Origin of the sequence: Flagellimonas sediminis (genome assembly GCF_010500845.1) — a bacterium.
In the GTDB taxonomy this organism is placed as follows: Bacteria; Bacteroidota; Bacteroidia; order Flavobacteriales; family Flavobacteriaceae; genus Flagellimonas; species Flagellimonas sediminis.
Window position 1 is genome coordinate 173015 of sequence record NZ_JAAAMI010000006.1, and the last position, 53721, is coordinate 226735.

The 53721-nt window shown below is 42.0% G+C and carries 49 protein-coding genes, 1 tRNA gene and 1 pseudogene (1 of these 51 running past the window's edge); 35 read left to right on the top strand and 16 right to left on the bottom strand.

Translation table 11 applies throughout. The features are described 5' to 3' along the window. The 4 genes from GTK07_RS13105 to GTK07_RS13120 all read left to right on the top strand — a co-directional run. Positions 1-1499: the 3' end of a SusC/RagA family TonB-linked outer membrane protein gene (locus GTK07_RS13105; protein WP_163635699.1), read on the top strand. It extends 1600 nt beyond the left edge of the window; the window shows 1499 of its 3099 coding nt (coding positions 1601-3099); the start codon falls outside the window, past its left edge; the stop codon is at positions 1497-1499. Between the two features lie 10 nt (positions 1500-1509). Continuing rightward, positions 1510-3009: a SusD/RagB family nutrient-binding outer membrane lipoprotein gene (locus GTK07_RS13110; protein ID WP_163635700.1), complete on the top strand. Its 1500-nt coding sequence runs from the start codon at positions 1510-1512 to the stop codon at positions 3007-3009. A gap of 9 nt (positions 3010-3018) precedes the next feature. After that, positions 3019-3795 (top strand): hypothetical protein, encoded by a 777-nt coding sequence (locus GTK07_RS13115; protein WP_163635701.1) that lies wholly within the window; start codon positions 3019-3021, stop codon positions 3793-3795. Between the two features lie 169 nt (positions 3796-3964). Beyond that, the gene (locus GTK07_RS13120; protein ID WP_163635702.1) at positions 3965-4546 is read left to right on the top strand and encodes a hypothetical protein; all 582 of its coding nucleotides are present in this window, start codon (positions 3965-3967) and stop codon (positions 4544-4546) included. An 80-nt stretch (positions 4547-4626) separates the two neighbouring features. On the opposite strand, the gene GTK07_RS13125 is transcribed toward GTK07_RS13120, so the two are convergent. The 7 genes from GTK07_RS13125 to GTK07_RS13155 form a co-directional block, all read right to left on the bottom strand. Then, the gene (locus tag GTK07_RS13125) at positions 4627-6747 is read right to left on the bottom strand and encodes a peptidylprolyl isomerase (RefSeq protein ID WP_163635703.1); all 2121 of its coding nucleotides are present in this window, start codon (positions 6745-6747) and stop codon (positions 4627-4629) included. Between the two features lie 83 nt (positions 6748-6830). Next, positions 6831-8120: a hemolysin family protein gene (locus GTK07_RS13130; protein ID WP_163635704.1), complete on the bottom strand. Its 1290-nt coding sequence runs from the start codon at positions 8118-8120 to the stop codon at positions 6831-6833. 5 nt (positions 8121-8125) lie between these two features. Continuing rightward, on the bottom strand, positions 8126-8326 hold the full coding sequence (locus GTK07_RS13135; RefSeq protein ID WP_163635705.1) for an NfeD family protein: 201 nt from the start codon (positions 8324-8326) through the stop codon (positions 8126-8128). Further along, positions 8323-8934, bottom strand: a complete 612-nt coding sequence (gene lptC / locus GTK07_RS13140; RefSeq protein WP_163635706.1) for an LPS export ABC transporter periplasmic protein LptC — start codon at positions 8932-8934, stop codon at positions 8323-8325. Before lptC ends, GTK07_RS13135 begins: the two co-directional genes overlap by 4 nt. 2 nt (positions 8935-8936) lie before the next feature. After that, positions 8937-10307, bottom strand: coding sequence for a tetratricopeptide repeat protein (locus GTK07_RS13145; RefSeq protein ID WP_163635707.1), 1371 nt, complete (start codon positions 10305-10307; stop codon positions 8937-8939). A gap of 103 nt (positions 10308-10410) precedes the next feature. Continuing rightward, complete coding sequence (locus GTK07_RS13150; RefSeq protein WP_163635708.1) at positions 10411-11676, bottom strand: BamG family beta-barrel-assembly machinery protein; 1266 nt, start codon at positions 11674-11676, stop codon at positions 10411-10413. Next, on the bottom strand, positions 11677-12405 hold the full coding sequence (locus GTK07_RS13155) for a type III pantothenate kinase (protein ID WP_163635709.1): 729 nt from the start codon (positions 12403-12405) through the stop codon (positions 11677-11679). It abuts the gene before it with no gap. A gap of 100 nt (positions 12406-12505) precedes the next feature. Here GTK07_RS13155 and GTK07_RS13160 point away from each other — a divergent pair. Continuing rightward, positions 12506-12581, top strand: a tRNA-Phe gene (locus tag GTK07_RS13160). Positions 12582-12700: 119 nt separating this feature from the next. On the opposite strand, the gene GTK07_RS13165 is transcribed toward GTK07_RS13160, so the two are convergent. Continuing rightward, positions 12701-13012, bottom strand: coding sequence for a hypothetical protein (locus GTK07_RS13165; RefSeq protein ID WP_163635710.1), 312 nt, complete (start codon positions 13010-13012; stop codon positions 12701-12703). Positions 13013-13107: 95 nt separating this feature from the next. Next, complete coding sequence (locus GTK07_RS13170; RefSeq protein ID WP_163635711.1) at positions 13108-14130, bottom strand: helix-turn-helix domain-containing protein; 1023 nt, start codon at positions 14128-14130, stop codon at positions 13108-13110. A gap of 193 nt (positions 14131-14323) precedes the next feature. Between GTK07_RS13170 and GTK07_RS13175 the strand changes: the two genes are divergently transcribed. The 6 genes from GTK07_RS13175 to GTK07_RS13200 all read left to right on the top strand — a co-directional run bounded on the left by GTK07_RS13175 (position 14324) and on the right by GTK07_RS13200 (position 18342). Continuing rightward, positions 14324-14986: an SOS response-associated peptidase family protein gene (locus GTK07_RS13175; RefSeq protein ID WP_163635712.1), complete on the top strand. Its 663-nt coding sequence runs from the start codon at positions 14324-14326 to the stop codon at positions 14984-14986. Positions 14987-15122: 136 nt separating this feature from the next. After that, positions 15123-15284 carry a DUF1328 domain-containing protein gene (locus GTK07_RS13180; RefSeq protein WP_163635713.1) on the top strand — a complete coding sequence of 54 codons (162 nt, stop codon included), beginning with the start codon at positions 15123-15125 and terminating at the stop codon, positions 15282-15284. A gap of 47 nt (positions 15285-15331) precedes the next feature. Continuing rightward, entirely contained in the window at positions 15332-15541 is a 210-nt protein-coding gene (locus tag GTK07_RS13185; protein ID WP_163635714.1) for a hypothetical protein, read from the top strand. A 132-nt stretch (positions 15542-15673) separates the two neighbouring features. Beyond that, positions 15674-17095 (top strand): cardiolipin synthase, encoded by a 1422-nt coding sequence (gene cls, locus GTK07_RS13190; protein ID WP_163635715.1) that lies wholly within the window; start codon positions 15674-15676, stop codon positions 17093-17095. Between the two features lie 93 nt (positions 17096-17188). Continuing rightward, positions 17189-17653, top strand: coding sequence for a hypothetical protein (locus GTK07_RS13195; protein WP_163635716.1), 465 nt, complete (start codon positions 17189-17191; stop codon positions 17651-17653). A 125-nt stretch (positions 17654-17778) separates the two neighbouring features. After that, on the top strand, positions 17779-18342 hold the full coding sequence (locus GTK07_RS13200) for a hypothetical protein (RefSeq protein ID WP_313790813.1): 564 nt from the start codon (positions 17779-17781) through the stop codon (positions 18340-18342). Here the strand turns inward: GTK07_RS13200 and GTK07_RS13205 are convergent. Beyond that, complete coding sequence (locus GTK07_RS13205; protein WP_163635718.1) at positions 18339-19868, bottom strand: GH3 family acyl-acid amido synthetase; 1530 nt, start codon at positions 19866-19868, stop codon at positions 18339-18341. The two genes, GTK07_RS13200 and GTK07_RS13205, sit on opposite strands and share 4 nt — an antisense overlap. 278 nt (positions 19869-20146) lie before the next feature. Between GTK07_RS13205 and GTK07_RS13210 the strand changes: the two genes are divergently transcribed. Next, positions 20147-20374 carry a hypothetical protein gene (locus GTK07_RS13210; RefSeq protein WP_163635719.1) on the top strand — a complete coding sequence of 76 codons (228 nt, stop codon included), beginning with the start codon at positions 20147-20149 and terminating at the stop codon, positions 20372-20374. Between the two features lie 461 nt (positions 20375-20835). On the opposite strand, the gene GTK07_RS13215 is transcribed toward GTK07_RS13210, so the two are convergent. Together GTK07_RS13215 and GTK07_RS13220 are read right to left on the bottom strand one after the other, a co-directional pair. Further along, positions 20836-22653: a pyruvate kinase gene (locus tag GTK07_RS13215; protein ID WP_163635720.1), complete on the bottom strand. Its 1818-nt coding sequence runs from the start codon at positions 22651-22653 to the stop codon at positions 20836-20838. 71 nt (positions 22654-22724) lie between these two features. Continuing rightward, positions 22725-24269: a glycoside hydrolase family 32 protein gene (locus tag GTK07_RS13220; RefSeq protein WP_163635721.1), complete on the bottom strand. Its 1545-nt coding sequence runs from the start codon at positions 24267-24269 to the stop codon at positions 22725-22727. 168 nt (positions 24270-24437) lie between these two features. Between GTK07_RS13220 and GTK07_RS13225 the strand changes: the two genes are divergently transcribed. Genes GTK07_RS13225 through arsM form a run of 3 tightly spaced genes read left to right on the top strand, consistent with a single transcriptional unit; the run spans position 24438 to position 26826 of the window. Then, on the top strand, positions 24438-25052 hold the full coding sequence (locus GTK07_RS13225) for a TIGR04282 family arsenosugar biosynthesis glycosyltransferase (RefSeq protein WP_163635722.1): 615 nt from the start codon (positions 24438-24440) through the stop codon (positions 25050-25052). After that, complete coding sequence (locus GTK07_RS13230; protein WP_163635723.1) at positions 25049-25864, top strand: purine-nucleoside phosphorylase; 816 nt, start codon at positions 25049-25051, stop codon at positions 25862-25864. Before GTK07_RS13225 ends, GTK07_RS13230 begins: the two co-directional genes overlap by 4 nt. Further along, a complete protein-coding gene (gene arsM, locus GTK07_RS13235; RefSeq protein ID WP_163635724.1) occupies positions 25861-26826 on the top strand; it encodes an arsenosugar biosynthesis arsenite methyltransferase ArsM in 966 nt (321 codons plus the stop codon). Before GTK07_RS13230 ends, arsM begins: the two co-directional genes overlap by 4 nt. On the opposite strand, the gene GTK07_RS13240 is transcribed toward arsM, so the two are convergent. From GTK07_RS13240 to GTK07_RS13250, 3 genes are all read right to left on the bottom strand, one after another. Then, the gene (locus GTK07_RS13240; protein ID WP_163635725.1) at positions 26827-27855 is read right to left on the bottom strand and encodes an N-acetylmuramoyl-L-alanine amidase family protein; all 1029 of its coding nucleotides are present in this window, start codon (positions 27853-27855) and stop codon (positions 26827-26829) included. Continuing rightward, positions 27856-28794, bottom strand: coding sequence for an N-acetylmuramoyl-L-alanine amidase (locus GTK07_RS13245; protein WP_163635726.1), 939 nt, complete (start codon positions 28792-28794; stop codon positions 27856-27858). Between the two features lie 99 nt (positions 28795-28893). Then, positions 28894-29907 carry a glycoside hydrolase family 113 gene (locus GTK07_RS13250; RefSeq protein WP_163635727.1) on the bottom strand — a complete coding sequence of 338 codons (1014 nt, stop codon included), beginning with the start codon at positions 29905-29907 and terminating at the stop codon, positions 28894-28896. Between the two features lie 130 nt (positions 29908-30037). Here GTK07_RS13250 and GTK07_RS13255 point away from each other — a divergent pair, with 130 nt between their 5' ends. The 15 genes from GTK07_RS13255 (at position 30038) to argH (ending at position 46711) form a co-directional block, all read left to right on the top strand. Next, positions 30038-31387: an NAD(P)/FAD-dependent oxidoreductase gene (locus GTK07_RS13255; RefSeq protein WP_163635728.1), complete on the top strand. Its 1350-nt coding sequence runs from the start codon at positions 30038-30040 to the stop codon at positions 31385-31387. A 12-nt stretch (positions 31388-31399) separates the two neighbouring features. Continuing rightward, on the top strand, positions 31400-33004 hold the full coding sequence (locus GTK07_RS13260) for a 4Fe-4S binding protein (protein WP_163635729.1): 1605 nt from the start codon (positions 31400-31402) through the stop codon (positions 33002-33004). Positions 33005-33117: 113 nt separating this feature from the next. Then, a complete protein-coding gene (locus GTK07_RS13265) occupies positions 33118-33807 on the top strand; it encodes a glycosyltransferase family 2 protein (protein WP_163635730.1) in 690 nt (229 codons plus the stop codon). Then, the gene (locus GTK07_RS13270) at positions 33807-35291 is read left to right on the top strand and encodes a cellulose synthase family protein (RefSeq protein ID WP_163635731.1); all 1485 of its coding nucleotides are present in this window, start codon (positions 33807-33809) and stop codon (positions 35289-35291) included. Before GTK07_RS13265 ends, GTK07_RS13270 begins: the two co-directional genes overlap by 1 nt. Positions 35292-35294: 3 nt before the next feature. After that, positions 35295-36647: an MptA/MptB family glycosyltransferase gene (locus GTK07_RS13275; RefSeq protein WP_163635732.1), complete on the top strand. Its 1353-nt coding sequence runs from the start codon at positions 35295-35297 to the stop codon at positions 36645-36647. A gap of 216 nt (positions 36648-36863) precedes the next feature. Further along, positions 36864-37475, top strand: a complete 612-nt coding sequence (locus tag GTK07_RS13280) for a GNAT family N-acetyltransferase (protein ID WP_163635733.1) — start codon at positions 36864-36866, stop codon at positions 37473-37475. Between the two features lie 56 nt (positions 37476-37531). Then, positions 37532-38722, top strand: a complete 1191-nt coding sequence (locus GTK07_RS13285; RefSeq protein WP_163635734.1) for an argininosuccinate synthase — start codon at positions 37532-37534, stop codon at positions 38720-38722. Then, entirely contained in the window at positions 38715-39689 is a 975-nt protein-coding gene (gene argC / locus GTK07_RS13290; RefSeq protein ID WP_163635735.1) for an N-acetyl-gamma-glutamyl-phosphate reductase, read from the top strand. Before GTK07_RS13285 ends, argC begins: the two co-directional genes overlap by 8 nt. A 106-nt stretch (positions 39690-39795) precedes the next feature. Further along, a complete protein-coding gene (gene proC / locus GTK07_RS13295) occupies positions 39796-40590 on the top strand; it encodes a pyrroline-5-carboxylate reductase (RefSeq protein WP_163635736.1) in 795 nt (264 codons plus the stop codon). Between the two features lie 103 nt (positions 40591-40693). Then, complete coding sequence (locus GTK07_RS13300) at positions 40694-41821, top strand: aspartate aminotransferase family protein (RefSeq protein WP_163635737.1); 1128 nt, start codon at positions 40694-40696, stop codon at positions 41819-41821. Continuing rightward, the gene (locus tag GTK07_RS13305; RefSeq protein ID WP_163635738.1) at positions 41818-42759 is read left to right on the top strand and encodes a Rossmann-fold NAD(P)-binding domain-containing protein; all 942 of its coding nucleotides are present in this window, start codon (positions 41818-41820) and stop codon (positions 42757-42759) included. The genes GTK07_RS13300 and GTK07_RS13305 overlap by 4 nt, the downstream gene beginning before the upstream one ends. Further along, a complete protein-coding gene (locus tag GTK07_RS13310) occupies positions 42756-43502 on the top strand; it encodes an SDR family NAD(P)-dependent oxidoreductase (protein WP_163635739.1) in 747 nt (248 codons plus the stop codon). Before GTK07_RS13305 ends, GTK07_RS13310 begins: the two co-directional genes overlap by 4 nt. Position 43503: 1 nt before the next feature. Continuing rightward, positions 43504-44283 (top strand): acetylglutamate kinase, encoded by a 780-nt coding sequence (gene argB / locus GTK07_RS13315; RefSeq protein WP_163635740.1) that lies wholly within the window; start codon positions 43504-43506, stop codon positions 44281-44283. Next, complete coding sequence (locus tag GTK07_RS13320) at positions 44280-45350, top strand: M20 family metallo-hydrolase (RefSeq protein ID WP_163635741.1); 1071 nt, start codon at positions 44280-44282, stop codon at positions 45348-45350. Before argB ends, GTK07_RS13320 begins: the two co-directional genes overlap by 4 nt. Before the next feature lie 74 nt (positions 45351-45424). After that, a complete protein-coding gene (gene argH, locus GTK07_RS13325) occupies positions 45425-46711 on the top strand; it encodes an argininosuccinate lyase (protein ID WP_163635742.1) in 1287 nt (428 codons plus the stop codon). A gap of 126 nt (positions 46712-46837) precedes the next feature. On the opposite strand, the gene GTK07_RS13330 is transcribed toward argH, so the two are convergent. Continuing rightward, complete coding sequence (locus GTK07_RS13330; RefSeq protein WP_203583794.1) at positions 46838-47161, bottom strand: winged helix-turn-helix transcriptional regulator; 324 nt, start codon at positions 47159-47161, stop codon at positions 46838-46840. Positions 47162-47288: 127 nt separating this feature from the next. On the opposite strand from GTK07_RS13330, the gene GTK07_RS13335 reads away from it, so the two are divergent. The 5 genes and pseudogenes from GTK07_RS13335 to GTK07_RS13355 form a co-directional block, all read left to right on the top strand. Further along, complete coding sequence (locus GTK07_RS13335) at positions 47289-48143, top strand: CPBP family intramembrane glutamic endopeptidase (protein ID WP_163635743.1); 855 nt, start codon at positions 47289-47291, stop codon at positions 48141-48143. Next, a complete protein-coding gene (locus tag GTK07_RS13340) occupies positions 48140-48499 on the top strand; it encodes a cupin domain-containing protein (RefSeq protein ID WP_163635744.1) in 360 nt (119 codons plus the stop codon). The genes GTK07_RS13335 and GTK07_RS13340 overlap by 4 nt, the downstream gene beginning before the upstream one ends. A 30-nt stretch (positions 48500-48529) precedes the next feature. Further along, entirely contained in the window at positions 48530-49417 is an 888-nt protein-coding gene (locus GTK07_RS13345; protein WP_163635745.1) for an ABC transporter ATP-binding protein, read from the top strand. Between the two features lie 33 nt (positions 49418-49450). Continuing rightward, positions 49451-53092 carry an ABC transporter permease/M1 family aminopeptidase gene (locus GTK07_RS13350; RefSeq protein WP_163635746.1) on the top strand — a complete coding sequence of 1214 codons (3642 nt, stop codon included), beginning with the start codon at positions 49451-49453 and terminating at the stop codon, positions 53090-53092. 24 nt (positions 53093-53116) lie between these two features. Further along, positions 53117-53461, top strand: a pseudogene (locus tag GTK07_RS13355) (argininosuccinate lyase); the annotation flags it as partial. Positions 53462-53721 lie beyond the last annotated feature (260 nt).

Genomic DNA, 53721 nt, shown 5'->3' on the forward strand with positions numbered 1-53721 from the left:
CAAACCTTGGCCATAATATCAGAATGACAGACTACAAAGTCATTGATATAACGGGAAATAACCTGATTATCCCCGGTTTTTACAATGTTTCCACACGTACAGGTGAGCTACAAGGAAGTGAAACATCCCAAAACTATAGAAAAGTTGGTGTTTATGGGGACATAACGTTAAGTATTGGTGATTTTCTATTCCTGAACGGCCAGGGAAGAAATGACTGGTCTTCATCACTTTCCAAAGAGAATAGATCTTTTTTCTACCCAGGAGGTGGTATCTCCTTCGTACCTACAGATGCCTTTAAAGGATTAAAAGGCACCCTTCAATACTTAAAAGCAAGCTTCAGTATTTCGAAGACTGGAAATGACCCTGGGCCATATTCCAATAGCACCACATTTAGCGCCCCTGCAGGGTTTCCATTTGGATCCACAGCTGGCCTTACGCTTTCTGGCACCGACAGAGATCCGAATTTAAAACCTGAGTTTACAAAATCTATGGAAGCCGGTATTGAATTTGGCATTTTTAAAGATGATAGGCTATCAGGTAGTTTTTCCGTCTATCAGACCAATACTACCGATCAAATTGTCCCTATTGACATTTCAACAACTTCTGGGGCTTCCAGATTGTACACCAACTTGGGAGAATTACAAAACCAAGGTATTGAGGTTGATTTAAAGGGTACTATCCTAAAAAGCGAAGATTTCAGTTGGAATTTAGGCATAAACTATTCATTGATCAAATCGGAAGTAGTTTCACTTACAGAAGGTGTGGACGAGGTGGTCGTTGGTGGCCCCTATTCGGACAATATTGCCTATGGTGCCGTGGTTGTAGCGCAAAAGGGACAACCATATCCTTTAATCAAAACTACAGATTACGAAAGGGATGACCTTGGAAGAGTAATTGTAGGTGAGGATGGAGACCCCATCCCAAGCAGCGACTTGATTGTTCAAGGCAAAACCACTCCAGATTATATCGTTGGCCTTAATAGCACAATCAATTTTAAAGGGTTCTCGCTATATGCAGTTGCTGATTACCGAACTGGACATGTGTTTTACAACAACTTGGTAGATGCATTGGAGTTCACCGGACTAACAAAGCACAGTGCAACCTCTGGCAGACAACCATTTGTTTTTCCCAATTCAGTTTATTCCGATGGAAATGATGGTTACATAGAAAACACAAATCGGTTGACATCAGGAGGAGGAAATGCCTTCTGGAGCACCTATAACGATACTAAATCCAACTATGTGACCGATGCAACTGTGTTAAAACTCCGGGAAGTATCCCTTTCCTATGCTTTTGAAAACAAATTGGCCAACAAGTTGGGCTTTCAGGATCTGAATTTTGGCATATATGGAAGAAACCTTTATATGTGGAGACCTGCGGACAATGTATACACGGATCCAGAATTCAACTACAACAGCGGCAATGCCGTGGGTTTTGGAACACAGAATCAAACTGCTCCCGTTAGACAATTTGGTATGACCCTTACCGCTAAATTTTAAAAAATTCACCATGAAAAATTCATATAAATCAATAAAAAGTAGCTTCATCCTAGTGGCATTGATGCTATCTGCAAGTTGCAGTGATAATTTTTTTGATGTAAACGAAAATCCAAACAACCCCCCTGTATCAACACCTGGCCTTACACTACCCGTCGCACAGAATACATTTGCATCCCTGAATGGCACAACCATGACCTATTTAGGGAACATGGTCATGTATAACTGGGCAACACCTTCCAATTGGTCTGCCAACGGTCAGTTGTTTAGATATGAGTTCACAAACTCCTTTAACAATTCTGTATTTACCACACCTTATGGTTCAATTTTTAAAGATCTTACCTATATCCAAGGTTATGAAGACCCCACTGGTGCGGTTGATTATACCGCTTATAAGGTAATCGCACAGGTCATCAAAGGATTTCAATACCAATATTTGGTTGATCTTTATGGTGATGTCCCCTATACCGAGGCCAACAAACGAGCCGAGAATACAACACCGAAATATGATGATTCCGAAACCATCTATAAAAGTGTCATCGACTCATTGACCATTTATTCGGAAAAGGCTTTGAACTTGCCAGAAATTGCAGAAAATCCTGAAAGCAGTGATATTATTTTTGGCGGTAATATGGAGCAATGGGTACAATTTGCCAATACCATAAAACTCCGAATGTTAATCCGATTGAGCAACACAGGACAAGATAATTACATTAAGCAACAAATCGATCTAATCAACAATAACGGTGCAGGCTTCATAACAGAGGACGTGGTTGCCAATCCCGGTTATTCCAAAGACACCAACAAGCAAAGTCCATTTTGGAACTATGCAGGTTACAACACTTCGGACTCCGAGCAGGACAGGCATGACTATACAGTTGCATCAGATTACACTATTGACTATTTGACCACTACCAACGATCCAAGAATTGGATATCTATATTCAGCATCTGAGAATGGAGGAGAATTTAAAGGTGTATGGCAATCTACTGCATTGCCTGGAGAAGGATTTACTTCAGGAGACCTTTCCAAGATCGGTGTAGGTCTATTGAAAAGTTTTGATCAGGACCAACCCATCATGCTATTGAGCGAAGCTCTATTCTTGCAGGCCGAAGCCGTTGTTCGAGGTTACCTCCCTGGTGGATCAGGTGAAGCACAAGACCTTTACGAAAAAGCAATTACGGCTTCATTTGATTATTTAGGCGTAGTCGAAAACCCTAGTGATTACTATAACCAAGATATACCTAATGTAAGCTGGAATGCATCCACCGATAAAATACAAGCAATAATTGTTCAAAAATGGATTGCTTTAAATGGAACATCCTCTATTGAATCATGGATGGAATGGGTTCGTACCGGGTTTCCCAATAATCTTCCAACACCTGATGATTCCGACGGGGTTCGCCCAGTAAGGTTGCTTTATCCCACATCAGAGTATTCTACCAACGGAGATAATGTTCCTCCAAGTTCAATTAATGATGCTTTTACTAAATATCCTTTTTGGAAACAATAAAACTGAGCCATGAAAAAAAGTATTAATACCTTAGTTTATACTGCTACATCTCTGTTGATGTTAAGCTTAGTTGCGTGTGACGCACTATTAGATCAGGAAGAAACCGATTTTGGAAAAGGTCCAATTGTTGTTCAATTTCAACAAAAATCAATAACAAATAACTTTTTACAAGACGGTAGTGGAACAGTTTATGATTTTGAAATTCCTATTGAATATCAAGGCGCAGATGGTAATCCCTTAGGAGAAGATGTTACGGTAACCATTGGCATAAACAGTGAGTCCACGGCAAATGAGGATGTTGAATTTAGTTTGAGCCAAACTGAGTTTGTAATTCCTGCAGGCCAAAAATCTGCCAATGTGGTAATCCAAGTGAATTCTGAAAGCTTGGACGCATTAAATCCAAAAACCGTTATTCTGGAGATTTTAAACTCATCACAAACAGTATCCGACAAAAATACAACTGCTATCACCTTACAGGCCATTTGCCCATCCAATTTGGAAGGTAATTATATGTATATAAATGGGAATGAAAGTGCAGTGACAATCACAAGTACTGGCACGGGAACTTATGAAGTTAGCAGGGACAATGCTTTTACAAATCCATACCCCCTGTATATTTCTGATGTATGCAATACCTTAACCATACCCGGAAGTTACATTATGGACAATTTTGGAATTGCAACTTCAGGTGCTGGAAGTGTTGATCCAGACACAGGTACCATTACCCTGTACTATACAGTAGATGGTTATTTTGCTGATCGAGAAATGATATTGATAAAACAATAAACTTATTCACCATACAATTTTAGGGGAGGCTTCAAGTCAAACTTGACCTCCCTTATTATTTTGCTCAAATCCATCCTGCATACATCCAAATGGGGTGTTCATCAATTCTCATCAAAAAATCCCAGCCTTTGCCCCTATGTTTGGAGTCAGTCACCAATTTTAGGGCCATATGTTTCAAGTTCTTCAAAAAATTTCCCGTGTTCTGGTCATAGGATGCTCCTTCATCTGTTCCTTCAACTGCCTTTCACAAGTCAAGGGGCAAGCTTCCAAGAGATTGGACAGGTTCATAAGTGAAAGTTGCAAAACCACCTACGAAGAAATTGATTCCGTACGTATTTCCGAAGTACTCAAATACAAAGTATACCGCATAACCCAAGAAATTAAAGACATATACGGCCAAAAGAGCACAAACACCAATATATTCATTGTCATTGATGATGGAAAACAAGCACAAGCCTTTGAACACGTTGGTAAAAACACCAACTTACCCAAACTTCTTGGTTATATAAAGGAAGATTTTGTCCTGAATGCAGAGTCCGCCTCCCTATTTCAAACCGTATTGGATGCCATTTATCCCCTTCCAACATGGAAACCAGACAAAAGGGAATACTTTTCCCAAAATGGAAAATGGTACTTTCTCCGCGATGCCTATTTCAGGAGCAAACAAGGTTTTGAAGTGACCATCGATCCATCCGGAAAAATAACAGGCATCTGTTATAAAATGAAATGGGATGAAAATGAACGGTCGTGACCAGAACTATTTCCGTTAAAAAGCTAAAACAAAAAGCCCCCCAAATTGGGAGGCTTTTTGTTTTTCTATATGTAGGGATCCTAGTAAAAAATCCCTCTGTTGTCCTCGATTTCGGCCTTGTCTTTCAAAGCATTGTAAACAGCGCCATTTACCCTAGCGGCCGCACTGCTTCTCAAACTGTTGGCATAGGTAGTAAAATTGTCCACTTCGGGAGCTGCCTCCTTTTTTGTCACTTTGACCATAAACACCCCTGTTTCACCCTCGATCAAATTGGAGGTCTGGCCTTGATCCAATGCAAAGGCCGTTCCTACCACCAAAGCCTCGCGACCCGCACCTGGCAATGTTGGTGACTTAATAGTTACAGCGGATGCTGTACTCAAGCTCACATTGTTATCTGATGCAATAGTCTCCAAAGCCTTGCCCTTATTCGCAGCAATGATTCGTTCTGCCTTGATTTCCTTTCTGATTTCAGGCAAAGCCATAACCGATGCATCTTCTGTTGACATTAATCCTTTTTTGTACTTTTTGGTCAACTGCACCACAGCATATCCATTGGTCACGTTGAATCTTCTAATATCGCCTACATTGGTGTCTTCATTAAAGGCCCATTGTACCACGCTTCTTTGAGCACCAAGACCTGGAAGGTTCTCATCCATTTCCCCGATTTTGTTCACAGGTCTTACCGTAAAGGAACTTTCCCTTGCAATGTCGCCAAAATTTTCAGGTTCAGAATCCATACTGGCCATTTCAAACTTGGTGGCATCCGTGAAAATCGCATTGATGGTTTCTTCCGAAGGTTCCAGTTCCCTGGCCAAAGTAGCAACCTGTATGATATCCTGTTTGTCATCAACTTTTATAATGTGGTATCCAAATTGAGTCTCTACCAATCCAATGGTACCAACCGCGTTATTAAAACAGAAATCATTGAACGCATCAGCCATTATTCCTTCTTGAAAATAACCCAGATCCCCGCCACGTGGAGCAGAAGGACCGTCTGAATTATCCCTGGCCAACGCAGTGAATACGGCATCTTCCTTTTTGGCCTCCGCCAAAAGTTCCTTTGCCTTTGCCTCGGCTTCCTCCTTGGTCCTGGTTACCGTTGGGCTTACCCTTTCGGCACCGGCCCAAGAAATCAAGATGTGGCTTGCCTTAACGGTTCCGTTGGGCTTTTTCCCCATAACCTTGGAAAGTTTGTAGTAATCGCCATCCTTGTAAGGACCGTAGATCTCACCTACCCCCATGGCCATCAAGGTATCGGCAACCGAAGAAGGTAGCTCATTTTTGGCCTTGTAAATGGTATCAAATTTGGTATCGGAATGTCTATCCAAGAAGGCAACCATGTCCTTAGTGGTCCTGAAACCTGGAACGGTATCATATGAATCACTTCCTTGTGAATACTCTACGGTATCATCCAATAAAGCAGTAATCTCAGCTTTTACATTGCTCTCATCGGTTGCAGAAGGCTTTTCTTCAAAAAACACGAAACGGATATCACGGGCCACATTCTGTTCGAACAAAGCTTTGTGATCATCAATATACGCCTGGATCTGCTCCTTGGAAACTTCAATGGTGCTATCTGGAATGGAAACATAAGGAATACGAACAAACTGCATATCCACTTTATCATTGGCCAATTTGTAATCGAATTTGCCTTCGGCCAATGTAGCGCCTACACCCCCTTTGATCAAGTTGAAGTACATACGCTCTTTGGCAGCTTCTATTATGGCTTTTTCATCTTGCAACCATGCGTCATAACGCAAGGGATCGTTGGCCCTCCAATCGGCAATGGCATTTTTAAAAACCTCTTCGTTAAAGATTCCGTTCTCATCCTGGAAATCAGGAATTTGTGCATAACCAGAAGTTTTTACAAACTCAATGATCTGGTCGCTTTCCACATCAATGCCCAAATCCTGGAACTGTTGGTTCAAAATGGCCTTACGAACTTCTTGATCGTACACCATGTTCACCAACTGCATGGAAGTGAAACTAGGGGGATAACTTCTAGACGCGGTTTCTACTTTACTCCTAAAATCTTCAATGGAAATATCCTCACCATTTACTTCGGCCACAGAAGACCCTACTTTACCACCTCCAAAACCATCACTTTTGAAAACTCCGGATATTACAAATGCGAACAAAGCCAGACCTATGATCAAGATCAAAACGGTTGTCCGTTTTCTAATACTCTCTAATATTGCCATTTTACTGCGTTTTTCTTTAAATTCAGTGGGCGAAAATACCACTTTCTTTTCAAATAGGAAAGATTAAAAAGCTGTGGAAATGATTAATCCTCAGTATTGATACGCACACTTACCAAATCAATTTTGGTATTGGACACTTCAAGGATTTTAAAGGTAAATTGATCTACGATGACTTCCGAGTCTTGTTCCGGGATTTCTCCGGTCCGGTTCACTATCAAACCGCCCAATGTTTCGTATTCCTCCCCTTCGGGCAGCTCCAATTTATAGTTTTCGTTGATATAGTCCACCTCCAATCGGGCCGAGAACCGATACTCATCCTCACTGATTTGTTCTTCCAGCAAATCGGTAGTATCGTGCTCATCCTCTATTTCCCCAAAAAGTTCCTCAATGATGTCCTCCACGGTCAAAATTCCAGCTGTTCCGCCATATTCGTCCAACACCACCGCCATACTCTTTCGTTTTTTGGTCAACACGTTCAGAATATCCTGAATCAACATGGTTTCGGGGACAAACTCCACCGGCATTAAAATGCTCTTGATAGTTTTTGGTTTTTTAAAAAGTTCATAGGAATGCACATAGCCTATGATCTCATCAATATTGTCCTTATAGACCAATATTTTGGAATAACCCGTTTCCGTGAACAGTTTGGTCAGGGTTTTTGGAGTTTCATTGAGCTCAACTGCCGTTATTTCGGTACGGGGGACCATAACCTCTCGGGCTTTCACGGTTGAAAACTCAAGGGCATTCTGGAAAATTTGTATTTCGGAATCCACTTCATCTTCTTCCTGCACGGTTTCCATTTGTTCGTTGATGTAATCGCCCAGTTCCAATTTGGTGAAAGAAAGTTGTACCTCATCCCCTTTGGTCTTAAAGAATACCCGAAGGATAAAATCGGAAACCTTGATCACGAACCAGGAGATGAACGAAAACAGCACATAAAAGATATAGGCCGGAATCGCGAACAATTTCAAGAGAGTGTTGGCGTATATCTGGAATAACACTTTTGGTAAAAACTCCGCGGTCAATAAAATGATCAGGGTGGAAATGATGGTCTGGGTCAACAGGCTAAAATCGGTCAGGATCGAATTCAAAAACTCAGACTCGGCGGGCAACATCCCTTGGAACCATTCCATAAGCACTTCACCCATGAACAATCCGTAGACCACAAGGGCAATATTATTGCCAATAAGCATGGTTGCAATAAACTTGGAAGGTTTTTCTGTAAGGAGGCCCAGTACTTTTGCCAAAAATCCTTCTTGCTTTTTCTCAATCTCGATATGAATCCTGTTGGCGGATATAAATGCAATTTCCATTCCCGAAAAAAATGCCGAGAACAACAGGCAAAGAAGTATGATGATGATCGAGGTATCCAAGATGGTTATTGATTTTCCTTCTTTCTTTGCTCAAAACGTTTCCGGTATCGCCTCCTAAAAACGAACATGGCCACGGACACTATGGCAAAAAAGATAAAAATATAGGTATCCTTGGGGTTGATGCTCCACAAGGTGGCAATCTTATAAAGGGATATGGCCGCTACGGCCAAGTATAGGTATTCTGTGTATCTTAAAATTTTGATCATAATTGTTCCTCTTCTTCTTTTATGGTCATAAGACCAAAGGTCTTGTTGGCTTTAAAAAAGCTAAAATCTTTGTTGAAGTCCATCCCTTCGCCATCCATGACGGTGCCATCATCGGGATTGGTGTAGGTAAAGGCGGCTTCGGTGAAAATCCAGTTATTCTTATTGTCAAAATATAACTGGTCGGTTTTGAGTTTTTTACCGTCATAACTATCAATGACCACATTTCCCTGCAAATCTATCAAATTGGTCTGTGTGTAAATAATACCATAGTCTGCAGTCACCACACTTTTTTGGCCTTTGTCGTCAAAGAAATCGACCTTGAGTCCTTTAGGAAAGGTACGGAATTTGAAGCTTTGGTTATCGAAATTTTCGGTGATGGGACTTGTAAGTACTGCAATGACTCTGGAATTGGCAGAATCCTGAGAGCTCATGGCTTCTATAGTTTCGGTATAGGTGAGCGTAAAGTTTTGGGCTATCCATTGAGGAAAAATGGGTTTCACGGCTTCTTCGCCCACCCTTTTGTAATCATCCTCACAGGACATAAAAAGGATTGCCACGGTAAAGACCGTGGCAAAACACTTTAAAATATTTCGTGATGTTGGTATCAAACTTATAGATTAGGTACCGTAACGCTACCACCTACCCAACAGCTAAAGCTTACTGTTTTACCTGCCATACCGGAACTAAAAATCATTTCCTTGGTAGGTGCTTTGGCTTCGTAGCTGACCGCGGTTTGGTTAGCATGGCCACTTATGGCGGGGTCTACCCTACCGGCCTTTCTGGCCATTTCCGCAGCTTTCCAGTAGATAGCCCTTTTCTCGAATGGGGTACTACCACAATCGTTGGCACTTCCTGCATACAAGTTGGCGATCAACAAATACGCTTTTCCATTGGAGGCGTTGGCCTCAATTGCCTTAAGGGCGTAGTTCCTAGCTTGGGATGGGCTACTTCTGCGCACACTGGTTGCGATTTTGTAAAGAATGTTGGACTTTTTATAGGAATTGGTTTCCAATTCCGCAGCCTTATTGTAATCAGCAATAGCCCCTTTCATATCACCAGATTGAAGCTTTAAAGCACCGCCGTACACGTAAGCATCGGCAGATGGGTCAAGGGCCAACTGGGCCTCGAACAATTTTCTGAACATGGGATCATCCGTACAATCTTTGGAGAACATTCTACCTACGGCACCTTTCACCCATTTTACATCGCTTTTTCTGGCTTCATAATTTTTTTCATAAAGTGGAATCAAGTTGTCGCAATCGGCAAGGGCACCCAATTTGGAATCTACGCTACTGGCCACTTTACCAAAAGATTCAGAGTTTACGGTAGCTGCTTTTAAGATACTGCTCTCTTTTTTGGTCAAAGTCCCCAATGAATCTTTGGGCAACAATTTGGTTACGACATCTGTCAATTTTTGGTTTTCCTCATCCAATTTTAAGGTCACATCATCATACGTATCAAAAACATCCTGAAGATCCTTTTTACCCGCACCATGCAAATCTACCAAGCTGGAGAAATAAAGGTAAAGTGCCTTTGGGTTGGTGAAGTTTTCCCTGTCCTCTTTGAAGGCCTTGTCCAGCATACTGAACAATTGCTCATCGGAAGCCATTTTATTGTCGTACAACAACAAGGCCTTATCAATGGCCACATCGGCTTTTGTATAATTGGTAGGGAAATATTTTATACTATTGTCATAAAGGGAGAGTAATTCTTGAATAAATCTATCCTTTTCCGCTCCGGATGACTTGTCAATTTTATGTTCCAAAATCTTTTCACCATAGGAAAAGTTGGCCTTGTTGATATCGGGGCAGCTTTCATATACCATTTTCCATGGCTCGTAAGCTGCATCGTAATTTTTTACTTTGGCATGCTCTGCGTAAATGGAAAGATTCGTCATGCACTCGGGGTTCTGTGCTTGGGCCATACTTAATCCCGTCAACATAACGACCGTTATCATTGTTAAGTAGTGTCTCTTTTTCATCTTACTAATTTTAAAGTGGTTAAAGTACAAATTTTCATTATAAAATCCTCCTAAAGGATCCCTAATGGGTGGTTATTTATCAAATTTTAAAAAAAAGGTCCCATCAATTTATTTTTCTTTTCTGAAACCATATGTCATTTAAGGATAACCCTACATTGACCTTCAAATAACTTTCCTCTATAAGGTTCGCGTCCGTGGTTCCCCTTCTACCCAACTCAAACCCGAGGTTTACATTGGAGAAGGTACCACCCAACGGCATACCAAGACCAAAAGTTATGCCAAAATTGTTTATCTCTTTTCCGTTGACCTCCAAACCGCTTACGTCATACCGCAATCCAGCACGGTAGGTAACCCTTTTAAAATAGCCGGACAAGGCACGGTAATCAGGCACCCAATACCCTCCAAAGGCATAGGTGGCCGCATCATTGTACGTCACATTTTGGAGTCCCAAAAAGGCGTTGTCAAAATCGCTGTACTGTTGAAAACTGTACTCAACCCCCATGAACCATTTTTTATCCTCCCCAAAACCGAGTCCCAGAGTGGTGCGTGTGGGTATCTTCAACTCGGTGTTCCTTAAATTACTTGCATCCAAATTCACATCCACCACTTCCACATTGTTCCCATTGGCAAGTGAGAACGACCCTAAGGTTTGGGTGTTCTTGGACACTAAATTTCCTTGGGTGTTCACCAAAACGGAAGCGAACAGCGTATACTTATCCTTTATTGTTGGAGTGTAGTTCAAGGCATAGTTAAAATCATAGCCGTTGATCTTTGAAACGCGGTCGTCCAAGGTACCGAATTGCACTCCTTCCACACTTTGTATCCTTTGGTATTTAAGGGAGCCAAAATTAAAATTGGCGGTTATTCCCAAGCTAAGGTTCTTGATAGGTTCAAAACCGATGGAAGTATATAATCGGTTCAACCCACCATCGCCGGTATAAATATTGGTTACTTCTGCACCCTCACTGTTGGTTCTAACATTGTTCAGGCTATACCCCACGGAAGTAAATGGCATTACCCCGAATCCCATCCCTATTTTTCGGGAAAGTGGAAACGCTATGGACAGATAGTCCAAAGTGGTCACCGAGGTATTCTGCTGTTCCGACCAATCCTTTAATCGGTATTCCCTGCGTGAAATTCCAGCGGTATAGGTAGTTACCCTTAGTTTAGAATAGGCGGCCGGGTTAGTCAGGTTGATATGGATACTGTCTCCATACATTGATATACCTCCCATCATTTGATTTTCCACAGACCCTTGGTCCCTATGATCCCCGATACCAAAATAAGAGTATGGTGAAATGGTCCCATTTTGCGCGAACATGCCGTGGGCCATCACGCAAAAAAATGCAATCAGAATTTTTTTAACCATTTAGTCTTTGTTGTATTCCAGCAGGCCATTGAGCCCCTCCAAGAGAAATTTGGAGTTCGCAAATATGGTGTTTTTTAGCCTTTTGGCAAAAAAATGGGAGTCGCCGCCTGTTAAAATAACTGTTAAATGTTGAAAGCGTGAACGATACTGGTCTATAACCCCATCCACTTCACAGGCCACCCCATTGATTACACCACTATGCATACAGGTATGGGTAGCGTTGCCGATGAAGTCGAGAAAATCTTGCGGTTCCAATAATGGAAGACTGGCCGTTTGCTCGTGCATGGCCCTGTAACGCATGAGAACACCCGGCGAAATGGCCCCACCCATATATTCCCCGGCATTGTTCACCATTTCATAAGTAATGCAAGTACCGGCGTCGATGACCAAGGTGTTTCCTGATGGATTTTGGCAAAACGCTGCGGTGGCCAGTGCCAACCGATCTACACCCAATGTTTGCGGCGTGGCATAACTGTTCTTAAAAGGCACTTTGGAGCTACTGGATAGCACATGCACCTTACAGAACAAAGACAAAATATCTCGTTCCTTATGGTCCAATTTACCCACTGAAGATATGATGGCATGACCAATCTTGGGGTAAGCCTCAAAAAGTTCCTTGACCTTGGACAGGAACAGTCCCGATTCTGAGGCTTGGTCGTAAATAATTTTACCATTTTCAAAAACGGCATATTTTACCAAGGTATTCCCGATGTCGATCACAAGGTTCATGGTACAAAGATCGAGAATTGGAAAAAATTCGATGCCTTTTTTCTTCTTTTTGTTTGTATATCCTAATTTTGAAATTATATTTGCACCCGCTTTAGGGCATGGTACCTTAGCTCAGTTGGTAGAGCAACGGACTGAAAATCCGTGTGTCCCTGGTTCGATTCCTGGAGGTACCACCACACCCCCCCCCCCCCCGCATCCACAAGGATTGCGGGGGTTTTGTTTTTTGGCCTAATTCAAAAGGAATAGAGCCAAATCCAGACCAACTTTATTGATTAAAGTAAAGAATCGCAATGGATTAAGAAATGGCCATCAATGAGGTCTGCAGATCGGAGAGCAACCTTTTTTCAACCTCTTCTTGAGCCGTATTGATCTGAACAAAATTTCGTTCCACCAAGGAATACAAAGGTTCTGGGGTATCGTTGTGCACCGATACCTGTCCGTTTCGACAATCGATATCCAAAACGATCAGGGAAAGATAATCCATCAAATGTTCGGCTTCATTGATCAAAATGCGAATGATCTGCAGTTGTACCGCATATTCCAAATTGATGCGTTGCACTTGATCCAGTGCATTGGCCGCCGAAAGATGTTTCCAATGGATTTCCAAACCTAATTTTTTTACAAAAATAGGATAATTTGCAAATAAATTTACGATTAATAAACATTCAATTAACATTGAAATGGATTGACCTTGGGTGGTTCCTATTTTCTTTTGCTCGCCATAAAATCGCTTGGGCTTACCCCAAATTTTTCCTTGAAAATCTTGGAAAAATAGCTCCTACTGGTAAAACCTATGGAGTAGACCACCTCCGAAATGTTCATCTCCGAATTGGCAATCAGGTCTCGGGCCACTTCCAACCTGGCGTTCCGGATGTATTCCGTTACGGTCTTGTTGTAGAGCAACCTAAAACCTTCCTGCAATTTGGCCTGGGTAAGCCCGGTTTCTGCAGAAATCTCTTCCAACGAAAACTCCTTGGCAATATTGTCCTCAATTTTTTTGGCGTATTCCCTAATTTCCTTCAATTCCCTTTTTAACAGCGAAGTGGGCAATTGCTTGTTCTTTACTTCCTTATTGTGTTGCATAATATGCATGGACAGGATCTGATAGACCAAACCTTCAATTTGCATGATACGGATCATGCCCTTACCCTTCACTTCGCGAAGGGCGGTCATCAAATCGGCCATTTTCAGATTGTACGACCCAAAGTAGGCGAACACTTTTTCATGGTCAGTATCCATGAACACTTCATACAATTGTCTATTTAGAGAGTCTCCCTGGTTCAACCTTCTTTTTAAAAAAGGTTTTCGGCGTACCTGGATCACACTAAGGGAAATGGTCACATCTTTTGGAAAATAACGATCGCTTATACCCCCACTTCTATTGGTCAAGATTACGGACTGAAATTGTTCAATAAACTTGATCTCATCCGTGGATTGGTACCCGAACTTGTGGCCGCTATATCCTTCTAAACAGTAGTAAAAGTTGATAGGGTTGAATTTTGACGTATCCACAATGATGGTCACTTCATCAAAAAAGATCAACTCATACTCCACCAAGCTCACGCCCCATTCAAATTCGATGTACCTCATATGCCCGCGGGCCTTTTCATTGTCAACCTCAAGGGTATATTGTCCCCAGCGCTCCATAATGGTTCCACCTATAACTTCTCGTACTTGCTCCACCGAATCGGCAGTTTTCTGGGCCTCTATATAAATTTTTATCATAGGTGTTCCGTACTGACCAACGTTAATACATATTTCGCCAACCAATAAAGATAGTTTTTGTTTGATCTTGCACAATCACCATTTCCATTTATTTTGATTTTACATATTTTAAAGCAAAAGCATCATCATTAAACCCTTTTGAGTCAACCCTTTTTCAAAATAACAGGTTATTTGCCCTAAAAATTGAAAAGCTATGATTTACAAACTTTCAAATGCTGCTGAAAAAAATGACATAGAAAATGAGTTTGGTATCCCTTTCAAGTATCCCAACCTGTACACCCAAAATCCGTTGGTCAATGGGTTCCATGAGACCAATCTCTGCGTTGTCACAACGGATAACCAAAGAGAGATCACCTTTGCCATTTGGGGACTGATGCCCCAAAACTTCAAGGAAGACTGGTATATTTTCCAGAACAACGCCAATACCCTAAATGTTCAATTGAACGATCTGGAGCAAGTGGATTGGATGAGGGCATCCTTCCACCAAAGAAGATGTTTGATCGTGGTAACCGGTTTTTACACCCATATGATCAAGAATGGTAACACCTGTAGCTACTATCTATGCAAACCTGATGAACGACCCTTTTTCTTGGCGGGGGTATACAATACCTTGGAAGATGGGTTCCAGTGCACCGCATTGATCACCACAAAGATGGGTCCATTTGTTTCCAGCTATCACGACATAAGCAATCTGGCCCCCATCATGGTCCCCAATGAGAGGGCCAATTTTTGGTTGTCCAATAATACCAAGATTGAAGACCTTAAAGATTTTATCCAAGATCCTCCCGAGGTGAGCCTTAAGGCCAACCTTATGTCGAACGAATTCTTCCTCAACAACATCACTTATAATGTTTAAGGCACCACATTGGTCAATTGCTATAGCTAAAGAGTCAACATTAAAACCGATAGCGACAACGACCCGGCATTTAGATCACGAAATTTGTAGTGTACTGATTAAGTGTTAGTCAGGCATTAATCTAAAACCTGAAAATATGTTACGTTGGACAGTCATTTTTATAATCTTGGCCATTGTGGCCGGAATTTTCGGTTTTGGCGGAATAGCCGCCGGTGCGGCCAGTATAGCCAAAATCCTATTCTTCATCTTTCTCGTATTGTTTATCATCTCTTTGATAACCGGTAGGAAAAAGATTTAGAAGTACACATAAACACAAAAGAATCATTAACTTAAAAACAGAGAACCATGAGAAAATCGATAAGTATAATCATATTGTTCATGTCCTTGGCATTTACCATGAGTATGAACAGTTGCAGGGAAACAAAAGAAGACAAGGTTGAAGATGCCATTGAAGATGTAAAAGATGGGGTTGAAGAAGCCGGGGACGAAATTGAGGATGCCGCTGACAAGGTGGGCGACAAAATTGAAGAGGTCACCGATGACGATCCACAGTAAGACTTCGTTAGTCATGCGCACAACTCTGGCCCTAATTGCCAGAGTTTTTTTGTTAGGGTTGTATTACCCGATTTTAATTTCTTACATTTTCAATTTTACACGTTAACATAGTTAAACACTTGAACAAAACCCATGAAAATAGCATTAACCATACTATATCTGGTTTTGACCGTTTGGGCCATTGGTGCCGTGATCTACCATGGTAGACGCCCCTCAAGGTCCATCAGTTGGGTTTTAACGATAGTGGCGTTGCCTTATTTGGGAGTGGTGTTGTACTATCTGTTCGGGATGAACCGGAGAAAGTTCAAATTCTTCAACGGCAAGGAATTTGAGAGAAGGAGACACCATAGGTTTCCGGAAGGCTCCTCCTTTGAAAAGCACCAAGTCAATTTTGATACCGATATCCGCAAAAAAAGATTGAGTACCCTAATCCAATCCAATGCCAACACCAAGGCCACAGGTGGCAACCAGATCAAGGTGCTACAGGATGGGGGGGAGACTTTCAATGCGCTTTTCAAGGCCATGGAAGAGGCCGAACATTTTATCCACCTGCAATACTACATTTTGGAACAAGGTGGCCTTTTGGACAAAATGTTGGATCTTTTTCAAAGAAAAATCAAGGAAGGTGTACAGGTTAAGATTCTCTATGATTCCTTAGGTAGTTATCACCTTAGGGGAAAGCCCAAAAAGAAGTTCCAGGACATTGGTGTGGATATCCATCCAATAATGCCCATACGCCTGAACAACCTGTTGTTTTCCCTCAACTTTAGAAACCACAGAAAAATTGTCGTAATCGATAATAAAGTGGCCTTTACAGGAGGGGTCAATGTTTCGGATAAATATATCACGTCCAAGAGCGAACTGGGCAAATGGAAGGATACCCACTTAAAATTGGAAGGCCCAATCGTTAATGACATCCATCTGGTTTTTTTGAAGGATTATTATTTTGCCAGCAAGAATGGAGACTTTCAAATAAAGGACTACCTATTTGAACAGGATCAAATGGGATCTGCCTGCGCCCAAGTGGTGGTCGGCGGCCCGGATTCCGATCATCCGGCGATCATGCAGCAATACATCAGCATGATGAACCAGGCACAACGATCCATTTTGATCGCCAATCCCTATTTTTTGCCAGGGGAAGCCTTTCTTCAGACAATAAAAATAGTGGCCCTTGAAGGTGTGGATGTTACCCTCCTCGTTCCAAAAAGATCGGATTCCATTGCGGCCCAGTTCGCTATGTTCTCCCAATTTGAGGAATTGCTAACCATTGGCGTGAACATTTACTTGCGGGAAGATTTTTCACATAGCAAGATCTTGGTGGTGGATGACGATCTGGTCTCCATTGGTTCGGGGAACTTTGACATCCGCAGCTTTGAGCTCAACTACGAGGCCAACATTTTGATCTATGACCAGCAGATTACTTCAGAACTTAAGGAAGAATTTTTTGCCGTTTGTAAAAAAGCGGATATCATGACCTTGGAACGCTTTCGCAACAGACCGTTTTGGCGAAAATTCTTGGAAGGACTCTTCAAATTCCTAAAGCCCCTTCTTTAACAATTCTTTAATTGGTAATGGATCAATGATTGATTGAAATGAGACAAGCTTCCCATGAGCTTCAATCTAGTTTTGTATCAAAATAAACACATCATGAAAAATATCTTAATTATTCTTTTTTTATTGGGAGCCACCACAATGAGCGCCCAGAGTATAGCCAAGAACGCCCTAGGTATACGTGTTGGGGACAATGACGGATTTGGCGGGGAAATCTCCTATCAGCGGTACTTAAAAGAAAATAACAGATTGGAGTTTGACCTCGGATGGAGAGACTCGAATAACGTAGATGCCTTTAAACTGGTAGGCCTGTACCAATGGGTGATGCCTATTGACGGAGGGTTCCACTGGTATGTGGGTGCCGGTGGTGGTGTAGGCTCTTTTGATGCCGGTGATAATGACGGTGCCTTTGCACTTGTAGCCGGTGACTTGGGTATCGAATACGATTTTGACATTCCCCTGGTGATTTCTTTGGATATGAGGCCGGAGCTTGGTTTTAACGACCGTTATTCCGATGATCTGGACCTTGATATTGCCTTGGGGCTCCGATACCAGTTTTAAAATAAACACTAACACCTTAAAAGGGGCAACCATAGGTTTCCCCTTTTTTTTACCCATTTGTTTTGAGAAAACGATTTAAACAATTAGTACTGTTCATTACATGCTTAATCTTAATTCCGCAACTTGTGTCCCAGCCCAATAAAAAAATCCCAAAAAGTATAGAGAAAGAGGTTCGGATCGCCCTGATGCATTATCCAGAGCTCAAGGACATTCCTATTGAGTTCAGGTTCAAGAAGAACATCAAAAAGTCAGTGATGCAGGCCCAACCCACTTTTGGGGCTTTGTTCCGATCAAAGGACAAGCGGGATTATACCATCTTTATCAGTGAAAAATTCAAGATTACCGGGGAAGAGTTCAAAACGGTAGATGTACCGTCGGATGTTTTGGTCGGATGGCTGGGGCACGAAATGGGACACATTATGGACTACCAACACAGAAGTGGGCTCAACCTCATCGGATTTGGGTTTAGATATGTTCTCTTAAAGGAATTTGTGAAAAAAGCCGAACGTGCTGCGGATTCCTTTGCGGTGACCCACGGCATGTCCGACTATATTTTAAGGACCAAAAGGTTCATCTTGGACAATTCTGCCATTCATCCAACCTATAAGGATAGGATCAAACAATATTACCTATCCCCGGATGAGATCATGGAAATGGTGGAAGAGAAAGATTCGTCCAAAAGCGGTTAGTTTTCCATTTCTTGGGCCACGAAGGCTTCCCATTCCTCGAATTTTTCTTCCCCCATCACCCTTTCCATCTTTACCTGACCGCCCTTTTTCTTATTGGCCCCGCTCCATTCGGCAAATACCTCTTGGGGCACAAAGGCAACTTTTACACCTTCCAATGCCTTGGAACGGGCCACTTTGTAATTTTTATTGGCCTGTTTTAAAAAGGAATCGAGGATTTCGGCAGTTTTGGTGCTATCTACGGACCGATCCGATCCCAAATACCAGGAATGATAGAACCCATCGTCAAAACGTTTGGCACAAAGTGTATACTCGGGAATTTTGATATCGAGTTCCTCTTCCAAATGTTTCACCGCATCGTTCAACTTGTTCACGGACAATTGCGACCCAACTGTATTCAAAAAGAATTTGGTCCTCCCCGTTATTTTGATCTCGGCATTTTCCACGTCCGTAAAGGCAATGGTGTCCCCAATTAAATACCTCCAAGTACCGGAAACTGTGGAGATGATCAAAACATAATCCTCATCTCTTTGTACTTGATCCAAAGTGAGAGCCGGGGCATCCTCTACCAAGGAACCATCCTCGTTGATGTACTCCGATTTAAAGGGTACAAATTCAAAATAAATCCCATTGTCCGTAATCAATTTCATGGCGTTGGTATCGGGTCCACTTTGAAACGCCATAAAGCCTTCCGAGGCCAAATAGGTATCAATGATCTGGATAGGTCTTCCTAACAAGGCATTGAAGCTTTTCTCATAGGGATCAAAGGCCACCCCACCAGAGGTATACACCTGCAGATTGGGCCAAATCTCATGGATGTGCTCTAGGTTATGGTATTCGATGACCTTTTTTAACATCAGTTCCATCCATGAAGGGATACCACTAAGGGCACCAATATCCCAATTTTTGGCCTCCTTGGCAATGGTGAGTACCCGCTCGTCCCAATCATCTATCTTGGCAATCTCTTCGCCAGGCTTGTAATACTTTTTGAACCAAAAAGGGATATTACTGGCACTGATACCACTAATTTCCCCTTCCTTATGGCCTTGCCGCTCCCGAAGATCGGTGGAACTGCCCAACATCATAATCTCTTTTTCGAAAAAATCGGCGGGCATATCAAAATTGCTCAGTGCATATACTTGTTTTATGCCTGCCTTTTTTATGGAAGCAATCATATCCTCGGTCACGGGAATTCTTTTTGACTTTTTCCCAGTGGTACCGGAACTCAGGGCAAAAAAATCAGGACTTCCGGGCCACGTCACATTCGGTTCGCCCTTTAAGGTACGTGTCCACCATTCACCGGAAATTTTGTTGTAATCAAAATAAGGTACTGTTTCAGCATACGCCTTTGCAACGTTTTCTGAATTTAAAATGGCACCGAATTGATAATGCTGTCCAAACTGGGTCTCCTTGGCTTTTTCCAAAAGCTCTTGGAGTACTTTTTTCTGTTCTTCGATAGGATTTCGCTCCTTGCTCAAGGTATCCCTCGCTTCAATGAATCCTTTTATAATGTTTCCAATAATTGCCATATCGAAAGTTTTTGAATTGTATAAACCAAAACTACGCTTGGAACTTTTGAATGTTTTCCTCAATTCATTTTAAGGTTAACTTGAATCATATAAAAACGAGGTACAGGGCCAGCCTTGATCAAATAATGGCACCCTAGGGTCCTTATTTTAACATTTTATAAAGTATTGAATCTTAAACTCTTAATGTTTTCATAAATATGAAAATCAAATGGTTCCATAACAAGAAAATATGGCGACAACTCTTATATTTAACGGACTCAGCATAACTTTAAACAAAAATGACCCAAGAGTTACTAGCACAGGCAGAGGAGTTTGAGAACAGACCCATGAGCCACATGTCCACCAGCGATAGGGTTGAAGCCTCCAGAGAGGCCAAAAAACTCATACTTTCCATTAACGAGATCTACAAAAAGACCAAGGACTCCAAATTAATGGAGGTCATGAAAAGTCTTACCGAAAAGAAGCGTAAAATAGAAAAGCGACTTAAGGGTACCCCATTGGTCTAAATACCAAGAGAAACACTGCGTTGACAACTGAGACCACCCGAAGTGATGTAGCTAGTTTTTACAGTTTTACACCACAATAAACTGTAAACCAAATAAATACATTGTTTACAATATACCTAAACCGCCTTAATTGGCGGTTTTTCCATTTACAAGGCATTTTTGACCAGTTACGTGTTAATTCCTGCAACGAATAAAAATGTGGATTGTGGGTAAGGGGTTTTGACTAATTTCGGACAGCAGATAACCTCAATCTTATAAGCAAACACTCTGAAAAATGAACACTATTGAAGTAAAATTAGGATACCTGTTTTGGTATTTTGTAATTGCACTATCGGTTTATTCCCTTATTAGCAGTCTCTACAATTATATTTTTTGAGCTATACTAAACACTACCCATCAAAAAATTCCTGTAGTTTAATAATGTCTCTTTCAAAGGCACCTTTTAGGTGCCTTTTTCGTTTTCATCCCCATTGCATTTTAGGCAACATTACCTCTTTTTTATCATGTGAAGCCTCTATGTTTGCCAAAACCTCGTCCAAAAAAGCGATGGCCTCCTGAATATGTGGTCCCTTGTTCAACATAACACATTCTGCCTGCACGGATGATGTAATGTCCGTAATCTCCGATCTTGATGGCATGCCCTTTTTGGCCAAGCTTTCCAGAACCTGGGTAGCCCAAACCACGGGGATATGTGCGGCGCTGCAGAACGATAGGATGCTTTCTTGCACCATGGCCATGTTCTTCCAGCCTACTTCCAAGGCAAGGTCACCCCTTGCGATCATGACACCTAATTTTTTGGCCTGCATGGCTGCAATGAGGATCCCTATCAAATTTTTGTAGGCCATCTGCGTCTCAATTTTTAAAATGACCCCTAGGGTATTCTTTGCTCCGAGTTGCTCCAATTCATTTAAAAGCTCCTTTACATCTTCCTCATTGTTCACATAGGAAAAGTTGGCGATGTCGGCATGTTTTGCCACAAATTTCAGGTCTTCCTTGTCCTTTTCGGTCAGGCCAGAAATGCCCAAATCTAGGGCGGGCACGTTTATTCCCTTCTCCGATTTCAGTTTTGAGCCTTTTTCACCCGCCCTTACAATCTTTACCTTAAACCATTCCGATGCGGTTTCCACCACAATGCCTTCAATCTTTCCATCATCAAAGAGTATGGGGGTACCTTCTTTCATTTTACGGACAATTTCCGGAGGACTGCAACTCACCTTGCCAGCTTGGACCAAATTTCCTTCCGAATCAAAAATGGGCAAAGTGGCCTCGTCCTCTTCTGAACCAACAATCAAATAATCACCTTTCCTCAACAATAAAAACTGCTCCACTCCCGGAAGTTGCCCCACCATTCCTTTATTCAGCTTTTTCCTTGAAGGTTTCAAGATTGTTCCAGATGTCAGGGTAATCGACTTAGGGCTCAAAAGCAAAACAAAATCTTTATCCTTTTGAACCACCTTGATCTTTCTCGTTCTTCCCCTAACATCCCTTACCTTGATGTCATCCCCGACACGAAGCTTTTCCATCCACCGCTTATCCACAGGAATTTCATTGGGTTTCAGTTCATGCCCTCCTTGGGTCACCAATTTGATGAATACCATATCCTTCTCTCCATGGGCGTTTTTTGCAGGTCTGAATTTCTTGATCTTTGGCCCTTCCCCAATGGCCCCCGTGCGAATTTTGGGCCCTGCCAAATCCATGGCTATCTTTACGGTGGCGGAACACTCCTTCTCCGCTTTTCGGATATTATCAATGATGGATTCCCAGACTTTCGGGCCGTCGTGCGCGCAATTGATCCGGGCACAGTCCATTCCGTTTTTCACCATACCCAAAACCAGGTCGTAGTCCGTTGCCGCTTCGGAAGGTTGGGTAACCATAATCCGTACCCTTCTTTCCTTGGTATGCTCCCCAAAAATTTTATCGGTGTGTCTGCGTAACAATTTTTTTCCCTCACCAATGGATAAGTACTTGGCTACTACATCTTCAGATGGTTTGGACCTTAAATTGTCCAACATGGATTTCAAGTTTACCAAACTTCCCAAAATATTTCCTTCGGCATTGGCCAAACGGGTCAATCCCAACTGTTTCAATGATTTTTGCATTCCCCGAACATCGAGACTTCGGAAGGCTGCATAATGCATCAAATTTTGGGCACTTCTGGAATATTCTGGACAAACGCCCGAAGTTTTGGCAAGAATCCCCTCGTCCTGTCCCTGAATCAAATGGATAACCTCCTCCAGTTGGACGGCCAAATGTTCAAGTTGTTCATGGGTGGTAGGCATAGGAATAATTTTTCCTAAAGATCGGTAGGAAGTAGTTTAAAAAAACTGACAATGATCAGATCAGGGCCCAATTACCAAATGGATTCCATTTTCTTGATACTTTCCACTATCACGTTTGCCTCGGGATCATTGTTTTCAACCGTTATGGAATTATAGGGCTCGTTCGGGAAAACCTGCTCCGTCATCACCAATAGACCACCGTTGATAAACACTTCCATGGAAGATTTATCCAATAGAATTTCCATCTCCACAGGGTCGCCGTTCAAAAGTTGTAGTGGTGCTACATGGGTCTTATTTCCAAAGTCTTCTTGAAAATCAATCTTACCAGATGCACTGCGATCCACCAAAAACTGATTTCGCCCCGCATTCAAAGTTAAAACCACCTTTTCACCTAAGGAATTCCCGTAAACAATACTAAAATCCTTTGATGCCGTTTTCAATTGGATACTAGACTGGTCCAGACCGTTTATGGTTTGTGTTGCCGTTTCACTTGAACCCACCTCCCAAGATTTGGTAAGTTCCGAAGAGGCCAGGCCATCTATTCCGCTAATAGGGAAATTGGTCAAATAATAATCCATCCCGATTTTTTGTAGTGTCAATTTCCTCGGGACGGTCATGGAGCTTCGCCATTTTTTCGTTGGGGTATCCCTTGCATACTGCCAATTGCTCATCCACCCAATAAAAATTCGATCTCCATTGGGCTCATTGTTATAGGTAACCCCAGCATAATTGTCCGTACCATAATCAATCCATTTGGGTTCCTTTTGGTCTGTGGTGAAGGTTTTTCCATCAAAATCCCCAATAAAATATTGGGTCCCGCTACCGCCGTTGGGTGCCCCAGGATTTATACTAATGATCAATACCCATTTGGATTCGTTTTCGCCATCAACCTGTAATGGAAACAGGTCCGGACACTCCCAAACGCCACCATGGGCACCGTAGTCCTTACCAAATTCCCCGGTCAAGGTCCAATCCTTCAGGTTGGGTGATGTATAAAATTGGGCATGATCTCCCGCAACCAAGGTCAAAATCCACCTTTTAGATGCCTCATGCCAAGTAACTTTGGGATCCCTAAAATCCTTGATACCTTCATTCCCGATGACGGGGTTGCCCTTAAACTTGGTCCAGGTATCGCCGTTATCCAGAGTATAGGCAATCCCTTGGGTCTGAAAATCCGTTCTGCCTGCCTTTTCCCCATCCATATCATGATAGGTAAAAATGGCCACCAAAGGTGTCTCCCCATTTTTAGCGAACCCAGAAGTATTCTGACTATCCACAACAGCGCTACCGGAAAAAATCAACCCATGTTCATCAGGATACAAGGCAATAGGTTTGTGTTCCCAACGGACCAGATCTTTGCTCACGGCATGCCCCCAGTGCATGGGACCCCAAACGGTATCGTCGGGATAATATTGATAAAACAAGTGATATACCCCATCCTGATACACCAGTCCATTGGGGTCGTTCATCCAATTTGCCTCAGGTGAAAAATGAAACTGTGGCCGGTAGGGTTCCGAATAATAGGCAGGTTCCGTAACCACCTTGTCCTCGGTTTTCTTATCCTTGCAACCCAACACCATTAAAGTTATGGCCCCTAAAAAGTACAATTTGTTCATCTACGCGCATTTGGTTGAAGATAATCATTTTATGTGGATGGATGATGTATACAGCCATTTCGGAAGCAGGTTATCAAATAATAAAGCATGCATCAATCTAGGATCGAAACAGAAAAATCTAACTATCTTTAAACAGCATTTTGCAATCTCTTTCTAAATTCAAATGTGTTGAGCAAAAGCCTTCTTTTGATTCTTACGCGAAACCCCGAACTTGGTAAATGCAAGACCCGATTGGCCGCCACGGTCGGGGACCCTGCTGCACTTGAAATCTATAAGTTCCTCTTGGACCATACGGTATCACTGACCAAGTATTTAGGCGTGGACAAATGGGTCTTTTATTCGGAAGAGATTTGGGAAAATGATATTTGGGACAACCACTTTTATCAGAAAAAATTGCAGGTAGGGAACGATCTTGGGGAACGGATGTTGAATGCTTTTAAGGAAAGTTTTCAAGCAGGTTTCGACCAAGTCATCATTATAGGAAGTGATATGTACCACTTGGCCCAGAAGGATCTTGAAGAAGCCTTTCACCAATTGAAAAACCATGATTATGTGGTAGGGCCTGCAGAAGATGGCGGGTATTATCTATTGGGAATGAAGCAATTGAACGAAAAACTGTTCCAGAACAAGGCATGGGGCACCGATTCGGTACTTGCATCGACCATTCAAGATATGGAAGGAGCCAACATTGCCCTTTTGGACGAGCGGAACGACGTGGATTACTACGAAGACATTAAAGACATTGGGGCTTTTCAGCCCTTTATAAAACATATAAAAGCATGACGCAGGAACAATTAAAAGAATCTGTTGAATATTTGAAAAAAAGGGGATTCGAAACCCCTGAAATAGGCATAGTCCTGGGCACAGGGCTCGGCCAATTGATCGATCATATAGAAAACCCCATCGAGGCACACTATAACCATATCCCACACTTTCCGTTGGCCACGGTAGAATTCCATACAGGCAAATTGATCTTTGGAACCATAGAGGGCAAAAAAATGGTGGTGATGCAGGGTCGTTTCCACTTATATGAAGGCTATGATTTTGTGGACATCACCTATCCCATACGGGTCATGCATCTGTTGGGCATTAAAAAACTGTTCATTTCCAATGCCGCAGGTGCCATCAACCTCAACTTTAAAAAAGGGGATATTATGTTGATCGAAGACCATATCAATCTTCAAAGTGGTTCACCATTGGCGTTCCGAAACGTTTCCGAGTTCGGCAATCGGTTTGTGGACATGAGCGAACCCTATGATGTGGATATGTGCAAAAAAATACATGCCATTGCCATAAGGGAAGGTATTTCCATCCAAAAAGGGGTCTACGCCTCCGTGGTAGGGCCCCAACTGGAAACCAAGGCAGAATATAGGATGCTGAAAATTCTGGGTACAGATGCTGTGGGTATGAGTACCGTACCCGAAGTAATTGTTGCCAATCATTTACGACTACCTGTTGTAGCGGTATCTGTGTTGACGGATGAATGCGACCCAGAAAACCTGGAACCTGTTAATATTCAGGAGATTCTGGACATCGCTGCCAAGGCAGAACCCAAAATGATCAAATTATTCAGAGAACTAATCAAGGAAATATGAGCTATTTAGATGCTACCCAAGACCTTTACAAAGAAGCGGCCCTGACCCCCGATGTTGGGCTTTGTTGTACCACTACGCCTGTTTGGCAATTCCCGGGATTGTCCATTCCCAAAATCATGCAAGAAATGAACTATGGGTGTGGCAGTACGGTTTCAGCCCAGGATTTGGTCAACAATCCCAAAATTCTGTATGTAGGTGTCGGTGGAGGCATGGAACTGCTTCAATTTGCCTATTTCTCCAGACAAAAGGGAGGGGTAACCGGAGTGGACACCGTGGATGAAATGTTGGAAGCTTCAAAAAAGAACTTCAAAATAGCAGAAGAAGAAAACGATTGGTTCCAAAGTGATTTTGTGAACTTGGTAAAAGGCGATGCCCTAAACCTTCCTGTTGAAGATGAAAGTATTGATGTGGCCGCGCAGAACTGTCTCTTCAATATCTTCAAAATGGAAGATCTTAAAAAAGCTGTTGGAGAAATGTACCGTGTGTTGAAACCCCATGGCCGTTTGGTGATGAGCGACCCCATCTGCGAACAACCGATGAATGACGCGCTACGTAATGATGACAGGTTACGCGCTCAGTGCCTGAGCGGCAGTATTCCATTGAAAGATTATGTAAAAGTGCTTACCGATGCAGGATTTGGCACCATCGAAATACGAGGTAGAAGATCATACCGGGTATTGTCTCCAAACCATTACCCCACGGATGAACTCATCCATATTGAATCCATAGAAATTGCCGCCATTAAAGATCCCATGCCAGCCGATGGGCCTTGCATGTTCACAGGCAAAACGGCCATTTATTATGGAAACGAGGAATATTTTGATGACAAAAAGGGGCACGTACTTTTGCAGAACCAACCTTTAGCGGTTTGTGACAAAACAGCGGCCGCTTTAGCCAAGGAATCTGATGAAATCCATGTAAGCGAAAGTACCTGGCACTATAATGGCGGGGGCTGTTGCTAATTATTTGGCTGTAAAATCTTTGGAGGATTCATAGTCCAAAAGGATTCCCTCGGAAATCCATTTGGCCAAGGCCTGTCTGTTATCCGGATCCAAAATCCGGCGTTGATCGAGTTTGCTTCGGATGTTCCCTATTTCAATATAGGCCATGGCCGGAAGCGTATTTTTCACCAAATAGAGACCACTGCGCTCCATAAAGGTCCCACTGTAGACCCTATTCGGTTGAAATTTCTTGTATTTCGCCAAAAACGTTTGGTGTATGCTCTCGGCCAATCGTTGACCGTTTTTGCTGTTCTCGTGATGATAAAAGAACACATCGATATTGGTTCCTTTGCTGCGGCTGTCCACATGGGTAACCAAAAGGCGTTGGTATTTCCCCTTGTTCTTCATGTACAGGTCATTTACGGCCTCGGTACGTTGTTTTAGGCGGGCTAATTGCCCTAAGGGGATGGTGTTGGAAAGTACAGTTTCATCCGTATCCAATTCTAAAATGCGTTGATCGCGAATACCATCGTTCCCATCCTGCACAATAATGTGTACCTCTGCTCCATGGGATAACAATTCTCGAGCTAAGCGAAGGGTAACATCATAAGCATATTCATCCTCGGAAATTAATTTACCCTCATATTTTTCGACTGCTCCGGGGTCGGGACCGCCATGGCCGGAAATAAGGTAATAAACAGTATCGTCCAAACGGTTACTCACAGAATCTATCTTGGCGAAATCCTTACCGAAAATAGGATAGATAATCCCTGTACTGGTCTCTTCAACCTTTTTAAGGGCCAACGTATCCGGTAACAAATAGGATTGGCCCACATAAAGGGACTCGCTTTCTCCCAATCGTTCCAAGTTCAGTTCCACAAATTTGTTGTAATACTTGGTGGGACTCACATTATATCTACGGAGTAAAGAATAGATACCGTCTCCTTTTTCGGCCACCACGCTCGGTAAAGATTTTTGCGCCCCAACAAAAATGGGGAACAGCAGCAAGCATATCAATAGAAATGAAAAGGGGTTCTTTCGGTCTATCATTCAATTTTCAATTTCCAGGTCCACGTAGTCGTTCATGATTCCGTTACTGATCCACCCTGCAAATTTCTTCCTGTCGGGACGGACGGCAATTTTGTCATTCGATTCCTTGGACGTGTTCTCCAACGTCAGCAAACTAATGGCCGGCAACATATTTTTTGCCAAATATAAGCCGTTCTGGTCCTCAAAAATCATATTGACATCTTTATACGACTTGTTGGAGATACTGTTCTTCTTAAAAACGTTCTTGATATTCTCGGCAAACCGCTGTCCTTGTTCACTTTTGTTATAGTGATACACGGCAACATCCATATTGGTCTTTTCGGTCACGCCCTTGGCACGAATGATGAGTACCCGCTGGTATTTGCCACTATTTTGAAGGTAACGTTTGTTGATTACTTCAATATACTTGCCCATTCGCTGGTTTTCAGTGACCATAACACTATCTGTCACCACGGTTTCTGGAATTTCATTTCCCAAAATATAAACTTTGGCCCCATTCACCATAAGATCGGCGGCCAGACTTTGGGCAACTTCTTTCACAAAACTATCATCTGTATTTTTACTGGAATCCACAATGAGGTAATACACCGCATCCTTAAGTTTTTCGCTCTTCAGGTTCATTTGGGCCAGTTCCTTGTCAAAAATAGGAGCTTCAGTGCCTTCTACGGATTTGACCATTACCCCTGTTTTTTTAAAGGAGTCGGTTACTTGTGGAATCTTGTATTCCACCCCGACCTTAAGAAAACTGCCATCCTTGATCTGGCCCGCATTCAACGTTACGAATTCCTCATAGTGTTTAGCGGGATCAAGTCCTTGTTTTCGAAGCATCGAAAATATCCCATCTCCTTGTTCGGCTACGACCTTATAATACGTTTCTTCCTGGGCAAAAATGGCAAAACACGCCCAGACCCAAATAATAAGGGTTGATATTGATTTCATTACTGTAATTTTTAGGGGAAGGGGTGTACACAAATATGGCGAAAAAACGGCAACTATTTAACAGGTACCGCAAAAAATTTCCCACAATTTTTTCACGGGCTATAGACTGTACTTCTTTACTTTGGCATACTGTTTTCGTATCACGGATTCCGCAGGTTTGTTTTGGGGTGTAAACCGATTGTCTGCCAGCCCCCCGACTTTGTCGTGGTGCATGAACCATTTCCATACAAATCCACCAGCAAACCATTCTTCGTCCCAAAATTCCTCAAAAAGTACTTGTGTGGCATCGGCTTGGGCCTGCAGGTTTACTTTTTCTTCATTTCGGTCCACCAACCAAGGCTTTTTGCCCGTATAGTCCATGCTTCTGTAACCAAACTCTGTGAACAACATCGGTTTTTTGACTTCCAAGGCAAGTTCCTTCAGTTTTGTTTTCCAAGGTTGCCATCCTTCCCGCATGGTCTGCATGGTAGGGTTTTGACGCTCGCAAATAGGAAAATAAGCATTCACCCCTATATAATCGAGCTTGTCCCAAAATGGTGTTTTGGCATATTCGTCCCAATTGGCAGCATAGGTAATTTTACCTTTGTAAACCTTCCTGACCTCAGCAATAAGGCGGTTCCAGTATTCAGGACGGTTCTTGACAAAGGAAGCGAGTTCGGTACCAATACAAAGAATTTCAGTATTGGTCTCTTGGGCCAATTCGGCATACAACAAAATGAACTTGGAATAAGAATCTTCGAGCTTCTCCCATTCGGCTTCACTTTGCATGGTCAGATTTCCAGTGAACTCCCCCCGGCGGATCCAAATTTGGGGTTTCATCATGGTATGTACCCCATTTTTGTGCAACATTTCTATATACTGTTTCGCCCCAACCCTTGTTTCCCCGAACCATTGCCTCTCAGAGTTGAATAGCAACTCGGAAGAGTCGGCCTCGGGAATAAACCCGAAGGGCATAATGGCCGCATAATTGGCATGGATATCCAGAACGGGATTTACATGGATCTGTGCCACTTCATCCCCAGAACTCACAAAACTTACCCCATTCACCTTGTCCTCCACGTTCTTTTTACAGGAGAGGGAAATCAGCAAAACAAGTATTATCAATTTCTTCATAGTCAATAAAATACGCTTCTAAAATACATTTTTATACAAAGTGTCGCTCCTTAAAATCATACTAATTTATTGAGATTGTGTTAAGTTCCATAATTTTAGTACGACTCAAGTTTTTAAACAGACCAAACCCATGGAACACATCGTCATTATTGGAAATGGGATTGCCGGCGTAACTGCTGCCAGACATATCCGTAAACTTTCCGATAAAAAGATTACCATCATCTCTTCTGAAACCCAGTACTTTTTTTCCAGGACCGCTCTGATGTATGTGTACATGGGCCACATGAAATTTGAGCACACCCAACCCTACGAAAACCATTTTTGGAAAAAGAACCGCATTGATCTGATCCAAGGTTTTGTAACCCAAATTAACACTGGCAATAAAAGCGTTTTATTAGAAAACAGCCATGCTATCCCTTATGACAAACTCATCATCGCTACGGGATCCAAACCCAACAAATTTGGTTGGCCGGGCCAGAATTTGGATGGTGTTCAAGGACTATATTCCAAACAAGATCTTGATCTTTTGGAAAAAAATGCCCCGAACAACAAAGTTTGCCAACGGGCCGTGATCGTTGGGGGCGGATTGATCGGTATTGAACTGGCAGAGATGCTTCGGACACGTAACATTCCCGTGACTTTTTTGGTCCGAGAAAGTAGTTTTTGGAATGGAGTTCTACCGGGCGGGGAATCCCAAATGATCAACGAGCATATTCTGGAGCACCATATCGACCTTCGGTTGAATGCAACTTTGAAGGAAATTATTCCAGATGAGAATGGAAGGGTAAAATCGGTGGTCTTGGAAGAAACCGGAGAAGAAATTCCATGTAATTTGGTGGGGTTGACGGCTGGTGTGTCTCCAAATATCGAATTTTTGAAAGACTCTGGAATTGAATTGGGCCGTGGCGTTAAGGTGAACCGATTTTTGGAAACCAATATACAAGACGTGTATGCCATTGGTGATTGCGCGGAACAACACGAAGCCATTGGCAACCGTAGACCCGTGGAAGCCGTTTGGTATACAGGCCGCATGATGGGCGAGACTCTGGCCCAGACCATTTGTGGCAACAAAATGGAGTATAATCCAGGACATTGGTTCAATTCGGCCAAGTTCCTGGACATTGAATACCAGACCTACGGATGGGTTTTTCCAGAAAAGAAGAAAAAAGAGAACGAAGTCCATTTTCACTGGCGACATCCTCATGAAAAAAAATGCATCACCATAGCATTTGATCAAGATTCCAAACAGCTGTTGGGTATCAATACCTTTGGTATCCGTTTGCGCCATCAGGTGATTGACCAATGGCTCAACGATAAAAGGGACATCGATTTTGTGGTGGCTCATCTAGCCGATGCGAATTTCGACCCAGAATTTTACAGGACCTACGAGAGCCATATTATTTCCAAATTCAATACCGATTTTGGAAAATCCATCAAACTGAAAAAGAAAAGCTTAAAAAGAATCTTCCAATTGGGATGATAATCATTGACCATGAGCAACTACGATAAAAGTATGGCCCTGACCGGGCAACCACCCAAAAGTTTAAGCCTTAACCAAAAGTTTGCTACCGTTTTGGGCATGATAGGCATGGGCATTCTGTTATTGGCCGCATTTAATGTCTCCTTTCCGAACAAAACATTGTGGTTAACGATTTCCTTATTGGCAATCTCCCTAGGAACTATATGGTTTTCATGGGATACCTATTCCAATAAACTCCCAGGTATCAAAAATGACGGGGTATGGTTCAAATCTATTTCCAGCAGGGGCTTATGGGGATGGATGGCCGGACTGGCCTTGACCGGGTTCTACATCATCCTCTATTTCTATCCCGAGTATTTGGGCCAAGTGAATGGTGGGGAAAATAAAGGTGTCATTGCACTTTTTGACCCTTTGAGCAAATTATTGAGCGGTAATCCCGCTAGCCAATGGTTCGTTTATGGCACGTTGTACACGGTGGCCATTTTAATTTTTGGGGTGAAATTCCTTTGGAAATACCGCCATAACCGCTATGAAAGATTACGGACGTTCAGTGTGATGTTCTTTCAATTGGCCTTTGCCTTCATTATTCCCGAAGTGATGGCCCGTTTGAACGGACATAAAATCCTCAATGGAGGAAGCCTTCCCTATTACGACCTAAAAAGTGTCTGGCCGCTGAACTATTACAATTTTGAAGGGTATCGCATAAAAGGTTTTTTAAGTTCGGGTGATATCGGCTTTGCCCTGTTGATTTTTGGCATCTTGTCCATTTTCGTGATTACGCCCATCCTCACTTATAAATATGGAAAAAGGTGGTATTGCTCATGGGTCTGCGGTTGCGGGGGATTGGCCGAAACTGCCGGGGATGCTTTTAGACAATTGAGTGATAAATCGTTGAATGCCTGGAAAATAGAACGTTGGGTAGTTCACAGCGTGGTTGTTTTTGTCACCCTGATGACCACTGCGGTTGTCTATTCCTATTTGGGAACCGATACCAGCAAATATTGGCTTACCAAAAGTACTTTTTTAATCGGGGTAACCGTATTGCTAACGCTCGTTTTTGGTTGGGTGATGCTTTTTAAAAGAGACCAATTGCAAAAAGATGCACAATATGGTGCCATCGGTTATTTTGTAATCATTATGGCTTTGATCGGGTTTCATTTTTTCAGTGATGGGGGTCATGTGTTCCTTTTCAAATCGGAAACCCTTCGGAAGACCTATTCGTTCTTGATTGGAAGTATTTTTTCCGGAGTGATCGGTACAGGTTTCTATCCCATTTTTGGAAGCAGGGTATGGTGCCGTTTCGGTTGCCCCATGGCTGCTATTTTAGGTTTCCAACAAAGATTGTTCTCCCGTTTCAGAATCACCACCAATGGCGGTCAATGCATTTCATGTGGTAACTGTTCCACCTATTGCGAAATGGGTATCGATGTACGCGCCTATGCCCAAAAGGGCGAAAACATTGTTCGAGCCAGCTGCGTGGGCTGTGGCATTTGCTCCGCGGTTTGCCCCAGAGGTGTGCTCAAACTGGAAAATGGCCCATTGGAGGGCAGAATCGATAGTAACCAAGTTCTTTTGGGAAACGATGTGGATTTGATGAGTTTGGTGAATCAAAAATAAACATCCCATAAATCTGTGGTTGCCAACTTTCATTTCCTGCTTATTTCCACCCAAAATCCAAAGAAAAGGTTAGTTTTGGTCCTCAAACACAAACCAAAATTGACCCCCCTCGCATGGCGGATATCAGAGTCATTATTCCCGCAATCAACGAAGGAGATTCCATAGGAAAGGTCGTTTCCGAATTGCCCGAACATGTTACCGAAATTATTGTCGCGGACAATGGTTCCGAGGACGATACGGCAGAAAATGCACGTAAAGCCGGGGCAACCGTAGTCACCGAAACCCGCAAGGGATATGGCTATGCCTGTCTAAAAGGATTGGAATACATATCCAAACAATCCAAAGTACCCGATATCATCGTATTTATCGACGGAGATTATTCAGATTATCCCGAGGAATTGGATAAGGTGGTCGCCCCAATATTGGAAAATGATGTGGATTTTGTGGTCGGGGCGCGGAAAAAATCGTTAAGGGAACCCGGATCAATGACCCCGCAACAGGTTTTTGGGAACCAATTGGCCACTTTTTTGATGCGGGTGCTCTTTAAGTCAAGATTTACGGATTTAGGACCTTTTAGGGCCATAAAATATGAAAAGCTCAAAGAATTGGGGATGCAGGACACAACTTATGGGTGGACTGTGGAAATGCAGTTAAAAATATTAAGAAAAAAAATGTCATATGCCGAAATACCAGTACGTTACAAACGAAGAATTGGGGTATCAAAAGTATCAGGTACGGTAAAAGGTACTATATTTGCGGGCATAAAAATCTTGGGTTGGATCTTTAAATACAGTTTAAAATAATGGGACTTACTATCGCTTACATCATCATCGGCATTTACAGTACAGCCTTAATCTTGATTTTTATGTATAGCCTTTCTCAGTTGAATCTTTTGATCAACTACTTGGGCTATAAAAAGCGAAACGAGGAGGCTCCCAAGTTCAACCTACTAGACCCCAAGGAAATCCCTTTTGTGACCATCCAACTGCCCATTTACAACGAAGAGTATGTAGTGGAACGTCTGCTGGACAATATCGCCAAGATCGAATATCCAAAAAGCAAATTGGAAATCCAGGTTTTGGATGATTCCACTGACGAGTCCGTTTTCGAGACCGCCAGAAGAATCGAAGAACTTCAGAAAACTGGATTGGACATCCAACATATCCGCAGGGAAAACAGAAAAGGGTACAAGGCCGGAGCGCTTAAAGAAGGTCTTGCCATTGCAAAAGGCGAGTTCATCGCCATTTTTGATGCCGACTTTCTTCCCGAAGGTGATTGGTTGAAAAAGACCGTTCCCTATTTCAAGGACGAGGAAATCGGTGTGGTGCAGACCCGTTGGGGACACATCAACCGTGATTACTCCACTTTGACCCGTATTCAAGCCTTCGCCTTGGATGCACACTTTACCCTAGAGCAAGTTGGAAGAAACTCCAAAGGACACTTCATCAACTTCAACGGTACCGCTGGTATCTGGAGAAAGGAATGTATCCTTGATGCCGGTAACTGGGAAGGCGATACCTTGACCGAGGATCTGGATTTGAGCTACCGCGCCCAATTGAAAAACTGGAAATTCAAATATTTGGAAGACGTGGAAACCCCAGCAGAGCTTCCAGTGGTAATTAGTGCAGCCCGTTCCCAACAATTCCGTTGGAACAAAGGTGGTGCCGAAAACTTTAGAAAATCCTTCTGGAGTGTGATTACTTCCAAGAACATTTCGTTCAAGACCAAGTTCCACGGCGTAATGCACTTGCTGAACAGTTCCATGTTCCTTTGTGTGTTCATCGTGGCCTTGTTGAGTATCCCTATGCTTTACATCAAAAACACCTATGGACATTTGGGTTGGATCTTTGAAGTAACCAGCTTCTTCATTGTAAGTACCATTATCCTTTTCATTTGTTACTGGTTCACTTACAAGAGCATTCAGGGTAGTAGTTTCGACAATTTTGTGGACTATATTAAACTCTTCTTTACCTTCTTCTCTGTGGCATTGGGTTTCTCTTTGCACAATACCGTTGCTGTTTTGGAAGGACATTTGGGCAAAAGAAGTGAATTTGTTCGTACCCCAAAATTCAACATCAACAGCATTACGGATTCTTGGAAGGGCAACAAATACTTGGCAAAAAAGCTTTCACCTAACATGATTTTGGAATTCGCCTTGATGATCTATTTCCTTTTCGGAATGTACAGTGCCGTGCCTTTGAACGATTATGGATTGTTCCCTTTCCATTTGATGTTGTTCCTAGGTTTTGGTTTCGTTTTCTTTAAATCATTGACCTCCAAGGCATAAAACATGCAATCTTATTGGCGACTGCACAGATACCCGATACTTTTTGCTATCGCCAGTATGCTGTTCTACGCCTCGTTTGCCTATGATCTTGTCCGCACGGACACGGTAAAAATGTTCATGCTCTTTGGTGCAACTTTTTTCCTGTACTACAAGATCATTCAGTTTGAAAAATGGAACTTTAAGTTCCTTCTGGTGATAGGCATCCTTTTCCGATTGGTTTTTTTGCTTGCAGAGCCGAATCTTTCCCAAGACTTTTACCGCTTTATTTGGGACGGGGAATTGATCAAGAATGGAATCAATCCCTACTTGTACACCCCAGACCAGTTGATGGAACAAGGGAAGGTAGTATTCGCCAACATGCAGGAACTGCATGCGGGTATGACCGAACTGAATGCAGGCCATTACAGCAACTACCCTCCTGTAAACCAAATCCTTTTTGCCCTTTCCGCCTTTTTGGGCGGGGGAAATGTTTTGGGATCCATGATCGCCATGCGATTGATCATCATTTTGGCGGACCTTGGGGTGGTTTACTTCGGAAGGAAGTTGCTCCAACAGCTTAACCAAGCCAACCATATGGTTTTTTGGTACTTTTTAAATCCCTTGGTCATCATAGAACTTACAGGGAATCTCCATTTTGAAGGGGTCATGTTGTTTTTCTTTGCATGGTCGCTCTATCTACTGGCCAAACAAAAGTGGATATGGGCCTCCCCGGTTTATGCACTGTCCATTATGGTCAAATTGGTTCCCCTGCTATTGTTGCCTGTTCTACTTAAATACCTTGGTTTCAAAAAAAGTATTGGGTTCTATGTACTAACCATACTAGCATGTTTTGCCTTACTCCTCCCGTTTTACTCCCCGGTTTTCCTCGACAATTATTCCGAAACTTTGAAACTTTGGTTTTCCAATTTTGAGTTTAACGCCGGAGTCTATAATGTGGTAAAGAAAATTGCAGTGACCTATTACGAAGCCAAACCATGGGAACTTATTGATGCTTATGGTGCCATGATTACCAAAATTGTTGTCTTAGCCACATTATTGATTGCCTTCATTTTGAAAAACCAAAAGCTGCCTACCGCAATCACCTCAATGGTTTTGGCACTTTCCTGCTATTACTTTCTGACCAGCACCGTGCACCCTTGGTACGTGGTCTTCCTCATGGGGATTTCCATATTTTCATCCCTAAAGTTTCCGTTGTTGTGGTCGTTGATGGTCATTTTGAGCTACCAGGCCTATGCCAATGTGGATTACAAGGAGCATCTTTGGTTATTGGCCATTGAATACATTTTTGTGATTGGCTATTTTATTTATGAAATGATAGGAGTGGCATCAAAAAAGTTATATTTCTTCAAAAAATAGTACCCGTTCCTAGGCTTATTGGAATTAATTTGTACTTTTAGCCCTCAAATGAAAGGACAAGAATACATAGCATTTACGTTGAGCGTACCCGCTCCGATCAGTCCATTTAGCCCCCGTCGCCGCCCGTAAGGGTGCAGTCTTTTATTGGAAATAGGTGAGTCCATTTCCCCAATACAATCAACAATTTATTATTTTTTTACAGTTTAAACGCTTGCAATGGATATTCTAGTTGCCAACGAATCACATTTTAAATACGCACAGATCATCTGTGATACCATAGCGGAATCTGCCAAGGTCCGCGGAACAGGAATTGCCAAACGTACCCCCGAATATATCATGAAAAGGTTGCAGAACGGCAACGCCATCATTGCTTTAGATGGAGATAAGTTCGCCGGGTTTTGTTATATCGAAGTTTGGGGCAACAAGGATTTTGTGGCCAACTCCGGATTGATCGTACACCCCGATTACCGAAACCAGGGACTGGCCAAGCAGATCAAGAAGGCCGTATTCGACCTATCCAGAAAAAAATTCCCCGATGCCAAGATATTTGGGATCACCACAGGTCTTGCCGTGATGAAGATGAACTACGAACTGGGCTACAAGCCCGTTACGTTCTCTGAATTAACGGACGATCCTGAATTTTGGAAAGGTTGCCAAACCTGTAAAAACTTCGACATCCTTACCCGTACGGAGAAGAAAATGTGCCTTTGCACGGGTATGTTGTACGATCCCACGGCCAAAAAAACAGAACCAAAAAAAATTGACAGCAAGGTTTTCCAAAGATTGAAACAGATCAAGGAAACCCTTTTTCTAAAAAAGAAACAATAATGGATGTCAGTTCTCGACTGCGCTCGAACTGACATTGAATTTAAAGAATTATAAAAATGAAAAAATTAGTTTTAGCCTACAGTGGCGGATTGGATACCTCATATTGTGCCAAATCCCTTTCACAGGACGAAGGGTTTGAAGTCCACGCGGTAAGCGTGAATACTGGAGGTTTTTCCAAAACCGAAATCGAGGAAATCGAGAAAAAGGCCCTTGCCTTGGGAGCTACAAGCTATACCTCCATCAATGCGGTTTCCACATTTTACGATACCGTGGTCAAATATCTCATCTTCGGAAACGTACTTCGTAACAATACCTATCCCCTTTCTGTAAGTGCGGAACGGATTGTACAGGCGTTGGAAATTGTAAAACACGCCAAAAAAATCGGCGCTAAGTACATCGCCCACGGAAGTACTGGAGCGGGTAACGACCAAGTAAGGTTCGATATGATCTTTCAGATTTTGGCCCCTGAAATCGAGATCATTACCCCTATCCGTGACAAAAAATTGGCCAGGGAAGTGGAGATCGAGTACCTACAGAAAAACGGCATCGATTATCCTTGGGAAAAAGCCAAATATTCAGTGAATAGAGGGCTTTGGGGAACATCCGTGGGAGGTTCGGAAACTTTGACTTCCCACTTATCATTACCGGACAGCGCCTATCCGAGCCAGTTGGAAAAAGAACTTCCAAAAGAGGTAAAACTCACCTTCAAAAAAGGGGAGTTGGTGGCCATTGATGGCGAAGAGAACCATCCAGTGGCCAATATTGAAAAGCTATCGGCAATTGCTTCCAAATATGCCATCGGTAGGGATATCCATGTGGGTGATACCATTATTGGGATTAAAGGCAGGGTTGGTTTTGAAGCTGCTGCACCCCTTATCATTATCAAAGCACACCACCTATTGGAAAAACACACCTTGAGCAAATGGCAACAGTTCCAAAAAGAGCAATTGTCCAGTTTTTATGGCATGTTGTTGCATGAAGGCCATTATTTGGATGAGGTGATGCGCAATATCGAGGCGTTTTTGACCGATTCCCAAAAGCACGTTTCGGGAGATGTTTTTGTGACCCTTCATCCCTACCGTTTTGAATTGAACGGAATTTCTTCCGAACACGATCTCATGAACGCTTCCTTCGGAAGTTATGGAGAAATGAACAAGGGTTGGACGGCTGACGACGCCAAGGGCTTTATCAAGATTTTGTCCAACTCGGGGAAAATAGCCAACCACGTAAACCAGGATTATGATTAAAACGGGCATCATTGGCGGTTCCGGATACACGGGTGGAGAGCTGATTCGAATTCTGCTCAACCATCCCCATGCCGAAATCGACTTTGTATATAGCACCACAAGGGCGGGAAAACCGATTTCCTCGGCGCATCCTGATCTTTTGGGGATGACAGACCTCCAATTTTCTGGAGAAATCAATCCCAATGTAGATGTTGTATTCCTTTGTTTAGGCCACGGGAATTCCAAGGCATTCTTGAATGAAAATCCGTTCTCGGCAAGCACCAAGATCATCGACTTGAGCAACGACTTTAGATTACAAGCCGATTCCATGTTTAATGGTAAGCGTTTTATCTATGGGCTTCCGGAACTGAACAAGTCTGCCATTCAATCTGCAGAAGCGATAGCCAATCCCGGTTGTTTTGCCACAGCTATTCAGTTGGCCTTGTTGCCTTTGGCCAAAGCAGATTTGTTGAACCATGAAATCCATGTGAACGCCGTAACGGGGAGTACAGGGGCCGGTGTAGGATTGTCCGCTACCTCGCATTTCAGTTGGAGGAACAACAATGTTTCATGGTACAAACCTTTTACCCATCAACATTTGGGGGAGATTGGGGAAAGCTTGAAATCATTTGGCAATGCTGTAGGCAAATTGATGTTTTTACCGAATCGCGGCAACTTCACTAGAGGAATTTTGGCCACGTCATACACCCAGTTTGAAGGTTCGTTGGACGATGCAAAAAAACTATATGCTGCTTTTTATAAGGATGCCGTTTTCACCCACATGTCTGAAGAGGAAATCAACTTGAAGCAAGTGGTGAACACCAACCAGTGCCACATCCATTTGCATAAGCACGAGGACCTTTTGTTGGTGACCTCGGCCATCGATAATTTGTTGAAAGGCGCCTCTGGACAAGCGGTACAGAACATGAACCTAATGTTCGGTTTTCCAGAGACCGAAGGGCTGTTGTTAAAAGCAGGGGTATTTTAAACTGGAACCCTGAGCAGAGTCGAAGGGTTAAACCTTGATATAAATAGATTCTCGCTGGAGTTTATGCTGAGCAAAGCAAAGTGCGGGAATGACAAATAAGAAAAATATGAAAATAGCCATCATAGGAGCAGGGAACTTGGGCTTGGCCATTGCCAAAGGTATTTTACACACCAACGGCGCCACCACCATGTACCTCACTAAAAGGAACACCAAATCCATCAAGGATTGGGAAAAATATGGGAATGTGACCGTGACCTCCGACAATTTGGAGGCCATAAAAAATTCCGATATTCTAATTTTCGCCGTCCAGCCCGGTCATTTTACAACCTTGCTGGAACAAAGCAAGGACCTGTTGACCGAAAAACATGTGATCATCAGTACCATCACTGGGTACAGCATCCCAAAAATTGAAAGTATCATCGGGGAGGATAAATTTATCATCCGCAGTATGCCCAACACAGCCATTTCAGTTGGTAAATCCATGACTTGTATTTGCAGCAACGAATTGGGCAAAAAACGTATCGATTTGGCCAAGGCTATCTTTAACCGCATGGGCCACACCATGGAAATTCCCGAAGACCAAATGCAGGCCGCAACGGTGATCTGTGCTAGTGGGATCGCCTTTTGGATGCGCTTGATCCGCGCCACCACCCAAGGGGCCATTCAATTAGGCTTCGATGCCAAGGAAGCCCAAGAATTGGCCATGCACACCTGTAACGGAGCGGCCAGTCTATTGATTGAATCGGGCAGCCATCCCGAAGAGGAAATTGATAGGGTAACCACACCCAAAGGGTGCACCATTGAAGGCTTGAACGAAATGGAACACCAAGGTTTGAGTTCTTCCTTGATCAAGGGAATCGTGAGTTCCTATGAAAAAATTAGCCATATCAAAAAAGGATAAAAAATTCAGGTCGAGCTGTCACATCGAGCGGAGTCGAGATGCGAGACCCAATTACACATCAAAAGCACCTCTCGACCGCACTCGAGATGACAAACAAAAAATTATGAAACTATTCGACGTATACCCACTCTATGATGTAACCCCAATTTCTGCCAAAGGCATTGAGGTCTGGGATGACAAAGGACAAAAATATCTGGATTTTTACGGAGGCCATGCCGTGATTTCCATTGGCCATACACATCCACATTATGTAAAGCGCATTGAGGATCAATTGGAGAAAATTGCCTTTTACAGCAATTCCGTACAAAATCCTGTACAAGAGGCATTGGCGGAAAAGTTAGGGAAATTGTCCGGCTGTGAGAAATATGATCTATTCATGTGCAATTCTGGCGCAGAGGCCAATGAAAATGCCTTGAAAATGGCATCCTTTCACACTGGAAAGGCTAAGGTAATCGCATTCAAGAACAGTTTTCATGGACGTACTTCCGCAGCTGTGGCGGCCACGGACAATCCAAAGATCAACGCGCCTATCAATTTACAGCAAGAGGTGACCTTTTTGCCATTGAACGATTTTGAGGCCTTTGAAAAAGCCATTACATCTGATGGGTATTGTGCCGTAATCCTGGAGGCTATCCAAGGTGTGGGCGGCTTGGATGAACCGACTACTGCATTTTACCAATTCATCGCTGAAAAATGCAAGGAGAACAACGTGGTTTTGATTGCCGATGAAGTACAATCCGGCTATGGACGAAGTGGAAAATTCTTTGGTTTTCAGCATCATGGCATTCAGCCTGATATCATTTCCATTGCCAAAGGGATGGGTAACGGATTCCCTGTGGGCGGGGTGTTGATCCACGAATCCTTTAAACCTTCCTACGGACTTTTGGGCACCACCTTTGGTGGCAACCATTTGGCCTGTGCTGCAAGTTTGGCCGTTTTGGAAGTGTTGGAATCCGAGAACTTGATTGAGAATGCTTCGGAATTGGGAATCTATTTCAGGGAAAAGGCCGCCGAGGTACCCGACATCATCAAAGTAAAGGGCAAAGGTCTGATGATCGGCCTCGAATTTGATTTTGAGGTGGCCGAACTGCGAAAAAAACTAATCTATGACCACCATATGTTCACGGGTAGCGCCAATAACAAAAAGTTGCTGCGATTTTTACCGGCTTTGAACATCACTAAGACACACATCGACCTATTCTTTGACGCGCTCAAAAAAGCATTAAAATGAAGCATTACCTATCCGTAAACGATATCGACTCCCTCCCCGATTGGGTGGAGGAAGCAATCAACCTAAAAAAAGACCCTTATCAATTTGAGGCTTTGGGCAAACGAAAAACCTTATGCCTATTATTTTTCAATAATAGCCTACGTACCCGTTTAAGCACCCAAAAAGCGGCCATGAACCTTGGTATGGAGGTGATGGTCATGAATTTTGGCAACGAGGGCTGGGCCTTGGAATATGGAGATGGTACCATTATGGACCAAGGCACATCAGAACATATCAAAGAAGCGGCTCAAGTGGTTTCACAATATTGTGACATCGTGGCCATCAGGGCATTTGCCGGTTTGGTGGACAAAGCAAAAGACGAAGCGGAGGAGGTCATCAACGGGTTTGCCAAATATGCGTCCATTCCGGTGGTGAATATGGAAAGTTCCGTTGGGCACCCCCTTCAGGCTTTGGCAGACGCCATCACCATAGCAGAAAACAAGACCAAGGAAAGACCCAAAGTGGTTTTGTCCTGGGCACCGCATCCAAAGGCATTGCCCCATGCAGTGGCGAATTCCTTTGTGCAGATGATGAAATTGCAAGATGCCGATTTTGTCATCACCCATCCAAAGGGATATGAATTGAATCCGGAAATCACGGAAGGATGCCACATTGAGTACAACCAACAAAAAGCCCTTGAAAATGCAGATTTTGTCTATGTGAAAAACTGGAGCAATTATGCCGATTATGGCAAAGTGGTGAGCAAGGACTTGAACTGGACCATGACGGAGGAAAAATTGGGAAAGGCCAAATTCATGCATTGTTTGCCCGTTCGTAGAAACGTAGTGGTGGAAGATGCCGTGTTGGACGGAAAACAATCCCTAGTGGCCGAGCAGGCCAAAAACAGGATCTATTCGGCACAGATCGTATTGAAAAAGATTTTGGAACAAAACAAATGAAGTTAAAGGATAAGGTCTGTATTGTTACCGGTGCAACAAGCGGCATGGGGAAAGCCATTGCCAAAACATTTTCTTCCGAAGGTGCCAAACTTGTTTTATCCGGTCAAAACAAGGAGCGTGGCCAAAACTTGGAAAAGCAATTGGGCAATTCCGTTTTTTTGGCAGGCGATGTAACAGATCCTATCTATAACCAGAATTTGGTCCAATTGGCAATGGATACCTTTGGTCAGTTGGACATCCTATCGTTGAATGCGGGTATTCTTGGATTGGGGAATGTTGAAGAATTGGCCTTCGATTCTTGGCACAAAACTATTGACACCAATTTGAGCTCCATATTTTATCTTTGTAAGCACGGATTACCCTATTTGCAAAAGGGGTCAAATAGCAACATTTTGATCAATGCCTCTATTGCAGCTTTCAAGAGTTTTCCCAATCATCCTGCATATTGTGCATCCAAAGCAGGAGCCGTTGCACTGATGAAACAAATGGCGGTGGAATATGCTCCCAAAATTCGGGTGAACGCCATATGCCCGGGACCAGTGGACACACCACTGCTTTGGGAATCGGCCAAGGCCTTTGAAAATCCAGAAAAGGCGGTGGCCAAGGCCGAAAATGCAACGTTATTGAAAAGATTGGGTACTCCGGAAGATATTGCGAAGCTGGCCCTTTTTATGGTATCGGATGATAGTTCCTGGATTACCGGAACAACGATAACCATTGATGGGGGAATAATAAATACATAGAATGAAACAAAAACTATCCATAGTAAAAATAGGAGGCAACCTCATTGAGGATGCCCAAGGATTTGAACATGTTTTAGGCCTGTTTTCCAAAATGGATGGAAACAAGATCTTGGTACACGGTGGCGGTAAAAAAGCTACCGAACTGGGCAATAAATTAGGCATTGAGAGTCAAATGGTCAACGGAAGAAGGATCACGGACCCTGAAACTTTGGATATTGCCGTAATGGTTTATGGAGGTTTGGTGAGCAAAAAAATCGTTGCAAAACTGCAAGCTTTGGGAACCGATGCCATAGGCATGAGCGGTGCTGATGGCAACACCATACAAGCACACAAAAGACCCATTAAAAAAGTGGATTTTGGTTTGGTGGGCGATGTGGACAAGGTGAATGCCTATGCGATTTTTAAATTGCTACAAGCCGGGTTTACACCCATTTTCTGTGCTTTGACGCATGACGGAAGAGGCCAGTTGCTCAATACCAATGCCGATACGATTGCCGCTGAACTGGCCATTGCCATGTCCGATCAATTTGAAACCACACTGTATTACTGTTTTGAGAAAAAAGGGGTTTTACAGGATGTAGAGGATGAAAATTCGGTAATCAAACAAATCGATTCCAAGACCTACGATGAGCTTTTGGCCTATGGGATCATTGCCGATGGCATGCTCCCCAAGTTGCACAACTGCTTCTATGCTCTGCGTAACCATGTGTCCAAAGTTTGTGTGGGGAACAGTGAAATGCTCGATCAGAGCAATGTGGAATATACGACCCTGACTTTATGACGATATCCCAAGACATATTGACCCAAAAAGCCGTAGCACTGCTGAAAGAGCTTATTTCCATCCCTTCCTTTTCAGGTGAAGAGGACAAAACTGGGGATGCCATTGAAGCGTTCTTGCAGGGATTTGGCGTAAAAACGGAACGCCAATATCACAACATCTACGCTTTCAACAAATATTTTGATGAAAGCAAACCTACCCTATTGCTTAACTCGCACCACGATACCGTAAAACCAAATAGCGCCTACACCAAGGATCCATTCCATCCTCATGTTGAAGATGGCAAGTTGTACGGCTTGGGCAGCAACGATGCGGGTGGATGTTTGGTTTCTCTTCTGGCCACTTTCGTCCATTTTTATGACAAGGAAGGGTTGAGCCACAACATCATCATGGCGGCAACCGCAGAAGAAGAGGATGCTGGGGATAAAAGTTTACGTGGACTGTTACCCATTCTTCCAAAAATTGACGTAGCTGTAGTGGGCGAACCCACTTTGATGGACCTCGCCATTGCCGAAAAAGGCCTTGTGGTTTTTGATGCCGTTGTGGAAGGTACGCCTTCACATGCCGCACATCCCAACGACAACAATTCCATTTACAACACCATACCTGTGTTGCAATGGTTCAAGGATTACAGGTTTGAAAAGATTTCCGAGGCTTTGGGTGAAGTTAAAATGACCGTCACCCAAATCAATGCGGGCAAGCAACATAATGTGGTGCCAGCGCAAGTGGATTTAGTGGTAGATGTTCGGGTAAACGACTGTTATACCAATCAGGAGATTTCGGATAGATTGCAACGAGAGGCACCCTGCAAAATGACACCCCGCTCGTTGCGCTTGAATTCATCCAGCATTGATCCCGACCATGCCTTGGTAAAAAGTGGTCTGGCGTTGGGCAGAAAAACCTATGGCTCCCCTACATTGTCCGATCAGGCGGCATTGAGTTGCCAATCGGTAAAACTGGGCCCTGGCGACAGCACGCGTTCCCACTCCGCCAATGAATTCATTTTTGTGGATGAGATTGAGGAAGGAATCGACCTGTATATCAAAATCCTTTCAGGATTTTTACAATAACCAATGAACAATAATCAATTACCAATTTACATTCAGCCATTGTACATTGTTAATTGTCAACTGATAATTGAAATATGAAACTCTGGGACAAAGGTTTTAGCACCGATAAAAAAATAGACCATTTTACCGTGGGCAACGACCGCGAACTAGATCTGGTACTCGCCAAATATGATGTGATTGCCTCCACCGCTCACGCCAAAATGTTGGGCAAGGTCGGGTTGATCACCGAAGAGGAAGCCAAGGATTTGGTGAAAGCGTTGGGTGAAATCGGCAAGGATATCGAAAGAGGGAAATTCACCATTGAGAACGATTTTGAGGATATGCATTCTAAAATCGAATTCATCCTGACCGAAAAATTGGGTGATACCGGTAAAAAGATCCACTCCGCACGATCCAGGAACGACCAGGTTTTGGTGGCCATGCAATTGTATCTGAAGGAAGAACTTACCGAAATCAAGGAGCAGGTTAAATCCCTGTTCGACCTTTTGATGAAGCTTGCCGAAAAACACCAGAACGTCCTTTTGCCAGGCTATACCCACCTTCAGATTGCCATGCCCTCCTCGTTTGGACTTTGGTTTTCTGCCTATGCCGAAAGCTTGATCGATGATCTGTACTTTGTACAGGCGGCCCATAAGATCGCCGACCAAAACCCTTTGGGAAGTGCTGCCGGTTATGGAAGTTCCTTCCCTATAGACCGGACGTTCACCACCGCCGAAATGGGTTTTGAAACCTTAAAATACAATGTGGTGGCTGCCCAAATGGGGCGCGGAAAAGTGGAAAAAGCCGCTGCTTTTGGGATTTCCAGCGTGGCCGCCACCTTATCTAAAATGGCAATGGACATCTGTCTGTACATGAGCCAGAACTTTGATTTTATTTCGTTCCCGAACGAACTGACCACGGGCAGCAGCATCATGCCGCACAAGAAGAATCCCGATGTGTTTGAGCTGATCCGCGCCAAGTGCAACAGAATACAAGCGGTGCCCAACCAATTGACCTTGATCACCAACAATCTGCCCAGTGGCTACCACCGTGATCTGCAATTGGTAAAAGAAGTGATTGTACCTGCCTTGCAGGACATGCAGGCCTGTTTGGAACTGATGACCTTCAGTTTAAAAGAAATTAGGGTGAACCCCAAGATTTTGGACGACCCGAAATACGATTACCTTTTTAGCGTAGATACCTTGAACGAGCTCGTAAAAAGTGGCATGCCGTTCCGGGATGCCTATAAAACCATGGGCAAGGCCATTGAAAACGGCAATTTTAAACCCAAAAGGGACATTGAGCATACCCACGAAGGAAGTTTGGGCAATCTGTGTTTGGAGCAAATTAAAGCCAAAATGGATAGGGCATTGAGCATATAAAAAGCGTTATCTTCACTTACCTGTGCTGAACTCGCTTCAGTACCGGTCGATATATACCATTAATATCGATTCATACCTAATATCGTTGGTGGCAAGCATATCGCAACACCCTGCGAATTGTAAGTTTCAATTTGTTGACATTTGCTTTTCACCCCAACTTCTCATTTGACTGATAAAAGGAATTAATTCCATTCCTGTATCAGTAAGTGAATATTCAACTTTTGGTGGAACTTCAAAATAAGCTTTTCTCGTAATCAGCTGATCAGCTTCCAATTCTTTGAGTGTTTGGGTTAGCATTTTTGGAGTTATCCCAACCACAGCTCTGCTTAACTCTCCATACCTAAGACGACCTTCTCTAAGTACCCATAAAATTCGACCTTTATACTTTCCACCAATTCGCTGAAAGGCATAATCGACAGCACAATGTGCCTTTTGAACATTTTTCTTCATTTTTATAAATTCAAATCATTGATAATCAGCTTTACTATATTATCGGTAAGTACTCTACTTTATTGTATGTACTTGCTGTAAAGGTATCAAATACTTTTATTTGCAGAAACCTTAAATAAAATAAATAATGAATGTATCAATTAAAAGAGTGCTGCATTTTCCAATAACAAAAATTATCATTGGAATTGTAGTCTGTTTTTCTCTATTTGTATTAATTCAAAACTTTGTATTAAAACCATTTTTATATAGCATTATTCAAGATAAAAGTATTGCCGACCCAATTATTCATTGTGTCTCATTAATAGTATTATTGGTTAGCTATTACTATTTATTCCGTTTTTATGATAAAAGAAAAATAACAGAGCTATCCACAAAATATTTGCTTAAAGAAATGCTTGGAGGATTTTTCTTAGGCTTTTTTACAATTTCATTATCAATTTTCATTTTATACTTATTAGGGTCTTATCAGGTTATTAGTTTTTCAACAACGCACTACTCCATAAAGTTTTTCACGGTATTAATGTTGGCCGCCTTGGTTGAAGACTTATTTCATAGAGGGTTAATAGTTCGTGTATGTGAAAATTGGTTAGGTACTCATCTAACACTCGTCATTGCAATGTTAGTAGAGCTTCAACACATTTACAATCCCAATTCCAACCTATTTAATCTTTTTTATTATTTGATTTGGGGGTTTACTATGGCCATGTTGTTTATCTATACTAAAAGAATTTGGCTACCTTATTTTTTCCATATAGGTTGGAATTTTGCCCAGCCTTTTTATGGTTCAAATCTCACTGGGACAAATGATATGGGCACCATCATTCAATCAAAATTCAATGGTCCTGAACTATTGACAGGAGGTGCAGCCGGAATTGAGGGTTCAATTTTTACAGCATCTTTTCTATTACTTATAGGAATCATACTTTATTATTTAGCAAAAAGAGAGGGCAAAATTGTAAAAAGTAATTTGTTTAAAAGATGAATTTAAAAAATGCCTTTTTAGGTCTTGACAACTATTATTCACCAAGGATTATAGGTGAAGTAAATGACCAATATATTAAAGTCGTAAAAATAAAGGGGCAAGAAGTCCCTTGGCATAATCACGAAAGTGAAGACGAATTATTTTATATCGTTGAAGGTTCTTTGTTAATAGAAATTGAAAATCAGGAAAATATCGTTATCCAAAAAGGGGATTTTTATGTTTTAAAAAAAGGAATCAATCACAGAGTTTCATCTAAAGAAGAATGCTTGATTATGCTAATTGAGTCAAAAACAACTGAACATACCGGAAAAGTCAAATCTCATATTACAAAATCAATTGACGAGCAAAAATATTGATAAAAATGCCCTCAAAAAATAAATCAAATTGTGGAATTAAAAATTAAGAATTTAAGTAAGACCTATTCAAACGGTGTTCATGCATTGAAAGATATCACATTAGACATACCTCAAGGTATGTTTGGCCTTTTAGGACCTAACGGAGCGGGGAAATCATCCTTAATGAGGACGCTCGCTACATTGCAACAAGCCGATTCCGGGTCAGCTTTCTTAGGTGATTTGGATATTTTAAAAGATAAAGCCGAGGTTCGAAAAATTCTAGGATACCTTCCACAAGAATTTGGGGTGTATCCCAAAGTTAGTTCTTATACCATGCTTGATCATATTGCTTCCTTGAAAGGTATTTCCAATAAAGGTGAGCGCAAAGAGTTGGTACAGTCCCTTTTAGCCAAAACCAATTTATGGGATGCTCGAAATAGAAGTTTAGGAACCTATTCTGGTGGAATGAAGCAACGTTTTGGTATTGCACAAGCCTTAATTGGTGATCCAAAATTAGTTATTGTGGATGAGCCCACTGCTGGTTTAGATCCTGCTGAAAGGAATCGTTTTCATAATTTATTATGTGAAATTGGAGAAAATACGATTGTTATTTTATCGACCCATATAGTAGAGGATATTTCTAACCTATGCCCTAACATGGCGATTATTTGTTTGGGCGAAGTTGTGGCCAAAGGAAATCCAAATGAATTGACCGATGGCGTTAAAGGCAGAATATGGACTAAAGCCATCGAAAAAGAGGAGTTGGCAAGCTATAGTACCGATTTACAGGTTATTTCTACACATTTGAAGGCCGGGAAAACCGTTATTCATGTCTTGAGCGATAACCAACCTGATACATCTTTTGAAGCCTTTACAGCCAATTTAGAAGATGTGTATTTTGCCGAAATCACTTCACGCATCGCTGGTACTTTAGATTAATTGTTTAATCCAATCCCCTAAAATTATTCAATTATGTTTAAAGAAATATTCTTATTCGAAATCGGATATAGATTAAAAAGACCCGCTACTTGGTCTTACTTTGGAATACTAATGTTGTTTGGATTAATTATGGCCATTAGCGGAAATGGTCCAAATTCGGAGAAGGTTTTTGTGAACTCCCCTATCGCTATCGCCACTATTTTATCAACCTTTAGTGTTTTTGGTATTATGCTGGCCAGTGCTATTATGGGCGTTCCCGTGTATAGAGATATTGAGCATAAAACCGAGAATTACTTTTTTTCCTATCCCATTACTGAAAAAGGCTATTTGTTAGGCCGCTTTTTTGGTTCAATGACAATACTGCTTATGGTAAGTCTGGGATTGCAATTGGGCTTAATTATGGGTTTTATGGTTGGGCCATATGCGGGTTACGAGGAACCTGAACGCTTTACAAGCTTTAATCTTTGGTATTATTTGCAGCCAACTTTAATGCTGTATTGGACAAATTTTTTCTTTGCAGGATGCATTTTCTTTGCATTGGTTTGTTTGACAAAAAGGGTGATGTTGGCCTATGCTGGTGGCGCCATTTTATTTATTATCTATATAATTACCATAACCTTAACCCAAGATATTGAAAAAGAAAACTTAGTAAGCTTACTAGACCCTTTTGGTTTAGGAACGTATCTAAATATTATTCGATATTGGACGCCAGAAGAACAAAACTCAATGACGGTTCCGTTTCAAGGAATGCTTATATGGAATCGTCTTATATGGGTTGGCTTGGGTGTGTCAGCTTTGCTTTTCACATTGTTCCGATTTGACTTCATGAATTTTTTAAAGAAAAATTATACTTCAAAAAAGAAAAATGACAACGTAGATCAAGCCAATGTAACTGCTGCCTTTACTAAAATCCCCAAGGTTTCAAAAGTGTTCTCCAAAGGCCTAAATATTAGATTATTGATTGATTTAGCCTTTATGGAATTCAAGAACATCATTAAGGATAACTACTTTATAGCCATTCTAATTGCTGCTGTCTGCTCCCTATTTTTTGATGCATGGTTTGGCACTCCTATATACGGAACACCTTCGTTACCAACGACCTACTATATGTTGGAGATAAAAAATGATACGTATATGATTCTCATCTTTATCCTTATCGTATTTGTAACAGGCGAAGTATTGCATCGAGAACGCAACGTTAATTATGATCAGATATTTGGTGCGCTTCCGTTACCGAATCGCTTGGTATATGGGTCCAAGTTTTTATCCATAGTGATGATCGGTTTTGTCTTGGTCAACATCATTATGTTTAACGGTGTACTCATCCAAATCATTAAGGGGTATTTCAATTTCGAATTTGATATGTACTTCGCTGATTTGTATTTAATTGAATTTCCAAAGTACATCATCTTCGCTTTATTGGCCTTTTTTGTGCATTCGTTAGTGACAAAAAAGTTTATGGGGCACGTTATTGCGATTGCGCTTTGGGTATTCATTTTTGGATTGAATCAATTTGCCGGTATAGACAATAATTTATACTTATATAGTTACTCACCAAACTTTACGTTATCTGACATGAATGGATTTGGGCATTTTGCCGAAGCACTATTTTGGTTCAGAACCTATTGGTTGGCTTGTGGTGGCGTTTTACTAATTATTGGATATCTATTCTGGAAACGTGGAACTGACTCTGGTATAAAGGCACGTTGGCAAATAGCAAGAGAGCGATTGAATGTTAGAACGATTTCAGCATTCTTTGTTTTGCTTTGCATTTTTATGGGTTCCGGTGGCTTTATTTATTACAATACCAAAATTCTGAACAACTACAAAACAGAAAAAGAAAGAATTATTGCTACTGCCGAATATGAAAAACAACTTAGCAAATATGATAAAATTGCGCAACCAAAAGTTATTGATGTAAAAGTAAACGCCGATTTATTTCCAGAAAACAGGTCAGCCAAAATTAAGGTAACTTATAAAATGGTAAATAAATCCAATGAAGATATCAACGCTTTACATTTGAATTGGGGTCCGGAAGGTGTACTAAAAAAAGAAGTAAATACCTTTACTATTGAAGGTGAAACTCCAAAACTTACTAAAAAGTACATGGATTTTGGCTATGAAATTTATGCTTTCAACAAACCATTACAACCCAAGGATACCGTTACAATGGTTTTACAAGTAACCGGCTTCTATAAAGGGTTTCCTAATGAAGGTTTGGGTTCCGATATCGTGTACAATGGTACATTTTTAAACAACAACTTCTTCCCTTCTTTTGGTTATGATGTCCAAAGCGAGCTAACAAGTGACCAGGACAGAAAAAAATACAAGCTGCCTATTAAAGATTATCATTTACCAACACAAACCGATGCCTGGGGATTGAATAATCTATTATTTAACGATGATGGTGATTTTATCACTTTTGAAGGAACAGTGAGTACAGCACCTGATCAGATTGCTATTATGCCGGGCTATTTGCAGAAAAAATGGAAAGCCAATGGCAGACAGTATTATACTTATCAAATGAATGATAAGTTAGACTTTTTCTATAACATTTCGTCAGCTGCATATGATGTTCATAAAGAAGTTTGGAAAGGCAGAACCGGCGAAAAAGTAAATATAGAAATATACCATCATCCAACACATATCTATAATATTGATCGTTTTGTAAGAAGCGTAAAACACTCAATGGATTATTTTTCAGAGAATTATGGCCCGTACCAGTACACTCAAATGCGGATACTCGAATTTCCTCGTTATGCCAGTTTTGCACAATCCTTTCCTAATACTGTTCCGTTTGCAGAAAGTTTTGGTTGGTTAGGGGATTTTAGCGATCCAAACAATTTGGATTACGTTTATACAGTAACTGCACATGAAGTTGCCCATCAATGGTGGAGTCATCAAGTTATGCCTTCTGCAACTCGTGGCGCCAATCAAATTTCAGAATCTATGGCGGAGTATTCATCGTTGATGGTTATGAAAAAAGAATATGGAGTAGATGCCATGCAAAAATTTTTAAAAGAAGTATTGGATACATATTTACGCAATAGAGCAAACGAGAGTAAGTTTGAAAAAACATTGATGGACAATGATAATCAAAGTTATGTTTGGTATCAAAAAGGTGCTTTAGTGCTGTATGGTCTTCAAGATTTAATAGGTGAAAAAAACTTGAACAACGCTTTCAAATCCTATTTGGAGGCAGCACGTTTCAGACAAAAGGCGCCTTTCACAACTACATTAGAATGGTATGACTTTATTGAGGCAGCAACGCCAGCTGACTTACAGTATTATATAGAAGATAGTTTCAAAAAGATTACACTTTATTCTAACAAGGTAACAAATGCTTCCTATAAAAAAATTGCCAACAGCAACTATGAAGTAACTCTCGAAGTTGAAAGTTCGAAAGGCTATTTTGATGGAAATGGTAAGTTATTGTCAACAGGAACTAAACCAAACTTATTAGAAATTGCAGTATTTGATAATGATACTAAAAACAAACAAGGGATGACTACAAAGACTCCTTTAGTTATGAAGAAAGTTTGGGTGAAACCCGGAAAATCTACCTATACGTTTATCACAAAGAAACTGCCAATCAAAGCAGGTATCGACCCGTATAACAAAATGATAGACCGTATTCCAGATGATAACATAAAGACATTAGAGGAAATTCAATAGTAATGATTTAAAGAAAAAACTCGAACTGGCTACCACCGTGATCTGCAATTGGTGAAGGAAGTGATCGTTCCTGCCTTGCAGGACATGCAGGCCTGTTTGGAACTGATGACCTTTAGTTTGAAGGAAATTAAGATGAACCCCAAGATTTTGGACGACCCCAAATACGATTACCTCTTTAGTGTGGATACCTTGAACGAACTCGTCAAAAGTGGAATGCCGTTCCGGGATGCCTAGAAAACCATGGGCAAGGCCATTGAAAATGGTAATTTTAAACCCAAAAAGGACATTGAGCATACCCACGAAGGCAGTTTGGGAAATCTATGCTTGGAACAGATAAAAGCAAAAATGGAACAGGCGTTGAGTTCATAACAGCTCCAATTCTTTTTAAATTTACATCAATTCATAGGATATGTCCATCCATTTGGACTGGATTTTGAGCGCGAAAAACCCTAACTTCACTTATCGGTCGATATAATTCATTGAAACGAATCATATCTTTAACGTTGTGTGTCATACTGAAAAACTGCATGGAATTGATAATCGCTTTTTTAATCATAATAATTTTAGGTATCGGAATTCCTATTGGAATTTCTTTTTTGATTTACAAGTGGATTAAGAAAAAAGGATTT

Bases quoted from the DNA above. Each gene is read 5' to 3' on its own strand.
- GTK07_RS13260 (WP_163635729.1), top strand. From the start codon at position 31,400: ATGAGCAACTACGATAAAAGTATGGCCCTGACCGGGCAACCACCCAAA.
- GTK07_RS13150 (WP_163635708.1), bottom strand. From the start codon at position 11,676: ATGGTTAAAAAAATTCTGATTGCATTTTTTTGCGTGATGGCCCACGGC.
- GTK07_RS13170 (WP_163635711.1), bottom strand. From the start codon at position 14,130: ATGATAAAAATTTATATAGAGGCCCAGAAAACTGCCGATTCGGTGGAG.
- argH (WP_163635742.1), top strand. From the start codon at position 45,425: ATGAAACTCTGGGACAAAGGTTTTAGCACCGATAAAAAAATAGACCAT.
- GTK07_RS13210 (WP_163635719.1), top strand. From the start codon at position 20,147: ATGACCCAAGAGTTACTAGCACAGGCAGAGGAGTTTGAGAACAGACCC.
- GTK07_RS13125 (WP_163635703.1), bottom strand. From the start codon at position 6,747: ATGGCAATATTAGAGAGTATTAGAAAACGGACAACCGTTTTGATCTTG.
- cls (WP_163635715.1), top strand. From the start codon at position 15,674: ATGAAAATAGCATTAACCATACTATATCTGGTTTTGACCGTTTGGGCC.
- GTK07_RS13175 (WP_163635712.1), top strand. From the start codon at position 14,324: ATGATTTACAAACTTTCAAATGCTGCTGAAAAAAATGACATAGAAAAT.
- GTK07_RS13330 (WP_203583794.1), bottom strand. From the start codon at position 47,161: ATGAAGAAAAATGTTCAAAAGGCACATTGTGCTGTCGATTATGCCTTT.
- proC (WP_163635736.1), top strand. From the start codon at position 39,796: ATGAAAATAGCCATCATAGGAGCAGGGAACTTGGGCTTGGCCATTGCC.
- GTK07_RS13195 (WP_163635716.1), top strand. From the start codon at position 17,189: ATGAAAAATATCTTAATTATTCTTTTTTTATTGGGAGCCACCACAATG.
- GTK07_RS13135 (WP_163635705.1), bottom strand. From the start codon at position 8,326: ATGATCAAAATTTTAAGATACACAGAATACCTATACTTGGCCGTAGCG.
- GTK07_RS13230 (WP_163635723.1), top strand. From the start codon at position 25,049: ATGACGCAGGAACAATTAAAAGAATCTGTTGAATATTTGAAAAAAAGG.
- GTK07_RS13275 (WP_163635732.1), top strand. From the start codon at position 35,295: ATGCAATCTTATTGGCGACTGCACAGATACCCGATACTTTTTGCTATC.
- GTK07_RS13255 (WP_163635728.1), top strand. From the start codon at position 30,038: ATGGAACACATCGTCATTATTGGAAATGGGATTGCCGGCGTAACTGCT.
- GTK07_RS13270 (WP_163635731.1), top strand. From the start codon at position 33,807: ATGGGACTTACTATCGCTTACATCATCATCGGCATTTACAGTACAGCC.
- GTK07_RS13205 (WP_163635718.1), bottom strand. From the start codon at position 19,868: ATGGCAATTATTGGAAACATTATAAAAGGATTCATTGAAGCGAGGGAT.
- GTK07_RS13155 (WP_163635709.1), bottom strand. From the start codon at position 12,405: ATGAACCTTGTGATCGACATCGGGAATACCTTGGTAAAATATGCCGTT.
- GTK07_RS13145 (WP_163635707.1), bottom strand. From the start codon at position 10,307: ATGAAAAAGAGACACTACTTAACAATGATAACGGTCGTTATGTTGACG.
- GTK07_RS13340 (WP_163635744.1), top strand. From the start codon at position 48,140: ATGAATTTAAAAAATGCCTTTTTAGGTCTTGACAACTATTATTCACCA.
- GTK07_RS13320 (WP_163635741.1), top strand. From the start codon at position 44,280: ATGACGATATCCCAAGACATATTGACCCAAAAAGCCGTAGCACTGCTG.
- GTK07_RS13120 (WP_163635702.1), top strand. From the start codon at position 3,965: ATGTTTCAAGTTCTTCAAAAAATTTCCCGTGTTCTGGTCATAGGATGC.
- GTK07_RS13180 (WP_163635713.1), top strand. From the start codon at position 15,123: ATGTTACGTTGGACAGTCATTTTTATAATCTTGGCCATTGTGGCCGGA.
- arsM (WP_163635724.1), top strand. From the start codon at position 25,861: ATGAGCTATTTAGATGCTACCCAAGACCTTTACAAAGAAGCGGCCCTG.
- GTK07_RS13280 (WP_163635733.1), top strand. From the start codon at position 36,864: ATGGATATTCTAGTTGCCAACGAATCACATTTTAAATACGCACAGATC.
- GTK07_RS13335 (WP_163635743.1), top strand. From the start codon at position 47,289: ATGAATGTATCAATTAAAAGAGTGCTGCATTTTCCAATAACAAAAATT.
- argB (WP_163635740.1), top strand. From the start codon at position 43,504: ATGAAACAAAAACTATCCATAGTAAAAATAGGAGGCAACCTCATTGAG.
- GTK07_RS13350 (WP_163635746.1), top strand. From the start codon at position 49,451: ATGTTTAAAGAAATATTCTTATTCGAAATCGGATATAGATTAAAAAGA.
- GTK07_RS13305 (WP_163635738.1), top strand. From the start codon at position 41,818: ATGAAGCATTACCTATCCGTAAACGATATCGACTCCCTCCCCGATTGG.
- GTK07_RS13240 (WP_163635725.1), bottom strand. From the start codon at position 27,855: ATGATAGACCGAAAGAACCCCTTTTCATTTCTATTGATATGCTTGCTG.
- GTK07_RS13285 (WP_163635734.1), top strand. From the start codon at position 37,532: ATGAAAAAATTAGTTTTAGCCTACAGTGGCGGATTGGATACCTCATAT.
- argC (WP_163635735.1), top strand. From the start codon at position 38,715: ATGATTAAAACGGGCATCATTGGCGGTTCCGGATACACGGGTGGAGAG.
- GTK07_RS13110 (WP_163635700.1), top strand. From the start codon at position 1,510: ATGAAAAATTCATATAAATCAATAAAAAGTAGCTTCATCCTAGTGGCA.
- GTK07_RS13215 (WP_163635720.1), bottom strand. From the start codon at position 22,653: ATGCCTACCACCCATGAACAACTTGAACATTTGGCCGTCCAACTGGAG.
- GTK07_RS13250 (WP_163635727.1), bottom strand. From the start codon at position 29,907: ATGAAGAAATTGATAATACTTGTTTTGCTGATTTCCCTCTCCTGTAAA.
- GTK07_RS13310 (WP_163635739.1), top strand. From the start codon at position 42,756: ATGAAGTTAAAGGATAAGGTCTGTATTGTTACCGGTGCAACAAGCGGC.
- GTK07_RS13220 (WP_163635721.1), bottom strand. From the start codon at position 24,269: ATGAACAAATTGTACTTTTTAGGGGCCATAACTTTAATGGTGTTGGGT.
- GTK07_RS13185 (WP_163635714.1), top strand. From the start codon at position 15,332: ATGAGAAAATCGATAAGTATAATCATATTGTTCATGTCCTTGGCATTT.
- GTK07_RS13245 (WP_163635726.1), bottom strand. From the start codon at position 28,794: ATGAAATCAATATCAACCCTTATTATTTGGGTCTGGGCGTGTTTTGCC.
- GTK07_RS13265 (WP_163635730.1), top strand. From the start codon at position 33,118: ATGGCGGATATCAGAGTCATTATTCCCGCAATCAACGAAGGAGATTCC.
- GTK07_RS13115 (WP_163635701.1), top strand. From the start codon at position 3,019: ATGAAAAAAAGTATTAATACCTTAGTTTATACTGCTACATCTCTGTTG.
- GTK07_RS13300 (WP_163635737.1), top strand. From the start codon at position 40,694: ATGAAACTATTCGACGTATACCCACTCTATGATGTAACCCCAATTTCT.